The sequence below is a fragment of the Kitasatospora sp. NPDC004723 genome (genome assembly GCF_040609255.1).
GTDB lineage: Bacteria > Actinomycetota > Actinomycetes > Streptomycetales > Streptomycetaceae > Kitasatospora.
Genome location: NZ_JBEXJT010000053.1, coordinates 1 through 56,152, shown reverse-complemented (window position 1 = coordinate 56,152; position 56,152 = coordinate 1). Strand labels below are relative to the sequence as shown.

48 protein-coding genes and 1 riboswitch (1 of these 49 cut by a window edge) are annotated in these 56,152 nt (G+C 75.0%); of the genes, 25 read left to right on the top strand and 23 right to left on the bottom strand.

Going from position 1 to position 56,152, the window contains the following annotated elements; genetic code table 11:
- Window positions 1-502, bottom strand: the 5' portion of a protein-coding gene (locus tag ABZW10_RS33420) for an SDR family oxidoreductase (protein ID WP_355373668.1). 335 nt of this gene lie to the left of the window's left edge; the window shows 502 of its 837 coding nt (coding positions 1-502); it begins with the start codon at window positions 500-502; its stop codon lies off the left edge, out of view.
- A gap of 130 nt (window positions 503-632) precedes the next feature.
- Between ABZW10_RS33420 and ABZW10_RS33415 the strand changes: the two genes are divergently transcribed.
- The gene (locus ABZW10_RS33415) at window positions 633-1,304 is read left to right on the top strand and encodes a helix-turn-helix domain-containing protein (RefSeq protein WP_355373665.1); all 672 of its coding nucleotides are present in this window, start codon (window positions 633-635) and stop codon (window positions 1,302-1,304) included.
- On the opposite strand, the gene ABZW10_RS33410 is transcribed toward ABZW10_RS33415, so the two are convergent.
- The 3 genes from ABZW10_RS33410 to ABZW10_RS33400 form a co-directional block, all read right to left on the bottom strand.
- Complete coding sequence (locus ABZW10_RS33410) at window positions 1,301-2,140, bottom strand: arylamine N-acetyltransferase (RefSeq protein ID WP_355373662.1); 840 nt, start codon at window positions 2,138-2,140, stop codon at window positions 1,301-1,303. The two genes, ABZW10_RS33415 and ABZW10_RS33410, sit on opposite strands and share 4 nt — an antisense overlap.
- Before the next feature lie 133 nt (window positions 2,141-2,273).
- A complete protein-coding gene (locus ABZW10_RS33405; RefSeq protein WP_355373659.1) occupies window positions 2,274-2,489 on the bottom strand; it encodes a hypothetical protein in 216 nt (71 codons plus the stop codon).
- Complete coding sequence (locus ABZW10_RS33400; protein WP_355373656.1) at window positions 2,486-3,136, bottom strand: TetR/AcrR family transcriptional regulator; 651 nt, start codon at window positions 3,134-3,136, stop codon at window positions 2,486-2,488. The genes ABZW10_RS33405 and ABZW10_RS33400 overlap by 4 nt, the downstream gene beginning before the upstream one ends.
- Before the next feature lie 93 nt (window positions 3,137-3,229).
- On the opposite strand from ABZW10_RS33400, the gene ABZW10_RS33395 reads away from it, so the two are divergent.
- From ABZW10_RS33395 to ABZW10_RS33370, 6 genes are all read left to right on the top strand, one after another.
- Entirely contained in the window at window positions 3,230-3,751 is a 522-nt protein-coding gene (locus tag ABZW10_RS33395; protein WP_355373653.1) for a DUF1453 domain-containing protein, read from the top strand.
- 181 nt (window positions 3,752-3,932) lie between these two features.
- Window positions 3,933-4,478: a hypothetical protein gene (locus ABZW10_RS33390; RefSeq protein WP_355373650.1), complete on the top strand. Its 546-nt coding sequence runs from the start codon at window positions 3,933-3,935 to the stop codon at window positions 4,476-4,478.
- An 88-nt stretch (window positions 4,479-4,566) separates the two neighbouring features.
- Window positions 4,567-5,241: a class F sortase gene (locus ABZW10_RS33385; protein ID WP_355373647.1), complete on the top strand. Its 675-nt coding sequence runs from the start codon at window positions 4,567-4,569 to the stop codon at window positions 5,239-5,241.
- A gap of 118 nt (window positions 5,242-5,359) precedes the next feature.
- Complete coding sequence (locus ABZW10_RS33380) at window positions 5,360-6,289, top strand: hypothetical protein (RefSeq protein ID WP_355373645.1); 930 nt, start codon at window positions 5,360-5,362, stop codon at window positions 6,287-6,289.
- On the top strand, window positions 6,286-7,050 hold the full coding sequence (cseB, locus tag ABZW10_RS33375) for a two-component system response regulator CseB (protein ID WP_355373642.1): 765 nt from the start codon (window positions 6,286-6,288) through the stop codon (window positions 7,048-7,050). Before ABZW10_RS33380 ends, cseB begins: the two co-directional genes overlap by 4 nt.
- Complete coding sequence (locus ABZW10_RS33370) at window positions 7,047-8,291, top strand: HAMP domain-containing sensor histidine kinase (protein WP_355373639.1); 1,245 nt, start codon at window positions 7,047-7,049, stop codon at window positions 8,289-8,291. Before cseB ends, ABZW10_RS33370 begins: the two co-directional genes overlap by 4 nt.
- 427 nt (window positions 8,292-8,718) lie before the next feature.
- Here the strand turns inward: ABZW10_RS33370 and ABZW10_RS33365 are convergent, their stop codons facing one another.
- Complete coding sequence (locus tag ABZW10_RS33365; protein ID WP_355373636.1) at window positions 8,719-9,990, bottom strand: FAD-dependent monooxygenase; 1,272 nt, start codon at window positions 9,988-9,990, stop codon at window positions 8,719-8,721.
- A gap of 114 nt (window positions 9,991-10,104) precedes the next feature.
- On the opposite strand from ABZW10_RS33365, the gene ABZW10_RS33360 reads away from it, so the two are divergent.
- Window positions 10,105-10,704 (top strand): TetR/AcrR family transcriptional regulator, encoded by a 600-nt coding sequence (locus tag ABZW10_RS33360; protein ID WP_355373633.1) that lies wholly within the window; start codon window positions 10,105-10,107, stop codon window positions 10,702-10,704.
- A 51-nt stretch (window positions 10,705-10,755) separates the two neighbouring features.
- Here ABZW10_RS33360 and ABZW10_RS33355 read toward each other — a convergent pair whose 3' ends face one another.
- Window positions 10,756-11,400: a TetR family transcriptional regulator gene (locus tag ABZW10_RS33355; protein WP_355373630.1), complete on the bottom strand. Its 645-nt coding sequence runs from the start codon at window positions 11,398-11,400 to the stop codon at window positions 10,756-10,758.
- 47 nt (window positions 11,401-11,447) lie between these two features.
- On the opposite strand from ABZW10_RS33355, the gene ABZW10_RS33350 reads away from it, so the two are divergent.
- Window positions 11,448-12,392, top strand: a complete 945-nt coding sequence (locus ABZW10_RS33350) for an oxidoreductase (RefSeq protein ID WP_355373627.1) — start codon at window positions 11,448-11,450, stop codon at window positions 12,390-12,392.
- A 38-nt stretch (window positions 12,393-12,430) separates the two neighbouring features.
- Here the strand turns inward: ABZW10_RS33350 and ABZW10_RS33345 are convergent, their stop codons facing one another.
- The 6 genes from ABZW10_RS33345 to ABZW10_RS33320 form a co-directional block, all read right to left on the bottom strand.
- Complete coding sequence (locus ABZW10_RS33345) at window positions 12,431-13,054, bottom strand: chloramphenicol phosphotransferase (RefSeq protein ID WP_355373625.1); 624 nt, start codon at window positions 13,052-13,054, stop codon at window positions 12,431-12,433.
- A 242-nt stretch (window positions 13,055-13,296) separates the two neighbouring features.
- Entirely contained in the window at window positions 13,297-14,742 is a 1,446-nt protein-coding gene (locus ABZW10_RS33340; protein ID WP_355373682.1) for a cobyrinate a,c-diamide synthase, read from the bottom strand.
- 10 nt (window positions 14,743-14,752) lie between these two features.
- Window positions 14,753-15,358, bottom strand: a complete 606-nt coding sequence (cobO, locus tag ABZW10_RS33335; RefSeq protein WP_355373622.1) for a cob(I)yrinic acid a,c-diamide adenosyltransferase — start codon at window positions 15,356-15,358, stop codon at window positions 14,753-14,755.
- Between the two features lie 6 nt (window positions 15,359-15,364).
- Window positions 15,365-17,500, bottom strand: coding sequence for a putative cobaltochelatase (locus ABZW10_RS33330; protein WP_355373620.1), 2,136 nt, complete (start codon window positions 17,498-17,500; stop codon window positions 15,365-15,367).
- Window positions 17,497-19,035 (bottom strand): cobyric acid synthase, encoded by a 1,539-nt coding sequence (locus tag ABZW10_RS33325; RefSeq protein ID WP_355373618.1) that lies wholly within the window; start codon window positions 19,033-19,035, stop codon window positions 17,497-17,499. The genes ABZW10_RS33330 and ABZW10_RS33325 overlap by 4 nt, the downstream gene beginning before the upstream one ends.
- Window positions 19,032-20,018: a cobalamin biosynthesis protein gene (locus tag ABZW10_RS33320; protein WP_355373615.1), complete on the bottom strand. Its 987-nt coding sequence runs from the start codon at window positions 20,016-20,018 to the stop codon at window positions 19,032-19,034. The genes ABZW10_RS33325 and ABZW10_RS33320 overlap by 4 nt, the downstream gene beginning before the upstream one ends.
- A gap of 33 nt (window positions 20,019-20,051) precedes the next feature.
- Window positions 20,052-20,264: riboswitch (cobalamin riboswitch) on the bottom strand.
- A 222-nt stretch (window positions 20,265-20,486) separates the two neighbouring features.
- Between ABZW10_RS33320 and ABZW10_RS33315 the strand changes: the two genes are divergently transcribed.
- Window positions 20,487-21,602 (top strand): alpha/beta fold hydrolase, encoded by a 1,116-nt coding sequence (locus ABZW10_RS33315; protein WP_355373612.1) that lies wholly within the window; start codon window positions 20,487-20,489, stop codon window positions 21,600-21,602.
- 419 nt (window positions 21,603-22,021) lie between these two features.
- Window positions 22,022-23,296, top strand: a complete 1,275-nt coding sequence (locus ABZW10_RS33310; protein ID WP_355373610.1) for a hypothetical protein — start codon at window positions 22,022-22,024, stop codon at window positions 23,294-23,296.
- A 79-nt stretch (window positions 23,297-23,375) separates the two neighbouring features.
- Here the strand turns inward: ABZW10_RS33310 and ABZW10_RS33305 are convergent, their stop codons facing one another.
- The 9 genes from ABZW10_RS33305 to ABZW10_RS33265 all read right to left on the bottom strand — a co-directional run bounded on the left by ABZW10_RS33305 (window position 23,376) and on the right by ABZW10_RS33265 (window position 34,881).
- Complete coding sequence (locus ABZW10_RS33305) at window positions 23,376-24,200, bottom strand: CDP-alcohol phosphatidyltransferase family protein (RefSeq protein WP_355373679.1); 825 nt, start codon at window positions 24,198-24,200, stop codon at window positions 23,376-23,378.
- A gap of 40 nt (window positions 24,201-24,240) precedes the next feature.
- Window positions 24,241-24,933 carry a phosphatidylserine decarboxylase gene (locus tag ABZW10_RS33300; RefSeq protein WP_355373607.1) on the bottom strand — a complete coding sequence of 231 codons (693 nt, stop codon included), beginning with the start codon at window positions 24,931-24,933 and terminating at the stop codon, window positions 24,241-24,243.
- 468 nt (window positions 24,934-25,401) lie between these two features.
- Window positions 25,402-26,613: an acyl-CoA dehydrogenase family protein gene (locus ABZW10_RS33295; RefSeq protein ID WP_355373604.1), complete on the bottom strand. Its 1,212-nt coding sequence runs from the start codon at window positions 26,611-26,613 to the stop codon at window positions 25,402-25,404.
- 156 nt (window positions 26,614-26,769) lie between these two features.
- Window positions 26,770-27,273, bottom strand: coding sequence for a MaoC family dehydratase (locus ABZW10_RS33290; protein ID WP_355373601.1), 504 nt, complete (start codon window positions 27,271-27,273; stop codon window positions 26,770-26,772).
- Between the two features lie 28 nt (window positions 27,274-27,301).
- Window positions 27,302-28,261, bottom strand: coding sequence for a CoA ester lyase (locus ABZW10_RS33285; protein ID WP_355373598.1), 960 nt, complete (start codon window positions 28,259-28,261; stop codon window positions 27,302-27,304).
- A gap of 23 nt (window positions 28,262-28,284) precedes the next feature.
- The gene (locus tag ABZW10_RS33280) at window positions 28,285-30,312 is read right to left on the bottom strand and encodes a protein meaA (protein ID WP_355373595.1); all 2,028 of its coding nucleotides are present in this window, start codon (window positions 30,310-30,312) and stop codon (window positions 28,285-28,287) included.
- Window positions 30,313-30,322: 10 nt separating this feature from the next.
- Entirely contained in the window at window positions 30,323-31,660 is a 1,338-nt protein-coding gene (gene ccrA / locus ABZW10_RS33275; RefSeq protein WP_355373593.1) for a crotonyl-CoA carboxylase/reductase, read from the bottom strand.
- 360 nt (window positions 31,661-32,020) lie between these two features.
- Window positions 32,021-32,926, bottom strand: coding sequence for a TetR family transcriptional regulator (locus tag ABZW10_RS33270; protein WP_355373590.1), 906 nt, complete (start codon window positions 32,924-32,926; stop codon window positions 32,021-32,023).
- A 179-nt stretch (window positions 32,927-33,105) separates the two neighbouring features.
- Window positions 33,106-34,881, bottom strand: coding sequence for a 3-hydroxybutyryl-CoA dehydrogenase (locus ABZW10_RS33265; RefSeq protein ID WP_355373588.1), 1,776 nt, complete (start codon window positions 34,879-34,881; stop codon window positions 33,106-33,108).
- Window positions 34,882-35,382: 501 nt separating this feature from the next.
- Here ABZW10_RS33265 and ABZW10_RS33260 point away from each other — a divergent pair.
- The 3 genes from ABZW10_RS33260 (at window position 35,383) to ABZW10_RS33250 (ending at window position 39,781) form a co-directional block, all read left to right on the top strand.
- Window positions 35,383-36,870 carry a glutamine synthetase family protein gene (locus tag ABZW10_RS33260; RefSeq protein WP_355373585.1) on the top strand — a complete coding sequence of 496 codons (1,488 nt, stop codon included), beginning with the start codon at window positions 35,383-35,385 and terminating at the stop codon, window positions 36,868-36,870.
- A 4-nt stretch (window positions 36,871-36,874) separates the two neighbouring features.
- Window positions 36,875-37,987, top strand: coding sequence for an amidohydrolase family protein (locus ABZW10_RS33255; protein ID WP_355373582.1), 1,113 nt, complete (start codon window positions 36,875-36,877; stop codon window positions 37,985-37,987).
- A gap of 303 nt (window positions 37,988-38,290) precedes the next feature.
- Window positions 38,291-39,781 carry a S8 family serine peptidase gene (locus tag ABZW10_RS33250; protein ID WP_355373579.1) on the top strand — a complete coding sequence of 497 codons (1,491 nt, stop codon included), beginning with the start codon at window positions 38,291-38,293 and terminating at the stop codon, window positions 39,779-39,781.
- A 117-nt stretch (window positions 39,782-39,898) separates the two neighbouring features.
- Here the strand turns inward: ABZW10_RS33250 and ABZW10_RS33245 are convergent, their stop codons facing one another.
- A complete protein-coding gene (locus ABZW10_RS33245) occupies window positions 39,899-40,792 on the bottom strand; it encodes a HipA family kinase (protein ID WP_355373576.1) in 894 nt (297 codons plus the stop codon).
- Window positions 40,793-40,951: 159 nt separating this feature from the next.
- Here ABZW10_RS33245 and ABZW10_RS33240 point away from each other — a divergent pair, with 159 nt between their 5' ends.
- The 9 genes from ABZW10_RS33240 to ABZW10_RS33200 all read left to right on the top strand — a co-directional run bounded on the left by ABZW10_RS33240 (window position 40,952) and on the right by ABZW10_RS33200 (window position 51,826).
- Window positions 40,952-41,392 (top strand): SRPBCC family protein, encoded by a 441-nt coding sequence (locus ABZW10_RS33240; RefSeq protein WP_355373574.1) that lies wholly within the window; start codon window positions 40,952-40,954, stop codon window positions 41,390-41,392.
- A 221-nt stretch (window positions 41,393-41,613) separates the two neighbouring features.
- Window positions 41,614-42,771: a glycosyltransferase gene (locus tag ABZW10_RS33235; protein WP_355373571.1), complete on the top strand. Its 1,158-nt coding sequence runs from the start codon at window positions 41,614-41,616 to the stop codon at window positions 42,769-42,771.
- Window positions 42,772-43,106: 335 nt separating this feature from the next.
- Window positions 43,107-44,630, top strand: a complete 1,524-nt coding sequence (locus ABZW10_RS33230; RefSeq protein WP_355373568.1) for an exopolysaccharide biosynthesis polyprenyl glycosylphosphotransferase — start codon at window positions 43,107-43,109, stop codon at window positions 44,628-44,630.
- Window positions 44,631-44,638: 8 nt separating this feature from the next.
- Window positions 44,639-45,958: an O-antigen ligase family protein gene (locus tag ABZW10_RS33225; RefSeq protein WP_355373565.1), complete on the top strand. Its 1,320-nt coding sequence runs from the start codon at window positions 44,639-44,641 to the stop codon at window positions 45,956-45,958.
- Window positions 45,955-47,679, top strand: coding sequence for a lipid II flippase MurJ (locus ABZW10_RS33220; RefSeq protein WP_355373562.1), 1,725 nt, complete (start codon window positions 45,955-45,957; stop codon window positions 47,677-47,679). The genes ABZW10_RS33225 and ABZW10_RS33220 overlap by 4 nt, the downstream gene beginning before the upstream one ends.
- Entirely contained in the window at window positions 47,669-48,631 is a 963-nt protein-coding gene (locus ABZW10_RS33215) for a polysaccharide deacetylase family protein (protein WP_355373560.1), read from the top strand. Before ABZW10_RS33220 ends, ABZW10_RS33215 begins: the two co-directional genes overlap by 11 nt.
- 2 nt (window positions 48,632-48,633) lie before the next feature.
- Window positions 48,634-49,800, top strand: coding sequence for a glycosyltransferase (locus ABZW10_RS33210; RefSeq protein ID WP_355373557.1), 1,167 nt, complete (start codon window positions 48,634-48,636; stop codon window positions 49,798-49,800).
- 14 nt (window positions 49,801-49,814) lie between these two features.
- The gene (locus tag ABZW10_RS33205; protein ID WP_355373554.1) at window positions 49,815-50,660 is read left to right on the top strand and encodes a hypothetical protein; all 846 of its coding nucleotides are present in this window, start codon (window positions 49,815-49,817) and stop codon (window positions 50,658-50,660) included.
- Entirely contained in the window at window positions 50,657-51,826 is a 1,170-nt protein-coding gene (locus tag ABZW10_RS33200; protein ID WP_355373552.1) for a GNAT family N-acetyltransferase, read from the top strand. The genes ABZW10_RS33205 and ABZW10_RS33200 overlap by 4 nt, the downstream gene beginning before the upstream one ends.
- A gap of 15 nt (window positions 51,827-51,841) precedes the next feature.
- On the opposite strand, the gene ABZW10_RS33195 is transcribed toward ABZW10_RS33200, so the two are convergent.
- The gene (locus ABZW10_RS33195; RefSeq protein WP_355373549.1) at window positions 51,842-52,972 is read right to left on the bottom strand and encodes a glycosyl hydrolase; all 1,131 of its coding nucleotides are present in this window, start codon (window positions 52,970-52,972) and stop codon (window positions 51,842-51,844) included.
- 377 nt (window positions 52,973-53,349) lie between these two features.
- Here ABZW10_RS33195 and ABZW10_RS33190 point away from each other — a divergent pair, with 377 nt between their 5' ends.
- Together ABZW10_RS33190 and ABZW10_RS33185 are read left to right on the top strand one after the other, a co-directional pair.
- Window positions 53,350-54,282, top strand: coding sequence for a hypothetical protein (locus ABZW10_RS33190; protein ID WP_355373546.1), 933 nt, complete (start codon window positions 53,350-53,352; stop codon window positions 54,280-54,282).
- 214 nt (window positions 54,283-54,496) lie between these two features.
- Window positions 54,497-56,095 carry an ABC-F family ATP-binding cassette domain-containing protein gene (locus ABZW10_RS33185; RefSeq protein ID WP_355373543.1) on the top strand — a complete coding sequence of 533 codons (1,599 nt, stop codon included), beginning with the start codon at window positions 54,497-54,499 and terminating at the stop codon, window positions 56,093-56,095.
- Window positions 56,096-56,152 lie beyond the last annotated feature (57 nt).

Below are 56,152 nucleotides of genomic sequence, written 5' to 3'. Positions count from 1 at the left end.
CGTACGCGGAGATGCTCGGCGCACCCCGGGTCGCCCGCGCCGCCTCGGCGGGGAGCGCCGCCAGGGCCGCGCGGGCGTGCTCGCGGGCCGCGTCCTCGTCACCCGAGAGCAGCAGATCGACGAGCTTCTCGTCGATCATCGGGACGGTGGTCGAGGAGTTGGAGCCGATCACCACGGCGCGCCCCGCCGAGGAGCGGGCGAGCGCCGGGCGCAGCCCCTCCAGCAGGTCGACCGGGCCGAAGTAGTTGATGGAGGCCACGGCGGCGGGGTCCTTCATCGCGGGGCCGACGCCGGCCACCGCCGCCACGCCGTCGAGCACTCCGCCGGAGGCCTCCAGGATCCCCTGGACGGCGGCGCGGCGGCCCTCGACGGTGCCGAGGTCGGCGGTGATGTCGGCGTCGCGGAGGTCGACGCCGATGACGGTGTGGCCGGCCTCCCGGAGGACGGCGGCGCTGGCGGCGCCCATTCCCGAAGCGGAGCCGGTGACGGCGTGGATACCCATGGTGCGAGCCTCTCGATCACTGTGCGCGTGGGGGCGCACGGGACTGGCGGCGCGCCCTTCCGGGCGCCTGCCAATCAGGATTCAATCACTGATTGGATAGTAACTCGGGTTCCTGTGGTGCAATGGCGGCATGCCGGATGGAACAGCTCAGGATCAGAACCCGACCCCGGACGCCGCCCCGGCCCCGGACGCCGCCCCGACCCGGGACCGGCTGCTCGCGGCTGCCGAGCGGCTCTTCCTCCGGCGCGGTGTGGGCCAGGTCTCGGTCCGCGCGATCAACGCGGAGGCCGGCCTCAACCCGGGCGCGGTGCACTACCACTTCGGCTCCCGCGAGGGCCTGGTCGCGGCGCTGCTCGGGCGCGAGCTGATGCCGCTCTGGCAGGGGCGGCTGGAGACGGCCACCCTGAACCCCGGGGCGACGGGGCCCGCGCAGGTGCGGACCCTCGTGGCGGCCGTCGCCGCACCGTTCGACGAACTGGTGCAGACCGAGCGCGGCCGGATGCTGTGCCGCCTGCTGGCCCAGACCATGCTCACCGCCGACCGGCCGCTCAGCGGCTCGCCCTGGGCGGGCACCGCCCCGTTCGAGGTCGTCCTCGGCCGGGCCCTGCCCGACCTGACCGTCCGCGAGATCACCGACCGCTGGCGGCTCGCGTTCACCACCCTCCTGGAGGCCTACGGGCGCCCGCTCGCCGCCGAGGTGGACTCCACCGCCGAGCCGTCGTTCCCCGAACTCTCCACCGTGGTCGCGTTCCTGACCGCCGGTCTGACCGCGCCCGGGGCGGAGGGGCGGGCGGCGGGCTAGTGGCCGAGGTGGAGGCCGGGGGGAGGGGTGATGCCGAACTCGGACTCCAGGGCCGCCCGGACCCCCTCCGTGCCGTCGAGCTCCTCCACCGTCACGGTGCCGTCGTTCGCGGTGCGGGTGAGCCTGGTGCCGTCCAGCGACAGGTGTCCGGTGGGAAGCGTCCGCTGTGCGAAGAGGCGGCGGAACGGCGAGCGCGGGTGGGTGGCGACGTACCAGTTGGCGATGTTGATGTCCGGCGCCGGCGCCGGGTCGAGGGTGAACGACACCAGCTCCCGCCACTCGTCGCCGTGCCGGGCCTCCAGCACCCAGACCGGCACGGGGGCGTCCGCCTCCTCCAGCACCAGCCGGTGCCGACGGCCCCGGCCCTCCCGGACCAGGCCGGGGATCATCGGCAGCGGTTCCAGCAGCCCGTCCGCCGACCCGAAGCCGACGTCCGCGAGGTAGTCCGCCCCGGGCACCCCGCCCGTGCCGTCCGTGCCGTCCGCCCCGGGTACCCGGACGACCAGCACCAGGTGGGTGCGCGGCCGTATCTCCCCGGGCCGCGCGTTCACCCGCACCCGGCCGGTGTGCCGGGCGACGCCGTAGCCCAGCTGCTCCAGCACGGCGGCGAACAGCGTGTTCTGTTCGAAGCAGTAGCCGCCGCGCGAGCCCGTGACGATCTTGGCCTCCAGGTCGGCGACGTCCAGCGACGGCACGGTGCCCATCACCACGTCGATGTTCTCGAACGGGACGGCCAGCACGTGCGCGTGCTGCAGCGCCCGCAGCGTGGCCAGGGTGGGCGCCCGCCCGCCGTCCCACCCGACCCGCGCGAAGTACTTGTCGAGGTCGACGCTCATACCACCACCGTACGGACCCGGCGGCGCCCCGGCCTCGGGCTGCGGTTCGGTTCCGCCGTGGACCCTGCGACCTAGGACCCGACCTGGGCGGAGATACCGCCGTGATCCCCGCCCGGCAGCGGGAGCACGGGCGCTAGCCGGCCCGAAGCTCCTCGACGTCGGCGATGACGTCGGAGATGCGCCGGTACAGCCGCTGAGGCCGCTCCGGGTCTTCCCTGCGAATGTCCTTGAACCCGTGCGCCCGGTAGAAGCCGGCGGCGCTGTCGTCGATCGCGTCCACCATGAGCAGCCGTCCCGCCGCCATCTGCGCGGCGTCCGCGACCCGCTCGCTGTCGAGCGAGCCCTTCATCGCGCGTCGTCACCTCGCCGTTCGGCCAGGTCGTGGAGGTGGCGGCGGAGGATCAGCAGGGCGGTGCCGGCGTCGACGCCGTCCGGGTGGAGGACCATGCCGAGGGCGAGGCCGTCCAGGAGGGCTGCCAGCCGTTCGGTTTCCAGGGGGAGGTCGAGGTCGGCGGGGACTCCGCCGGAGCGGCGGGCCTCGTCCAGGACGCGGGCGACGAGGCGGCGGGTCGACTCGTGCAACAGGGCCGCGCCGGGCCGCAGTTCGGGGCGGGTGCGGGCGGCGGTGGTGAAGGCCAGCCAGAGCACCGCCTCCTCGTGGCGGGGCCCGTCCAGCGGGAGCAGCTCGGCCAGCAGGGCCTCGACGGCGGCGCGCCGGTCGAGCGGCGCGGTCGGGTCGGCCGCGGCGGTCGGGTCGAGCAGCCGCTCGGCGTGGCCGCGCACGCGGTCGCCGATGCGCCGGCACAGCTCCTCCATGGCGAAGATCACCACCTCGGCCTGGCCGTCGAAGTAGTGGCGCACCGAGCCGATCGCCAGGCCCGCCTCGTCGGCGATGGTGCGCAGCGAGGCGTGTTCGAGTCCGTCCCTGGCCACGATGCGCAGGACGGCCCGCGCCACGTCCTGGCGGCGGGTCTCGGGGATGACGATCTTGGGCATGTTGTTGTTATAGCACGGTCGAGCTAAATTGAGCCGCCGTAGATTCGGAGACCGGGCGGCAGGCTGCCCGGAAGCGCAAGGGGGGTGCGGGCCGTGAACACCTGGCTGCTCGTGACGATCATCGCCGTGGCCGCCGTGGCCGTCGTCGTCAAGCGGTTGATCGGCGAACCGGTCAACGTCCGCGATCTGTTCGGGCCGCCGGTGGTGCTCGCCGCCCTCGGCGTCTGGTTGCTGCTGGAGGCCGAGGACCTGAACGGCGCCGACGTCGGCTGGGTGGTCGGCGGCTGCCTGATCGGCCTGGGCCTCGGCGCGCTGCGCGGCGGGACGGTCGCGCTGTCCACCCGGAACGGCGTCCTCCACCAGCGCTACACCGGGAGGACCTTCCTCGTGATCGTCGTCGCCTTCCTGGCCTCGGCGCTCTACGGACTGCTCGCCCGCGAGCTCGGCATGCACGAGGACGCCCGCCCGCTCAACCTCTCCATCGGCGTCGGCTTCCTCGGTGAGGCGCTCGTCATCGGCTACCGCGGGCTGCGTGCCGGGGCGCCGTTCGCCCCGGAGAAGCCGGGCCTCCTGGACCGGTACGGCGAGCGGATCGACCGGCTCACCCGCCGCTGAGCGTGCCGTCCCGACGTCGTCCCGACGTCGTCCCGACGTCGTCCCGACGTCGTTACGCAGCCGATGAGCCGCTGTGACACGACCGGCCGGGGACCGCGACACGGGCTTTCTACCGTCGCTCTCGACGCACCGGCCACACCCGGCCGGGACCCGCGTCACCGAGGATGAATGGAGAGTTCGCATGGCCACGCGTACGACCAGGAACCGCGCCGTTCTGCGGATGTCGGCCGTCTGCGCCCTGACCGGCGCCGCGCTGCTGACCGTCGTCACGGGCGGGCAGGCCTGGGCCGACGGCGGCGCCGGTGCCGCCACCCCGACCGCCACCCCGTCCGTCAAGGCCCCGGCCGCGGCGGGCAGCACCGGTGGCGGCGCCCAGCCGGCCCCGGCGCCGCCGACCGTTGCCCCGGCGCCGCCGACCGCCGTCCCGTCGCCGTTCGTCTCCGCGGTGCCGACGGTCTCCCCGGCGCCGAAGGACGCCACGCGCCCGGCCGTCCCGCTGCCGTCGCTCACCCGCGACGCCAACGGCGCGCCCGTGCCGGCCCCCGCCCCGGCCTCCGGCCAGCCGCAGGTCCGTGAGGTGCCCAAGGGCGCCGCCCAGGCCGGTGACGGGTCCACCGCCGGTGACTCCTCCGGCCTGAAGCTGGTCGGTGGCGGCGCGGTCGCCGCCATCGGCGCCGGAGCGCTCGGCTTCGCCGTGCTGCGCCGCCGCTCCGGTGCGCGCGGCTGACGACGGCCACCGGGGCGGGCGTCGCCGCGGGGCGCGAGCCCGGCACGGCGGGCCGCGGCCGGGCGGGCTGAAGCGGAGCGTCTTCGGGGTGGCCGGGCTGCTCTGCCTGGCGCTCGGCGCGACCGTGGCGCTCTCGGACCACCGGGAGCCCCCGGTGGTCCGGGTGGAGACCTCGGCCCGGCAGGGCGCGGGGGACACGCCGTCGACGGGGACCGGGACCGCCGCACCGGCCGCCGCCCCGGCCGCCACGGGTACGGGCACCGGAACCGCCGCGCCGCGCCCGTTCGCGGCCTCGCCGCCGACCCGTCTGCTCGTCCCGGCGGCCGGCGTCGACGCCCCGGTGACCGGCCTCGGCCTGAACGCCGACGGCACCGTCGAGGTGCCGTCCGCCGAGCGGGCCGATGAGGCCGGCTGGTACCGCAACGGTCCGACCCCGGGCGAGACCGGGCCCGCCGTCCTGATCGGGCACTACGACACCGCGCACGGCCCGGCGGTCTTCCGGGGACTGCCGAAGCTGCGGGCGGGGGACCGGATCCAGGTGCGGCGCGAGGACGGCGGCACGGTGGACTTCCGGGTCCGTCAGCTGGTCCAGGCCGCCAAGGACGCGTTCCCCACCGACACGGTGTACGGGAACACGACGGCGCCCGAGCTGCGCCTGATCACCTGTGGAGGCCGGATCGGGTCCGACGGCCACTGGACGGACAACATCATCGTCCTGGCCGACCTGGTCGGTCCGGGCGACCCGGCCGCCTCCGCCGGCTGATCGGGCCCGGGCTACGCTGCCCGGACGGCACCCGCCGGGAAACCGGCGGGTGCCGTCCGGGTGATCTGCCGACCGGACACGAACCGACATCACCGCAGACCAGGAGGGCCACCGGAGGATGAGCACCGCCGTCCGTCGTTCACCCGCTCTCCTCCTCGCCCTGCTCGCCGCCGCGCCGCTCGCCCTGACGGTCGGCTGCGGCGCCCCCGGCGAGCTGCGCGACCACGGCGCCGCCGACGCCGTCGCCCGCCCGCCCGCCCGGATCCCGCTCTGGCCGGGCCAGGCCACCGCCCCGCCGCCGGACCTCGCGGCGGGCCGCACCCCGGAGCCGGCCCCGCAGCCGGTCCCGGACGTGACCGTCCCCGGCCAGGACGTCACCGCGGTGGACGTCCGCACGCTGCTGACCAAGGACCCCGGAGTGAGCCAGGACGAGCGGCGGGCCCTGGACCCCTGCGCCGGCTGCGAGGTCCGCAACGCCGAGTACCGCGACCTGACCGGCGACGGACGGCCCGAGCTGCTGGTCGTCGTCGGTCTCGCCGACACGGACGTGCTGCACGTCTACACCGCGTCCGCCGACCGGCTGCTGCCCGTCCTGCGGGTGCAGCTGCTGAAACGGTTCGGCGCCGAGACGCTCGGCACCGAGCTCTGGCTCTACGAGCCCACCACCATCCGCTCCCGGACCATCCGTCGCTACGGCTGGGACGGCGCGCGGCTGGTCCTGACCGATCAGAAGGTCGAGGGCACCGGGCCGACCGCCGAGCCCGAGCCGACGCCGACCGCCGGCCCCGGGGAGCGGCCGAGCAGCCTCCGCCCGGGCGGAGGCGCCTCGCCCGCGCCCATGCCGAGCCTGCCCGTCGTCCGCCGGCCCGACGGCTCCGACCCGGGATCGGGCGCGGGTGTCCCGACGGCCACGCCCGTGCCCGTGCCCAAGGTGCCGCAGCCCGGCCAGCCCCGTCCGATCGTGCCCACGGTTGGGCCCACCCCGCAGCCGCCCGCCGCGCAGCCGCCCGCCGCGCAGCCGCCCGCCCGCTCGGAGACCACGCCATGAACCCCACGGCGCCCAGCCACCCCCGCATCCTCATCGTCGAGGACGACGAGGTGATCCGGGAGGCCACCCGGATGGCCCTGGAACGCTACGGCTTCCCGGTCTCCACGGCCGCCGACGGGCTGGAGGGGCTGGAGATGTTCCACGCCGAGCGGCCCGACCTGGTGCTGCTCGACGTGATGCTGCCGCTGCTGGACGGGGTCGGCCTCTGCCGGCGGATCCGCGAGGAGAGCCAGCTGCCGATCCTGATGATGTCGGCGCGCACCGATCCGGTCGACGTGGTGTCCGGCCTGGAGGCGGGCGCGGACGACTACGTCGTCAAGCCCTTCGAGAGCGCGGTGCTGGTCGCCCGGATCCGCACCGTGCTGCGCCGCATCCGCGTCGTCCCGGCCGCGCCCGCGCCTTCACCCGCGCCGGAACCGGCCGCGCCGGAACCCACCGCCCCCGAACCCGCCGCCCCCGAACCCCGTACGCCCGTACGCAGCTTCGACGGCCTGGAGGTGGACACCGACTCCATGGAGGTCCGGGTGCACGGCCGGCTCGTCCCGCTCACCCCCACCGAACTGCGCCTGCTCCTGGAGTTCACCGCCGCGCCCGGCATCGTGCTGGAGCGCGCCGTCCTGCTGGAGCGGGTCTGGGACTACGAGTGGGGCGCCGACACCCGTGTGGTCGACGTCCACGTGCAGCGGCTGCGCGCCAAGATCGGCGGCGGACGGATCGAGACCGTCCGCGGCTTCGGCTACAAGCTCCGGCGCTCCGAATGACGCTGCGCCGCCAGATCGCCACCGCCGTCGCCGCCATCTCCGTCCTGGTCGCGGTGGCGGTCGGGCTGCTCGTCCACCAGGCGATGGTCCGTCAGCACGTCGACCAGGCGCGCGGATCCGCGCTCACCGCGCTGGACGCGGCGCTCGGCGCCTACGGCCGCGGCGAGGAGGTGACGGGCGGCGGCCGGCACGCCGCGCTGGACGACCCGGTGCTGCCGACCAGGCTGCGCACCCTCGCGGCCGAGGGGCGGCGCGGGTCGCTGCTCGCGCAGGGGCCGGAGGGCGAGTCGATGTGGGCGGCGGGCGCCACCCGCGACGGCGTGCTCTCCGTCCGGCTCGACTTCACCCAGGACCGCCAGTCGATCGCCGACCTGGACCGGATCATCCTGATCACCGTCACCGCCTCCGTCTTCACCACCGTGCTGGTCGGAGTGCTGGTCGCGGACCGGATCAGCCGGCGGCTGCGGACGGCGGCGACGGCGGCCCGGGGCATCGCCGCCGGGCGCACCGACACCCGGATCGGCGAACTCGTCGACGGCCGGGACGAGGTCGCCGACCTCGCGGCGGCCGTCGACCTCATGTCCCGGGAGCTGCACCGGCGCCTGGAGGACGAGCAGCGGTTCACCGCCGACGTCGCCCACGAGCTGCGCACCCCGCTGACCGGGCTGGTCACCGCCGCCGAACTGCTGCCCCCGGGGCGCCCCACCCAGCTGGTGCAGAACCGGGTGCAGGCGCTGCGCGGGCTGGTCGAGGACCTCCTGGAAGTCTCCCGGCTGGACGCCGATGCCGAACTGCCCGACCTCTCGGCGGTGCCGCTGGAACGCGCGGTGCGCCGCACGGTCGCGCTGACCGGCCTGGACGTCACGGTCGAGGTGGTGGCCGACGCGTCGGTGCGCACCGACCTGCGCCGGCTCGACCGCATCCTCGGCAACCTCCTCCTGAACGCCGACCGCCACGGCGGCGGCACCATCCACCTGTGCGTCGACGGCCACCGCATCACCGTCCGCGACCACGGCCCCGGCTTCCCCGACGAACTCCTGCGCGACGGCCCCCAGCGCTTCCGCACCAGCGTCCGCGAACGCGGCAAGGGCCACGGCCTCGGCCTCACCATCGCCCAGGGCCACACCCGCGTCATCGGCGCCACCCTCACCTTCACCAACCACCCCGCCGGCGGCGCCCTCGCCACCCTCGTCCTCCCACCCGCCGACGCGGACGCCGACGACCCGGCGTCCGCGCTCTGACCCTTCCCTCTGCACGGAGTTCGACGGTGAATCACCCGGTTCGGCAGGGCCGTTCGGGACGGTTCGGGGTTCCTTCGAGGCCCAGCATCCGCGCCAACTCCACCACCACCACCACCACCGTCCGGGTCCGGGTGTCGTGCGACGCCGGCGCCCCGCTCGGGCCGGCCGACATCGGCGGTGCGTCTACGTCAACGAGAGGCCGACCCTGCCGTTCCGGGGGACGACGACCTGCGTTCAGGGCGCCACCGTGCAGATCGTCGCGCCGGGCACCAAGGGCCAGTCGCCGGTGAAGCCGGCGCCCAGCACCAAGGGCACCACCAAGGGCACCTCGGCCGGCAAGTGAGCGGCGACCGGGCCTGACGGCGGTCCTCAGGGGGCGGTTCCGGCACTCGCCGGGGCCGCTCCCGCGGCATTCCGTCCCGCCCGGTCAGGTGGCCCGGGGGCCGTCGAGCACCGGCGGGTGCCAGTCGTAGACGGGGGCGGCGCGGTTGAGGAGGACGCGGTCGGGGAGGAGGCCGGCCGCGGTGAGGGCGAGGTCGCGGGCGAGGGCGGTGAGGGGGGAGCGGCGGGCGACCAGGGCGCCGACGGCGCGGGAGCCGTTGACGATCGCGGTGGCGCGGGGGAGCCGGGCGGCGGTGTAGCCGGGCAGGGCGGCGGCCGGGTCCTCGCCGGGCCGGACGCCGGCGGCCAGTACGACCGCGTCCTCGACGGCCTGGCAGGCGCCCTGGCCCTGGAAGGGGCACATCGCGTGGGCGGCGTCGCCGAGCAGGGCGACCCGGCCGCGGTGGTAGGCGGGCAGCGGGTCGGCGATCTCCCAGACGTCGTGGCGCAGCACTCTCGCCGGGTCGGTGGAGGCGAACAGTTCGGGGACGGGCGCGCACCAGTTGCCGTAGCGGCGCAGGAGTTCGGCGCGTTCGTCGCCGTCGGCGGCGCGGGCGCCGGCCGGGGCGAGGGCGGCGCCGTAGACGTACACCCGGCCGTCGGCGAGCGGGACGACGCCGGCGAGCCGGCCGCGGCCCCAGACCTCGCCGGCGGCGAACGGCGGGCGGGGCGGGCGGGCGATCACCGAGCGCCAGGTGGTGAAGCCGGAGTAGCGCGGGCCGGGGTGGTGCGGGAAGAGCAGGCTCCGGGTGGCGGAGCGGATGCCGTCGGCGGCGACGACCAGTTCGGCGGGCCGCTCGCCGTCGGCGGTGCGGACGAGGGCGGGGGCGCGGTCGTCGCCGGGTTCGACGAGTTCGGCCCGCGAGCCGGTGCGGACGGTGCCGGCGGGCAGCGCGTCGACCAGGGCGTCGATGACGTCGGCACGGGCGACGGCGACCAGCTTCTCGCCGAAGTGGGCCTCGACGGCCCCGGTGCCGGTGCGGGCGAGCCAGCGGCCGGAGGGGTGGCGGACGCCGATGGCGGGGTGCGGGGCGGCGAGGGCGCGCAGCCGGTCGCCGACGCCGAGCAGGTCGAGGGCACGCAGGGCGTTCGGGGCGAGCACGAGGCCGGCGCCGACGGGTTCCAGTGAGGCGGCGCGTTCGTGGACGGTGACCGGGACGCCCTGGCGGTGGAGCGCGAGCGCGGCGGTGAGGCCGCCGATCCCGCCGCCGATGACGACGGCGCCCGGTGCCGGCTCCGGCAGGTCGCGGTGGTCCGGGTCACGGTGGCCCAGGTCGCGGTGGTCCGGGTCACGGTGGCCCAGGTCGCGGTGGTCCATGGGGACTCCTCTCGGACGCGGAACTACACCTGTAGTTCCGATCGCATGGGTCGACCGTACTACAGCTGTAGTGTGAGTTGGGCGCCGGTCCCGGGAAGGGCGATGATCGGACCCATGACCAGCAGCGCCGCGCCCGCCGGACCTCAGCGCCAGACCCTGATCGCCGACACCGCCGTCGCGCTGATCGCCGAGCGCGGCCTGCGCGGGCTCACTCACCGCGCCGTCGACGAGGCGGCCGGCCTGCCCACCGGCTCCACCTCCAACCTCGCCCGCACCCGGGCGGCGCTGCTGGAGCTGGCGATCACCCGGATCGCGGAGCTGGAGTCACCGGCGTATGCGATGGACCTGCGGCCGCCCACGGTGGAGCACGCCCGGGAACTGCTCGCCCAGCTCGCCGCCGACGCCGTCCACCAGGCGCTCACCGTCGGCCGCGCGCTCACCGTGGCCCGTTTCGAGCTGGCGCTCGAAGCCACCCGGCGCCCCGAACTGCGCGCCGTCTACGACCGCCTGGGCGCGGGCCTCCTCGGCCTCGCGGTCACCCTGCTGATCCAGTGCGGCTCCCGCGCGCCCGAGGCGGACGCCCGCCGGCTGGTGCGCTGGGTGGACGGCGTGCTCTTCAACGTCACCGCCGGCAGCGGCGCCGGCCGCGTCCCCGACCCGGCCGAACTCGGCGCCGAGGTCGCCCGCTACCTCGCGGCGCTGCTCGACGGCTAGGACCGACGGCTAGGACCCGACGGTCAGGGCCCGGCGGCTGGGATCCGGCGGTCAGGCCGCGGGCGCGTCCAGGGCCGGGGCGAGGACGGCGAAGGCCCGGGCGGTGAGCGCGGTCGGGTCGGCGGCGCCGTCGCTGTCGCTCCACCGCTCCAGGACGGTGCCGAACGCGGTGAGCGCCATCCCGGCGGCGAGCCGGGGGTAGAGGTCGGCGGCGGGGTCGCGGTCCAGCCGGTAGGCCAGCTCGGCGGTCAGCCCCTCGTGCCACTCGGCCTGCCGCTCCAGGAAGCGGGCGTGCAGCGCCGGGGTGCGCAGGATCAGCTGGACGGCGCGCAGCGCGCGGTCGCCGTGCTCGCCGCAGGCGGCCAGCGGCACCGAGACGGCGTGCCGCAGGGCGGCCGAGGGCGGCTCGGAGGCGGGGCGGGCGGCCAGTTCGGCGCGGATGCCGGCGCCCAGCTCGGCCAGGAACCGGACGATCACGTCCTCCTTGGACGCGAAGTAGCGGAAGAACGTCCGCTTGGACACGCCGGCGCCGGCCGCGATCTCGTCCACGGTGACGGCGTCGAACCCCTGGGTGGTGAGCAGCCCGAAGGCGGCTTCGGTCAGCTCGTCCACGACGAGTTGACGCTTGCGCTCGGCCAGGCTGACGGCGGGTCGGGAGGTCACCCGACGATGGTAACGCCATGGCGCGTATGTCATCCAGTAGCGTCTTGACACCGAGTGACACGAACGGCAGCATCTGCCGTATGAAGCCTTTGGAGCCAACAGGCGGCAGTGCGGGCCGGCACGGGCGGGTGTTCGTCGTCACCGGTGCGAGCAGCGGGCTGGGACTGGCCACCGCCCGGACGCTGGCCGAGCGGGGCGGGCAGGTGGTCCTCGCGGTCCGCGACGAGGAGCGGGGGCGTGCCGCCGCCGCCCGGATCGCCGCCTCCCTGCCCGACCCCGGTGTGCCCGACCGCCTCGAGGTCCGCCGTCTCGACCTGGCCGATCTCGACAGTGTCCGGACCTTCGCCGAGCGGCTGCGCGCCGATCGCCCCCGGCTGGACGTCCTGGTCAACAACGCGGGCGTGTTCGCCCCGCCCCGCGCACTCAGCCCGCAGGGCCACGAGCTGCAGTTCGCCGTCAACCACCTCGGCCACTTCGCCCTCACCGGTCTGCTGCTGGACGCCCTCGCCGTCGGCCGCGACCCGCGCGTGGTGACCGTCAGCTCGCTCAACCACCGCAAGGGGCGGATCCGCTTCGACGACCTCACCGGGGCGCACGGCTACACGCCGATGGGGTTCTACGACCAGTCGAAGCTCGCCAACGCGCTCTTCGGCCGTGAACTCCACCGCCGGCTGGCCGCGTCGGGCAGCCCGGTGCGCAGCGTGCTCGCCCACCCCGGCTACACCGCCACCAATCTGCAGACCAGTGGGCCGACCGGCCTCACCCGGCTGCTCTTCGGGCGGCTGCTGCGCCCGCTCGCCCAGCGCCCGGAGGAGGGGGCGCTGCCCCAGCTCCACGCCGCGACCGATCCGTCCGTGCGCGGCGGGGAGTTCATCGGCCCGGACGGCCGCGGCGAACTGCGCGGCGCGCCGACCCGGGTGCGGCTCGCGCCCTCGGCCGAGGACGCCGAGGCCGCCCGCCGGCTCTGGGAGCTGTCGGAGGAGCTGACCGGTGTGCGGTTCGGCCTGGCGGAGGCCCGGAGCTGACGCGCGCCGCCGACCCGGGACACGAGCCGGCCCGGCCCTCAGTGCCCGAGCACCCGCTCGGCGATCAGCCGGGCGCAGGCCGCCGCATCCTGCACGGCGGTGTCCACCTCCAGGTCGTAGCGCACGCCCCGGTGCACCGCCTCGGCCTGGGCCGCGGCCATGCCGACGACGCGGTCGCCGCGGGCCCGTTCGCGGGCGGCGGCCACCTCGGGGGCGCAGCGCACGCCGACCCAGAGCACGTCCAGGCCGTCCAGCGCCTCGTCCCAGCGCCGCTGGGAGGCGGTGGTGCCGAGGAACACCTCGTCGACGACGATCCGCGCGCCGGCCCGGGCCATCGCCGCGACGCCCAGCGTCCACGCGGCGTCCAGGGCGGCGAACGCCGGTCCGACGCTCACCGTGCCGTCGCCGTCCTCCAGGCCGCCGATGCCGGGCGGCCCGCCGGGACCGCCGCCACTGCCCGGTCCGGCCTTACCAGCCGCGCGGGGCGCGGCTGCGGCGGAGCCACCGCCGGAGCCGCGCAGCGCGGCGGGCAGGGCGGCGATCAGCGTGTCCACCCCGAGGGTCAGCCAGGGATCCGGCAGCACCTCCTGCAGTCGGCGGGCGATGCTGGACTTCCCGGAGCTGGAGCCCCCGTTGAGGACGATCACCTGACAATCGGTCATCCGACCACTCTAAAGCGGCGGCCCAGGAGCGGCCGGGTCACTCGACGGTCACACCCACCTCCGTCCGCTCCGCCCCCGGTGTGCCGGCGGCGTCGGTGGTGACGCCGCTCCAGATGCTGTCGGGCTCGTCCGGTACCGGTATCGACGGCGAACGGGGCGATGTGAGGTGTATGTCCTATTTTGACGCCCGGTGTGGTCCCGGCGCCAGACCCAGGACCCCGCCGGTTTCCGCCGAGGACGCCTCAGCCCGCCCGGTACGCCGCGGCCGCCGCCGCGAAGGAGGCGGCGAGCTGCGGGTATCCCGCCCAGTGCAGATGCAGATACGAAGCGTGAACATTCTCCGCGCCGGCCGCGCCCGCGAATCCCTCGGTGTACGGGCCGGTCGGCAACCGCCAGCCCCAGGCGGGCCGTTCGCCGGACCCCGGCTCGCAGACCGTCCGGTGGAACTCGTGCCCGCGCAGCCTGGCGCCGGCCGGGGCCAGCGGCGAGTCGTGCAGCGCGACCGCCTCCCGGTAGCCGAGGGTCAGCCGCTCGGTCATCCGGGCCGAGGTGTCCAGCACGCCGCACATCGGCAGACCGTCCAACGCGCGCCCGAGGTACAGCAGTCCGGCGCACTCGGCCGCGACCGGGCCGCCGGAGGCCGCGAACGCGGCGATCGCGGACCGCAGTTGACCGTTCGCGCTGAGTTCCCGGACGTACAGCTCGGGGAACCCGCCGCCGATCACCAGGCCCGCGGTGCCCTCCGGCAGGGCGTCGGCGTGCAGCGGGTCGAACGGCACCACCTCGGCGCCGGCGGCGGTCAGCAGCTCGGCGTTCTCGGCGTACGAGAAGGAGAACGCCGCACCCCCGGCCACCGCGATCCGCGGCGCGTCGCCGAGCGGCACACCGCCGACCGGCGCGCCATCGACCGGCACACCGTCGAGCAGCGCACCGGACCCGCCCACCTCCACCGCCGGGTCCCACGGCTCGGCGCCGGCCAGCGGCGGCGCCGTCCGGGCCAGCGCCAGCACCGCGTCCAGGTCCACCGAGGCGGCGACCAGTTCGCCCATGTCGGCCACCGCCCGCAGCGCCTCCGCCGAGCGTTCCACGGCCGGGATCAGCCCCAGGTGCCGGGAGGGCGTGGCGACCGCCGCCGAGCGCCGCACCGCGCCCAGCACCGGCACCCCCGACCCCTCCTCCAGGGCCTCCCGCAGCAGCAGCTCGTGCCGGTCGGAGGCGACCCGGTTGAGGATCACCCCGGCCAGCCGCACCTCCGGGTCCCAGGAAGCGAAGCCGTGCACCAGCGCCGCCACCGACCGGGACTGCGAGGAGGCGTCCACCACCAGCACCACCGGCGCCCGCAGCAGCTTGGCCACGTGCGCGGTGGACGCCAGCTCGCCGCGCCCGGAGGCGCCGTCGAACAGGCCCATCACGCCCTCGACCACCGCCACGTCCGCCCCGGCCGCGCCGTGCAGGAAGAGCGGGGCGATCCGCTCCGGCCCGCACATGAACGCGTCCAGGTTGCGGCCCGGCCGCCCGGCGGCCAGCCCGTGGTAGCCGGGGTCGATGTAGTCCGGGCCGACCTTGTGCGGCGAGACGGCCAGCCCGCGCGCGGCGAGCGCGGCGATCAGGCCGGTGGCGACGGTGGTCTTCCCGGCGCCCGAGGAGGGCGCCGCGACGACGAGACGGGGGATGTTCACGGTGCTCAGATCTTCCCGGCTACCACTCGATGCCGCGCTGGCCCTTGCGGCCGGCGTCCATCGGGTGCTTGACCTTGGTCATCTCGGTGACCAGGTCGGCGAATTCGGTCAGGGCCTGCGGCGCGTACCGGCCGGTGATGACGACGTGCTGGCTGCCCGGACGGTCCTTCAGCACGGCCACCACCTCCTCCGGGTCGACCCAGCCCCAGTGCATCGGGTAGGTGAACTCGTCCAGCACGTAGAACCGGTAGGTCTCGGCGGCCAGGTCGCGCTTGACCTGCTCCCAGCCCTCCTTGGCCGCCGCCTCGCTGTCCAGCTCCATCGCGCTGGAACGCTGGATCCAGGACCAGCCGGAGCCCATCTTGTGCCAGTCGACGGTGCCGCCCTCGCCGGAGGCGCCGAGCACCCGCAGCGCGTTCTCCTCGCCGACCTTCCACTTGGCGGACTTCACGAACTGGAACACCCCGACCGGCCAGCCCTGGTTCCAGGCGCGCAGCGCCATGCCGAACGCGGCGGTGGACTTGCCCTTGCCGGGGCCGGTGTGCACGGCGGTGATCGGCAGGGTACGGCGCTGACGAGTCGTCAGGCCGTCGTCGGGGACACTCTCGGGGACACCCTTGGGCATGTCGGCTCAGGCCGCCTTTCGCGCTGCGGTGGTGGTCGGACGGTTCTCGCGGACGAGCGAGGCGACGCCGTCGGCGCGCAGCTCGTCCAGGGTCACGGAGGTGGCGCGCAGCCGGGCCGCCAGGGCGCCGGCCAGGCCGAGCCGGACCGGGCCGGACTCGCAGTCCAGCACCACGCTCGCCACGCCCTGCGCGGCCAGCAGCCCGGCCGCCCGGTGGGACTGCTTGACGGCGTCCCGGCCGCCGCCGGTGGCCCGGCCGTCGGTCACCACGACCAGCAGCGGGCGGCGGTCCGGGTCGCGCAGCCGCTCGACCCGCAGCACCTCGTGGGCCCGCAGCAGGCCGGCCGCCAGCGGGGTGCGCCCGCCGGTGGGCAGCGACTCCAGCCGGGCCGCGCCGACCTCCACCGAGGAGGTGGGCGGCAGCGCCAGCTCGGCCGAGGCGCCCCGGAAGGTGATCATGCCGATCTTGTCGCGGCGCTGGTAGGCGTCCATCAGCAGCGACAGCACCGCGCCCTTGACGGCGGTCATCCGCTGCCGGGCCGCCATCGAGCCGGAGGCGTCCACCACGAACAGCACCAGATTGGACTCCCGGCCCTGGCGCACCTGCTCGCGGAAGTCGTCCTTGTGCAGCACCAGCGCGCGCGAGGAGCGCCCGCGCGCCACCTGGTGCGGGGCGGCGGCGCGCAGCGTGGCGCTCAGGTGCAGCCGGGCGAGCCGGCCGCGCGGGCGGCGGGCCCGGACGGTGTGGCCGCCGTCGGTCTCGGCGGGGGAGCGGCGGCCCTGGGCGCCGCGCCCGGTGCCGTCCACCGCGAACAGCCGGGTGCGGTACGGGTCGCCGGCCGCGACCGGCGCCGACTCCCGGGCGGGGGCAGGGTGCTGGGCCGGGACGGGCTGCGGGGCGGGGTCCTCCCCGGCCGCCGGGTCCGCCGCCTCGACGGGCGGGCCGTCCGGGCCGGCGGGCTCCGGCGCGCCGCCGCCACCGCCGTCGGGGCCACCGTCGGGGCCGCCGTCCTGCGGGCCGTCGCCGTCCGGGCCGTCCGGACCGTCCGGGCCGCCCTCCGGGTCCGGGTCCTCCTGCGACCCTTCGGCGGTCGCGGGCCCGGGTTCGGGCTGCGGCTCGGGCTCCGGCTCGGCGTGCTCCTCCAGCACCCGGTCCAGCTGCTCCTCGTCCAGCCCGGGCGCGTCGAAGGGATTGCGCCGGCGGCGGTGCGGCAGCGCCAGCTGGGCGGCCTTGCGGACGTCCTCGGCCAGCACCTCGGTGCGCCCGGACCAGGCGGCCAGCGCGACGGCGGTGCGCGCCATCACGATGTCCGCGCGCAGCCCGTCCACCTCGAACGCCGCGCAGACGGCGGTGATCTGGCGCAGCGCCGTGTCGGTCAGCTCCACCTGCGCCAGCAGCTCGCGCGCGGCGGTGATCCGGTCCGCCAGCGCGCGCTCGTCCGCGGCGAAGCGGGCGGCGAAGGCGGCCGGGTCGGCGTCGTAGCCGAGCCGGCGGCGCACCACCTCGGCGCGCTCCGCCGGATCGCGGGTCGCGGCGATCTCCACCGTCAGGCCGAACCGGTCGAGCAGCTGCGGCCGCAGCTCGCCCTCCTCCGGGTTCATCGTGCCGACCAGCAGGAAGCGCGCCGCGTGCCGCACCGAGACGCCCTCGCGCTCGACGTAGGAGCGGCCCATCGCGGCGGCGTCCAGCAGCAGGTCCACCACGTGGTCCTGGAGCAGGTTCACCTCGTCGATGTAGAGCACGCCGCGGTGCGCCTGGGCGAGCAGGCCCGGCTCGTAGGCCTTGACGCCCTCGGCGAGCGCCCGCTCCAGGTCCAGCGAGCCGACGATGCGGTCCTCGGAGACGCCGACCGGCAGCTCGACCAGCCGGGCGGGGCGCTCGGAGACCGGGGCGCCGGCGTGCGCGCCGTCCGGGCACTGCGGGTCCGGCGCCGCCGGGTCGCAGGCGAAGCGGCAGCCGTCGACGGTCGCGATGGACGGCAGCAGCCCGGCCAGCGCGCGCACCATGGTCGACTTGGCGGTGCCCTTCTCACCGCGCACCAGCACCCCGCCGACCGCCGGGGAGACGGCGTTCAGCAGCAGGCCGAGCCGCAGGTCGGCCATGCCGACGATCGCGGTGAACGGGTAACGGACGTCACTCATGCAGTCTCCCCAGGGGCCCCGGGCGGAAGGAACGGCAGCGATCCGGCCGCCGGCACCCCGCCCTCGATCAGCTTCCACAACGCGTCGGTGTCCGCGTGCTCCTCGATCAGCTCGCCCAGCCGGTCCAGCCGGGCCTCCCGCGCGTCGGCGAACGAGGTGTCCGGCGCGGGGACGAAGGCCCGGCCGGCGGCCTGCGCGACGTCGCGCAGCAGCGCCCGCCGGAAGCCGTCGTTCTCCAGCGCGCCGTGCCAGGTGGTTCCCCACACCTGGCCCACCCGGCAGCCGTCCAGGCCGTGTCCGTGGCCATCGGAGATGAACGGCTCCCCGCCGTCCACCGCGACGACGCCGTGATGGATCTCGTAGCCCTCGACCCGCTCCCCGTACGCCTCGCCGACCGGCCGGCCGAGCACCTTCTCCGCGCCGAACCGCACCCGCGTCGGCAGCAGCCCGAGGCCGTCCACCGCGCCCGCCTTCGACTCGACCTCGTCCACGATCGAGCGCGCCAGCATCTGGTAGCCGCCGCAGACGCCGAGCAGCGGCCGCCCGGCCGCCGCCCGCGCCTTGAGCACCGGTTCGAGGCCGCGCTCGCGCAGCCAGCCGAGGTCGGCGACGGTGGACCGGGTGCCGGGCAGCACGACGAGGTCGGCGTCGGCCAGCTCCTCCGGCCGGGTGGCCCAGCGGACCAGTACGCCGGGCTCCTGGGCGAGCGCGTCCAGGTCGGTGAAGTTGGACAGCCGGGGGAAGCGCAGCACGGCCACCCGCAGCACGTCCGCGCCGAGCGGGCCGCGCGCGGCGGTCCGGTCGACGACGGTGGACAGGTCGAGCGAGTCCTCGGCGTCCAGCCACAGGTCCGGCAGCATCGGCAGGGTGCCGAGCACCGGACGGCCGGTCAGCTCGCGCAGCATCTCCAGCCCGGGGGCGAGCAGCCGCGCGTCGCCGCGGAACTTGTTGACGAACCAGCCCGCCACGTGCCGCTGGTCCTCCGCCGACAGCAGCGCCAGCGTCCCGTACATCGCGGCGAACACGCCGCCGCGGTCGATGTCGCCGACCACGACGACCGGCAGCCCGGCGGCGGTGGCCAGGCCCATGTTGGCGATGTCGCGGTCGCGCAGGTTGATCTCGGCGGGCGAGCCCGCGCCCTCGCAGACCACCACGTCGAAGCGGGCGCGCAGGTCCGCCAGGCACTCCAGGGCGCGTTCCAGCAGCACCGGCTTGCGCTCGCGGTAGTCCAGCGCGCCGACCTCGGCGACCGGACGGCCCAGCAGGACCACCTGGCTGCGGCCGTCGGCGCCGGGCTTGAGCAGCACCGGGTTCATCGCCGCCTCCGGCTCGACCCGGGCCGCCTGGGCCTGCATCGCCTGGGCGCGGCCGATCTCGGCGCCGTCCGCGGTGACGAAGGAGTTCAGCGACATGTTCTGCGCCTTGAACGGCGCGACCGCGACTCCCTGCCGGGCCAGCCAGCGGCAGATGCCCGCGGTGACCACGCTCTTGCCGGCGTCCGAGGTCGTCCCGGCGACCAGCAGTGCCTTGCTCATGCCCTGCCCCTCCGCATCCCGTCCAGGGCCGCCCGGAGCAGCACGTGCCCGGCGACCGTCGTACCCAGGGCCAGCGCGCCCACCCGTCGGGAGAGCACGCAGGCCCGCTCGATGTCGTCCACCCCGACGGGGCGCAGCTCCCGGCCCAGCACGGGACGGTGCTCGACCCTCTCGCCGTACCGGAGCGTGCCGCCGAGGCGTACGCCCACCGCGCCGGCGAAGGCCGACTCGGCCTGGCCGGCGTTCGGGCTGGGGTGCGCCGAGCCGTCGCGCCGCCAGACCCGCCAGGCGGTGCGCGGTTCGGGGGCGGCGGCCACCGCCAGCAGCGCGGTCAGCCGCGCGCCGGGCCAGCCGGCCACGTCGTCCAGCCGTGCCGAGGCCCAGCCGAACCGGGCGTAGCGGGGCGAGCGGTGACCGACCATCGCGTCCAGGGTGTTCACCGCGCGGAACGCCAGCAGGCCCGGGGTGCCCGCGAGACCGCCCCAGACCAGGGCGTTGACCACGGCGTCGGCGGTGTTCTCGGCCACCGACTCGACGACCGCGCGGGCCAGCTGCGGCCCGTCCAGCGCGCTCGGGTCGCGCCCGCACAGGTGCGGCAGCCGCTCCCGGGCCGCCGTCAGGTCGCCGGCCGCCAGCGAACGGCCGATGGTGCGGGCCTCCCGGGTCAGCGAGGTGCCGCCGAGCACCGTCCAGGTCGCGGCGGCGGCGAGGGCGGCCCGGCCGAGCGGACGGTGGGCCAGCAGCCGGTCGGCGGCGAGCGCGCCGGCCGCGACGGTGCCCACGGCGACGGCGGTGAAGGCGGCTCCGGCGGCGCGGTGGTCGCGCCAGAGCCGGCGTTCCAGCCGGCCGGCGGCGGAACCGAAGCCGGCCACCGGGTGGCCGCGGCGCGGGTCGCCGAAGCGGGCGTCGGCCAGGAAGCCGGCGACGGCGCCGGCGCCGAACACGGTGGCCCGGCACAGCGGGCGCACGGCAGGGCGCAGCATCGCGTGCGTGTCCTCACTCAGGGTCCGCGCCCTGGATCGACGAACCGGGGGCGAGAGTCTCCTGGCTTCCGGGTCGAACGCACACCCCGGGCCTTCCAGCGGCTTCTGACGGCCCGCCGTGGCGTGTTCCGGTCGTGCTCCCCGGTGACAGTGGCGGGACCGCGCCGGACTCGCACCGGCTTCCTCTGCATGCCTCCGTATTGGCTGAAGGATCCCATCACGGGCCCGAACCGGGAGTCAACCGAGGTCGCGGCGGGTGTTGGTCACACCTCGGGCGCCCCCGTCATGCCAGTGTGATTTTCCTCCCGGAACAACCCGTACGGCCGTGTCCTACTGGCTTCCCTGCGCCCGCGCGGGTGGACTGAGGGGTGGGTCCGGGCAGCGGTCCGGACAGCGGACCGGACGCCGAGCCGGACCACCGAGCCAGACACGACCACCGAGCCAGACACCGAGCACCGGGGAGCGAGTATGCGTTGGGGAATCGCGGCCACCGTGGCGGCCGCCGCCGTCGGCACCGGGGCCGCCGTGCTGGTGATCGGCCGCCGGGCGTCCGAGCGGATGGTCCGCCCGGCCGAGGAGGCCCGCGCCCGCAGCGGCCCGGTGCTCGTCCGCGGTCTCGGCGCCGGCGAGGCCACCTTCACCCGCACCCCCGTGAGCGAGCGTCCCGGCCGCTGGGCGGTCGAGTGGGGCGAGGACGGCCACGCGGTCGTCGAGGAGGTCCTGCACCGCGACGGGCAGGGCGTCACCCGCCGCCTGGTGCGCGCCGACCGCGGCACCCTCACCCCCGGCACCGAGGTCCGCTTCACCCCCCGGGTCCACCTCGGCGACCCGGGGCAGGCGCTCGGCCTGCCGTTCGCCGAGACCGCCGTCGAGGGCGAGCTCGGCGCGATGCCCGCCTGGCGGCTGGACGGCAAGCGCGGCACTTGGGTGGTCCTGGTGCACGGCCCCGGCGCCGACCGCGCGCAGACCCTGCCCGTCCTGTCCGAGCTGCGACGCCTGGGCCTGCCCGTGCTCGCCGTCACCTACCGCGGCGACGCCGGCGCGCCCGCCTCCCCGGACGGCCTCGGCCACTTCGGCGAGACCGAGTGGCGGGACGTCGAGGCGGCGGTGCGCACCGCCCTGGACGCCGGCGCGGGCCGGGTCGTCCTCTACGGCTGGTCGCTCGGCGCCACGATGGTCCTGCACACCGCGGCCCGCTCGGACCTCGCCCCCTCGATCAGCAGCCTCGTCCTGGACTCGCCGGTGCTGGACTGGCCGGCCACCGCCCGCCGGGACGCCGCCCGGGCCGGCTTCCGGGGCGCGGCGGCCGAACTCGGCGCGCTCGCGGCCGAGGGCCGCACCGGCGTGGATCTGGCCGACTTCGCCCGCCTGGCGGAGGGTGCCGACCTGCGGGTGCCCACCCTGGTGCTGCACGGCCCCGACGACCCGGTGGCCCCGTTCGCCGCGGCCGAGCGCCTCGCCCACCGCCGCCCGGACGTGGTCAACCTCCAGGCCTTCCCCGGCGGCGACCACGCCGCGCTGTGGAACACCGACCCGGACCGTTACGCCGAGACCCTCCGCCGCTGGCTCACGCCGTTCTGCTGACGCGCTTCCGCCCCCCCTCGCGGGTGGATTCCGAGGCGCACCCGTTCCGTGTGGCATGAACCCGCCACATAGATCAAGCCAGCCGGTTTGGCCTCTGTTGCCCGATCTTGTCGAGCCCCCGCGCCCCCCGTCCGCCCCCCGCGGACAACCGGATGTGACAGATGGCCGGTACAAGGGGAAGACTGCTCGACGTGACGTCTCGGAATCCGCGCGACCGTGATGCCCCGCTCCCGCCGACGATCGGTACCGGTGCGACGGTGACCCGTCTCCCCGGAACGGCCCACCGCACCGCCGGCGCCAGGCCGGGGGCCCCGGGCGTACCCCGCCGACGAGGCCCCGCCCCCGCACCCGGCCGTGGCCGGGTCCCCGTTCCGGAGGGCTTCCCCGCCCCCGCCGAACTCGCTCCGCTGGCCCGCCGCATGCTGGTCGACGCCGTCCGGATCGCCCGCTGGGCCGGCGATCTCGACGAGGTCGACAAGCGCGGCGAACTGCTGCCCGACGACGCCCGCGCCGCCGGCCGCGCGCTCGCCATGACGGTGGGCGCCGCTGCCAAGGCGTGGGGCCAGGCCCTGCTGGTCGGCCTGGTCGAGGCCCGGGACGGCGGCGCCGGCCCCGGCTGGCGCCTGCACGCCTGGGAGCACGACGACGAGGCGGTGGTCCGCGGCTGGTCGGCGCTGTTCGACGCCTGGACGCTGCTCGCCCCGGTCCCGCCCGCCGCCCTGCGCGGCGTCTTCGCGGTGCTCGCCGGGCAGGCCGTCGACCAGGCGCCGCAGCTGCTCTCCTTCCTCCATCTGGTGGACGGCCCGGTGGCCGACGCCGAGCTGCTGGAACTGCTGCGGCGCGGCCTGGACGAGCGCCGGGTCGGCGGCGGCGAGGGCACCTTCGGCCTCTCGCCCGTCCCGCACGCGGCCTCCGCCGTCTCCGCCGTGCGCGGCACCTGCCGCGAGCCGCAGATCGACACCCCGGCCTCGCCGGCCGACGTCGCCGCCGTCCTGGACTGGATGCTGGACGGCCTGGCCGCCGTCGGCGCGCTGGTCCGCCGGGACAACGCGGCCGAGCTCTCCCCGCTCGGGCACTGGGCGGTGCGGGCCAAGCTGGAGGAGATCTGCACCGTCGCGCAGACCGCCGCCGGCCACATCGAGCAGAGCGCGCTGGCGCTGCTGAGCGCCTGCGCCGACTACTCGCCGGGCCCGGCCCGCGCCGAGTACCGGGCCTGGCTGGCCGCCCGCCCGGCCGACCGGGCGGTGGCCGAGCTGCTGGAGGCCGCGCAGGGTGAGGACGCCCTGGTGCGCGGCCTGGCCTTCGAGGCGCTGCGGGTGGCCGGCGTGACCGCCGAGCAGGCCGTCCGGGCCGCCGTCGACGAGCCGGTGCTGCGCCCCTACGCGCTGCTCTGGCTGGCCGAGCGCTCGGACGAGGGGGTCTCCCCGGCCGATGTGCTGGGCGCGGAGGACGCCGCCTGGCTCTGGGTGGACACCGCCGCGGCCGTGCTCGACCACGGGGAGACGGACCTGCTCGTCGGCCACGTCGAGGGCGCCTCGGCCGGCGACCCGGTGCGGCTGTTCGCCCGGGCCCGGCAGTCCGGGCACCCGCGGGCGGCCTCGGTGCTGACCGCGGTCTCCGGCGTCCACCCGGACCCGGGGGTGGCCCGCGCGGCCCGCCGCTCGGCCTTCAGCGTCCACCGCGGCGGCGCGTAGCGCCCCCGAGTCCCGGACACGCGTAAGGGCCCGGCTCCCCGAGGGGAGCCGGGCCCTTACGCATGCCCAAGGGGGACCGTCAGCCGATCCGCGACTCCGCGCGGCGGGCCCGGACGTCGCCGACCTTCTGGCCCACCTTGCGGCGGATCACCAGCAGCGGCGCCATCGCGGCGAGTGCGATCTGCGCGAACGCGCCGATGTGCATCAGGTTGTCGCCGCCCGGCAGGCCGGTCGCCCAGGCCGCCAGGCAGCCGATCGAGACCACGATCCAGCAGAGCGTCGCGGTGGCCAGCAGGCCCTGCGGCTTCGGGTACTCGATCCGGCTGACCATCAGGTACGCCGCGCCGAAGATGGCGAGCAGACCGGGCAGGAACGGCGGGTCGAGCAGCACGATGGCGATCACCGTCATGGCGCCCATCGGGCAGGGCATGCCCTGGAACACCCCGGGTCGCATCTTGACGGCGGAGAAGCGGGCGAGCCGCAGCACCACCGCGAGCAGCACGGTCAGCGCGATCAGCGCCGACAGCCGGCTGTTGGAGCCGGGCGAGACCATGCCCCAGACCGCGACGAAGTAGGCCGGCGCGATGCCGAAGCTGATCAGGTCGGCCAGGTTGTCGAGCTCGGCCCCGAGCGCGGAGGAGCGCAGCTTGCGCGCCACCAGCCCGTCGAACAGGTCGCACATCGAGCCGATCAGCAGCAGCGTCACCGCGGTGGCGGCGCTGTGCTTGTCCGGCGCGGCGTCCGGGTTGGTGATGTGCGGGACGAGCACCCCGGTGGTGATCGAGTAGATCGCCAGGAAGCCGCAGACGGCGTTCCCCAGGGTCAGGAAGTCGGCGGTCGACAGGTGCTGCGGCGAGCGCGGCTGGCGCAGCTCGCGGTCGCGGGCCCAGCGGCGGCGGCGCAGGGCCGTCTCCTCGTCGTCCAGGCCGACGATCGTCTCAGGATCAGTCACGGTCAAGGCGCGTCACCCCGGCGGTGGTCTTCTGGCCGACCTCGACGCCGACCTCGACGCCGGCCGGCAGGTAGGTGTCGACCCGGGACCCGAACCGGATCAGACCGATCCGCTCGCCCTGCTCGACCTTGGTACCGGCGTCCACGTACGGCACGATGCGGCGCGCCACGGCGCCCGCGATCTGCACCATCTCGATGTCGCCGAGCTCGGTGTCGAAGTGCCAGACGACCCGCTCGTTCTGGTCGCTGTCCTTGTTGAACGCGGGCACGAAGCCACCGGGCACGTGCTCGACGGAGGCCACGGTTCCGGGCAGCGGGGCCCGGTTGACGTGGACGTTCAGCGGGCTCATGAAGATCGCCACGCGGGTCCGGCCGTCCGGCCACGCGTCGATGCTCTGGACCACGCCGTCGGCGGGGGAGATCACTCTGCCCGTGCCGATCTCACGCTCGGGGTCGCGGAAGAACCACAGCATGCCGGCGCCGAGCGCACAGGCGGGTACCGCCGCCAGGGCCCACTTGCCACTGCGCCGGGTGAGGGCGGTGGTCACGGCGGCCGTGGCGAGGGTGGGGACGAACCAGGGGGTGGCTCCGCGCGCGATGGTCACGCGGGGTCGCCGACCGGCCGTCGTGGCTGCGAGGGCATCGCGGTCCGTGACGGAGGTGTGAGGGGACGGGCTGATGGGCATCGAAGACCTTTGTCGCGGGGGATCATGGCCGCTGGACGGGGGCCACCGCGGGATCGGGTAAGAGAGGGACGTCTGCTGTCCCGGTGGATGCTATCGGGAGCAGACGGTGGGTGGGCAACCCGCCTGCTCGTCATGTGACCTGGCGGAGACGCGGCAGCGTCCCTTCTGTACGACCGTAGCTCGCCCCGCTCCGGTTCCCAAGGGACCGGGCGAAGCTGGTGACTCATGTCTCAACCGTGCCCGTACGGCCGTTCGGAGCCGTCCGCCGGGGGCAGCCGGGGGCACGTCCGGAGCACGGCGCGGGGATGCCGGAGCGGCCGCGGGGCGCGTGACAGCAGCTGTACGCCCTGCGGCCGCTCCGGTGGGCCGTGCCGGACCCGGGGCGGACCAGGCGACCGGGTCGGGGCACGGCGTCCTGCCGGGACGGGCCCGCACGCCCGTCGACCGGCGGCTCCGGTGACCTGTCGGTCACTGCGCGATGCGGTACTCCTCCAGCAGCCGGCGCCCGACGATCATCTTCTGGATCTCCGCAGTACCTTCACCGATCAGCAGCATCGGGGCCTCCCGGTAGAGCCGCTCGATCTCGTACTCCTTGGAGAAGCCGTAGCCGCCGTGGATCCGGAAGGCGTCCTCGACGACCTCCTTGCAGTACTCGGAGGCGAGGTACTTGGCCATGCCGGCCTCCAGGTCGTTGCGCTCGCCGCCGTCCTTCTTGCGGGCGGCCATGACCATCATCTGGTGGGCGGCCTCGACCTTGGTGGCCATCTCGGCGAGCTTGAACTGGATCGCCTGGTGCTCGGCGATCTTCTTGCCGAAGGTGGTGCGCTGCTGGGCGTAGGCGATGCCCAGCTCGAAGGCGCGCCGGGCGACGCCGCAGCCGCGCGCGGCCACGTTGACCCGGCCGACCTCGACGCCGTCCATCATCTGGTAGAAACCGCGGCCGGGGACGCCGCCGAGGATCCGGTCGGCCGGGACGCGGACGTCCTGGAGGACCAGCTCGGTGGTGTCGACGCCCTTGTAGCCCATCTTCTCGATCTTGCCGGGCACGGTGAGGCCGGGGACGGTCGGGTTCGGTCCGAAGCCCGGCGTCTTCTCGATCAGGAAGGTGGTCATGTTCCTGTAGGGGGTGGAGCCGCCCTCGTCGGTCCGGCACAGCACCGCGACCAGGGTGGAGGTGCCGCCGTTGGTCAGCCACATCTTCTGGCCGTTGAGGACGTAGAACTCCCCGTCCTCGCCGTCCTTGACACCCTTGGTGGTGATCGCGGCGACGTCGGAGCCCAGGCCCGGCTCGGACATCGAGAAGGCGCCGCGGACCTCGCCGGTCGCCATCCTCGGCAGGAAGTGGTCCTTCTGCTCCTGGGTGCCGTGCGCGTTGATCATGTGCGCCACGATGAAGTGGGTGTTGACGATGCCGGAGACGGACATCCAGCCGCGGGCGATCTCCTCCACCACCAGGGCGTAGGTGAGCAGCGACTCGCCGAGGCCGCCGTACTCCTCGGGGATGGTCAGGCCGAAGAGGCCGAGCTGCTTCATGCCCTCGACGATCGCGGCGGGGTACTCGTCCTTGTGCTCCAGCTCGGTCGCGACCGGGATGATCTCCTTGTCGACGAACCCGCGCACGGTGGCGAGGATGTCCCGCTGGATCTCGGTGAGGCCGTCGGTCTGCGCGAGGCGTCCCATCGTGCGGCTCCTGTCATGACTGAGGGAAAAGAGAAGAGGAGTGAGGGGGGCGGGGGCTCCGCGGGCGTGGCTTCCGCGGAGCCCCCGTGAACCGGGTCGGGGCACGGCCGATGACGGCGGCCGGCCCGTCCGGGGCTTTTTCCTTCGGGGGGGGGCTCAGCCGAGCGGGACGGGGCGGCCGGGCTGCTCGCCGCCGCGCGCCTCGATGTACGTCGCGGTCGGCACCATCACCTTGCGGCGGAAGACGCAGACGACCGTGCCGTCCTGCTTGTAGCCCTTGGTCTCGACGTACACGATGCCGCGGTCGTCCTTGGACTTGGACGGCCACTTGTCGAGCACGGTGGTCTCGCCGTAGATCGTGTCGCCGTGGAAGGTCGGCGCGACGTGCCGCAGCGACTCGATCTCCAGGTTGGCGATCGCCTTGCCGGAGACGTCCGGGACGGACATCCCCAGCAGCAGCGAGTAGACGTAGTTGCCCACCACCACGTTGCGGCCGAAGTCGGTCGTCCGCTCCGCGTAGTCGGCGTTCAGGTGGAGCGGGTGGTGGTTCATGGTGAGGAGGCAGAAGAGGTGGTCGTCGTACTCGGTGACCGTCTTGCCGGGCCAGTGCTTGTACACCGCGCCGACCTCGAACTCCTCGTAGGTGCGTCCGAACTGCATGTCTCAGTGGTCCTTGGGGTCGGGGCTCTCAGGCCTGCGGGGGCTCGAACGTGGAGGTGCGCTGCAGACCGGCGGCCCGGCCCTTGCCGGAGACGACCAGCGCCATCTTGCGGCTGGCCTCGTCGATCATCTCGTCGCCGAGCATCGCCGAGCCCTTGAAGCCGCCGGCCTCTGAGGTGCACCAGTCGTAGGCGTCGAGGATCAGCTCGGCGTGGTCGTAGTCCGCCTGGGAGGGCGAGAAGATCTCGTTGGCGGCGGCGACCTGGTCCGGGTGCAGCACCCACTTGCCGTCGAAGCCCAGCGCGGCGGCGCGGCCGGCCACCTCGCGGTAGCCCTCCTGGTTGCGGATCTGCAGGTAGGGGCCGTCGATCGCCTGGAGGTCGTGGGCGCGGGCGGCCATCAGGATGCGCATCAGGATGTAGTGGTAGGCGTCGGCCGAGTAGCCGGGCGGCTGCTCGCCGACCACCAGGGACTTCATGTTGATCGAGGCCATGAAGTCGGCCGGGCCGAAGATGATGGTCTCCAGCCGGGGCGAGGCCTGGGCGATGGCGTCGACGTTGATGAGGCCCTTGGCGTTCTCGATCTGCGCCTCGATGCCGATCCGGCCGACCTCGAAGCCCATGGTCTTCTCGATCTGGGTGAGCAGCAGGTCGAGCGCCTTGACCTGCTCGGCGTCCTGGACCTTGGGCAGCATGATGCAGTCGAGGTTGGGGCCCGCGCCCTCGACGACGGTGATCACGTCGCGGTAGGTCCAGTGGGTGGTCCAGTCGTTGACCCGCACGACGCGGGTCTTGCCGCCCCAGTCGCCGTTGTTCAGCGCGTCGACGATCGAGTGCCGGGCGCTCTCCTTGACCAGCGGGGCGCAGGCGTCCTCCAGGTCGAGGAAGACCTGGTCGGCGGGCAGGCCCTGGGCCTTCTCCAGGAAACGCGGGTTGCTGCCGGGTACGGCGAGGCAGGAGCGGCGCGGGCGCAGGCGGTTGACAGTCATGGTGGGAGAGGGTCCTTCCGGGGTCAGCTGGTCGTCGTGGCCGGGGCCGGCGTCCAGGGCTGGAGCCTGTTGGCCAGCCGGATCTCGTCCACGATCCGGCCGATGATGGTGGTGATGCCGAAGTCCTTCGGGGTGAAGACGGCGGCGACGCCGGCGGCCCTGAGGGCCTCGCCGTCCGCTGCCGGGATGATGCCACCCACGATCACCGGGACATCCTCCACCCCGGCGCGGCGCAGCCGGTGCAGCACGTCCGGGACCAGCTCGGAGTGGGCGCCGGAGAGGATCGACAGGCCCACGCAGTGGACGTCCTCGGCGACGGCGGCCGAGACGATCTGCTCGGGGGTGAGCCGGATGCCCTGGTAGACCACCTCGAAGCCGGCGTCGCGGGCCCGGACGGCGATCTGCTCGGCCCCGTTGGAGTGACCGTCCAGGCCGGGCTTGCCGACCAGCAGGCGCAGCTTGCCGGCGCCCAGCTCGGCGGCGGTCGCGGCGACCGCCTCGCGGACCGCGGCCAGCTCGCCGCCGGGCTCGGCGGCGACCGCGACCGGGGCGCCGCCGACGCCGGTGGGCGCGCGGTACTCGCCGAACACCTCGCGCAGCGCGAAGGCCCACTCGCCGGTGGTGACCCCGGCCCGGGCGCAGGCCAGGGTGGCCGGCACCAGGTTGGCGTCGGTGGCGGCGACGGCCTTGAGCTCCTCCAGGGCGCGCAGCGCGGCGGCCTCGTCGCGCTGCCCGCGCCAGGCCTCCAGGGCGGCCAGCACGGACCGCTCGGCGGCCGGGTCGACGACCGTGATCGCGGTGTCGAGGTCGGCCGTGAGCGGGCTCTCCTCGGTGGTGTCGAAGCAGTTCACCCCGATGATCCGGTCCTCGCCGGACTCGATCCGGGCCCGGCGGGCCGCGTGCGAGGCGACCAGGTTGGACTTCAGGTAGCCGGACTCGACGGCCGGGATCACCCCGCCCATCCCCAGCACCTTGGCGATCTCGGCCTCGGCGCCGGCCAGCAGCTCGGCGGTCTTGGCCTCGACGACGTCGGAGCCGTTGAAGAGGTCCCCGTACTCCAGCAGGTCGGACTCGTAGGCGAGCACCTGCTGGATCCGCAGCGACCACTGCTGGTCCCACGGGCGGGGCAGCCCGAGCGCCTCGTTCCAGGCGGGCAGCTGGACGGCGCGGGCGCGGGCGTCCTTGGAGAGGGTGACGGCGAGCATCTCCAGCACGATCCGCTGGACGTTGTTCTCCGGCTGCGCCTCGGTCAGGCCGAGCGAGTTCACCTGGACGCCGTAGCGGAACCGGCGCTGCTTGGGGTCCTCGATGCCGTACCGCTCGCGGGTGACCTTCTCCCAGAGCCGGCCGAAGGCCCGCATCTTGCACATCTCCTCGACGAACCGCACGCCGGCGTTGACGAAGAAGGAGATCCGGGCGACCACCTCGCCCATCCGCTCGGCCGGCACCTGGCCGGAGTCGCGGACGGCGTCCAGCACCTCGATCGCCGTGCACATCGCGTAGGCGATCTCCTGGACCGGGGTGGCCCCGGCCTCCTGGAGGTGGTAGCTGCAGATGTTGATCGGGTTCCACTTGGGGATGTTCCCGACCGTGTAGGCGATCATGTCGGTGATCAGCCGCACCGAGGGGCCGGGCGGGAAGACGTGCGTCCCGCGCGACAGGTACTCCTTGACGATGTCGTTCTGGGTGGTGCCGGTGAGCGCGGCGATGCCGGCGCCCTGCTCCTCGGCGACCACCTGGTAGAGCGCCAGCAGCCACATCGCGGTGGCGTTGATGGTCATCGAGGTGTTGGTGCGTTCGAGCGGGATGCCGTCGAACAGGGCCCGCATGTCGCCGACGTGGCCGACCGGGACGCCGACCCGGCCGACCTCGCCGCGGGCGAGGACGTGGTCGGAGTCGTAGCCGGTCTGGGTCGGCAGGTCGAACGCCACCGAGAGGCCGGTCTGGCCCTTGGCCAGGTTCCGCCGGTACAGCGCGTTGGAGTCCGCGGCCGTGGAGTGCCCGGCGTAGGTGCGCATCAGCCAGGGGCGGTCGCGCTTCTGATCACTCATCAGGTCACCCTCAGATGTTCCGGAAGCGGTTGATCGCGTCGACGTGCCGGGTGCGCAGCTCGGCGTCGCGCACGCCCAGGCCCTCCTCGGGGGCCAGGCAGAGCACGCCGACCTTGCCCTGGTGCTTGTTGTGGTGCACGTCCAGCGCGGCCTGGCCGGTCTGCTCCAGCGGGTAGACCTTGGAGACGGTCGGGTGGATCTTCCCCTTGGCGACCAGCCGGTTGGCCTCCCAGGCCTCGCGGTAGTTGGCGAAGTGCGAGCCGACGATCCGCTTGAGCGACATCCACAGGTACCGGTTGTCGTACTGGTGCATGAAGCCGGAGGTGGAGGCGCAGGTGACGATGGTGCCGCCCTTGCGGGTGACGTAGACGCTCGCGCCGAAGGTCTCCCGGCCGGGGTGCTCGAAGACGATGTCGACGTCCTCGCCGCCGGTCAGCTCGCGGATCCGCCCGCCGAGCCGCTTCCACTCGCGCGGGTCCTGGGTCTGCTCGTCCTTCCAGAACCGGTAGCCCTCGGCGGAGCGGTCGATGATCGCCTCGGCGCCCATCGCCCGGCAGATGTCGGCCTTCTGCGGGCTGGAGACGACGCAGATCGGGGTGGCGCCGCCGGCCAGCGCGTACTGGGTGGCGTAGGAGCCGAGGCCGCCGCTGGCGCCCCAGATCAGCACGTTGTCGCCCTGCTTCATGCCGGCGCCGTTCTGCGAGACCAGCTGGCGGTAGGCGGTGGAGTTGACCAGGCCGGGGGAGGCGGCCTCCTCCCAGGTCAGGTGGGCGGGCTTGGGCATCAGCTGGTTGGTCTTCACCAGGGCCAGCTGGGCGAGGCCGCCGAAGTTGGTCTCGAAGCCCCAGATCCGCTGCTCCGGGTCCATCATCGTGTCGTTGTGGCCGTCGGAGGACTCCAGCTCGACGGAGAGGCAGTGCGCGACCACCTCGTCGCCCGGCTTCCAGGCGTTGACCCCGGCACCGGTGCGCAGCACCACGCCGGCGAGGTCCGAGCCGACGACGTGGTACGGCAGGTCGTGGCGCGCGGTGAGCGGGGAGAGCCGGCCGTAGCGCTCCAGGAAGCCGAAGGTGGAGACCGGCTCGAAGATCGAGCTCCACACGGTGTTGTAGTTCACGGCGCTCGCCATCACGGCGACCAGGGCCTCACCCGGGCCCAGTTCGGGCAGTGCGACCTCGTCGAGGTGGAGGGACTCGCGGGGGTCCTTGTCGCGGCTGTCGAGGCCGGCGAACATCTGCTCCTCGTCCTTGTGGAGCGTCACCGCCCGGTAGGACTCCGGCAGCTTCGCGTTGGCGAAGTCCGCCGAGGTGCTGTCGGGGCTGAGGATCGCGTCGAGGATTTCCTTCATGGCTGCCTCCGAAGGCGTACCTGTGTGAGGGCACAGGGCGTCTGGGGGAGCCGGGAGCGGACACCGGCTTCGCTGAACGGGGTGGTGGGTGGGTGGCTGGTGGGCCTGGCACTGCGGTGGGTCGCTCCCGGGGTTGGGGGAGCGCCGGTACGACGGCGCGCCGAGGTGGGGAGCCGCGGCGCCGCGACTGGTGGGTAACAAGGTAGTGGCACCCTGTGCCACTCGTAAAGACACGGCGTGCCAGCAATTCCGGTGGGCCGCGACCCCCTCGGCGGGGCCTGCGAAGGGCATGGGAAGGGCCCGCGCCGATGGTTCGGCGCGGGCCCTGGAAACTGCCGTGAGCTGCGAAAACTCCGGTGATCAGGCCTGCTTGGCGCCCTCCAGGGCGGCCCGCACGGCGTCCACCACGACCTCCAGCGGGGCGTCCGTCCGGGCGACTGTGATGAGCACCTCACCTCCGGGGCCGGCACTCAGTGCGCTCGCCGTCGCGGCCTCCGCCTCGGTCGCACTGGCACCGGGTGCCACCACGGCGCCGCGCCGCCGCGCGCCCGGCGAGCTGGACGCCCAGAAGGTCCGCCGGATCACCTCGAAGGAGTGGTCCAGCTGCGCCTCGACGTCGCCCCGGCCGCCCGCCCGCAGCCAGCGCCGCAGCACGTGGTTGTGGGCCGCGACCACGGCCGCCGCCGACACCTCGGCCAGCATCGAGTCGTCCTCGCCGCCGCGCTGCCAGCCCGAGGGGATCTCCCCGGCGGTGTCGAAGCGGCCCAGCAGGTACCGGGTGAACAGCCGCTCGTAGCGGGCCACCACGGCGATCTCCCGCTCGCGCAGCGCCGGCACCTGACGGATCAACTGGTACCGCGCGACCGACACCCCGGGCGTGGAGGCGTACATCCGCAGCACCTCCTTGATGCCCCGGCAGACCACGTCCAGCGGGTGCTCCTCCGGCTCGGCACTGGCCAGCAGGTCGGCCACCCGGACCAGGGTGTCGTCGTGGTCCGGGAAGATCGCCTCCTCCTTGGACCGGAAGTACCGGAAGAAGGTCCGCCGGGCCACCCCGGCCGCCGCCGCGATCTGGTCGACCGTGGTCTCCTCGTAGCCCTGCGAGGCGAACAACTCCATGGCGGCGGTGGCCAGATCCTGACGCATCTGCTGGCGCTGCGCCGCCGCCCGGCGGCTGCCCGGGCCCCCGTCCTGGCCGGTCCCGGCCGGCCGGCCGTCGCGCGCCGGGGCGGATTGCTGCGGGGAGACTGACTGAACCCGATCCATGCCCGGAACGCTACACGTCCCCGGCGCCGCGCCCGGGGGTCTTCCCCGGCGGACCGGGGGGACCGGCCCGCCCGCCGCGGGTCCGGGCCGGCGCGCCGGGACCGCGCCCGGCCCCCAGCCGGGCCGCTCCGGGCGCAGCGGCGGCCGGCCGGGCCGTCCCCCGGAGGGCGGCGGGGTGGTCATCGGCGCGCGTGGTCGCGGAAGCCGCGGCCGGTCTTGCGGCCCAGGCAGCCGGCCGCCACCAGGTGCTCCAGCAGCGGCGCCGCGGCCAGGCCCGGCTCCCGGAACTCCCGGTGCAGCACCTGCTCGATGGTCAGCGAGACGTCCAGGCCGACCACGTCCAGCAGCTCGAACGGGCCCATCGGGTACCCGCAGCCGAGCTTCATCGCGGTGTCGATGTCGTCCACCGTCGCGTAGTGCTCCTGGAGCATCCGCACCGCGTCGTTCAGGTAGGGGAAGAGCAGCGCGTTGACGATGAACCCGGCCCGGTCCCCGCACTCCACCGGGTGCTTGCGGACCTTCGCGCACAGCTCCAGCACGGTCGCGGTGACGTCCGGGGCGGTCAGCACCGTGGAGACCACCTCCACCAGCCGCATCGCCGGCGCCGGGTTGAAGAAGTGCATGCCGATCACGTCCTGCGGCCGCGAGGTGGCCGAGGCGCAGCCGATCACCGGCAGCGAGGAGGTGGTGGTGGCCAGCACCGCGCCCGGCTTGACGATCGCGTCCAGGGTGGCGAACAGCTCGCGCTTGACCGCCAGGTCCTCGGCGACCGCCTCCACCACCAGGTCCACCCCGGCCAGCTCGTCGTACCGTCCGACCGGAGTGACCAGTGCCAGCGCGGCGTCCCGCTGCTCCGCGGTCAGCCGGCCCTTGCCGACCGAGCGCTCCAGCGACTTCGCCAGCTGCGCCTTGGCCCGCTCCGCCTTCTCCTGGCCGCGGGCGGCCAGCAGCACCGGGAACCCGGCCTTGGCGAACACCTCGACGATGCCGGTGGCCATGGTGCCCGAGCCGCAGACGCCGATGCCGCGCACCTCCCGCCCGGGGGCCTTGGGCCGCGCCGGGCCGGTGGCGGCGTCGACGGCCTTCGAGGAGCCGGGCGCCTCGTAGGCGTAGAAGCCGCGGCCGGACTTGCGGCCCAGCAGCCCGGCGGCGACCAGCTGGCCGAGGATCGGCGCGGGCGCGTGCAGCCGGTCCTTCGACTGCTCGTACATCGCCTCCAGGACGGTCCGGGCGGTGTCCACGCCGATCAGGTCGAGCAGCGCCAGCGGGCCCATCGGCAGGCCGCAGCCGAGCCGCATCGCGGCGTCGATGTCCTCCCGGGTGGCGTACCGGGACTCGTACATCGCGGCGGCCTGGTTGAGGTAGGCGAAGAGCAGGCCGTTGACCACGAAGCCGGGCCGGTCGCCGGCCGCCACCGGCTCCTTGCCGAGGTCCCGGGCGAGGGCCGCGGCCTGCTCGGCCACCTGCGGGGAGGTGAGCACGGTGCGCACCACCTCGACCAGCTTCATGGTGTGCACGGGGTTGAAGAAGTGCAGGCCGAGCACCCGGTCCGGGCGGGCGGTGGCGGCGGCGATCCGGGTCACCGACAGCGCGGTGGTGCCGGTGGCCAGCACGGTGCCGGCCGGGCAGATCCGGTCCAGCTCGGCGAAGAGCTCCCGCTTGAGCTCCAGCCGCTCGGGGACCTCCTCGATCACCAGGGCGGCCTCGGCGGCGGCCTCCAGCGCGTGGCCGACGGTGATCCGGGCCAGCAGCCCGGCCCGCTCCTCGGCGGTGAGCCGCTCGCGGGCCACCGCGTGCGCGGTGGCCTCCTCGATCCGGGCCAGCGCCCGGGCGGCCGAGGCCTCGTCGGCCTCGATGCCGATCACCCGGCGGCCGCTCCTGGCGACCGCGACCGCGACGCCGGAGCCCATCGTGCCGAGGCCGACCACGGCGACCGTGGGGAAGGGACGCTCCATCTGTCCTGACTCCTTGTCATGGAAGACCCGCGCGCGCTCCGAAGGGCGCGCCCTTCGGAGGAGGGTCCGCGCGCGGGGGCGGGGGATGACGGTTGCGGCCACCGCGCCGCCGCCGGTCCGCTCCGGCGGTGCTGCGGGTGTGCCGTGGTGCTCAGGCGCTCGACGTGGGGCAGCGGCTCTGAACACGGAGGAGAGAAGTCCCGGCTGCGGCCGCGGTCCGCGGCGCCCGCCGGTGCACGAGAGCACCGTCGCGCGCCGCCCGCTCCGCGCGAGTCCCGCGCGGCGGACGGCGCCCCCGTCGGTGCGGCTCCCGAAGCCCGACGGTGGTGCGTGCCGACACTGTAGCGAAGCTACCGGCCGGTAGGAAGGGGGTCGGGCGCTGATTCTCCGCTGCTCACGGGCGGGCGATCACCCGCACGGGGGACGGGGGTGGACGGACGTCCGTTCGGACCACCCGATAGGGGAGTTACGCGCCCCCGCGGGCCGGGGGAGCATGAGGTCATGAGCACCGGAACCGTCTCCGCGGGCCGTCCCGATCCGTCCGCAGAGTCCAGCAAGGGGGCCGGGTCCAGCAGGGAGTCCGACCGGGCGTCCGCCGCCGGGCCCGAGGGCGGCGCCGTGCCGCCCCGGGTCGACCGGGCCGAGCGCGGGGAGCGCGCCCAGCTGGCGGTCGACCGGCTGCGGACCGCCGGGGTCGAGGCGGTCGCCGTCACCTGGGTGGACAACGCCGGGATCACCCGGGTCAAGGCGGTGCCGCTCGGCGGCCTGGTGCACGCGGCCCAGTGGGGCGTCGGCACGGCCCCCTGCTTCGACGTCTTCCTCGCCGACGACACCATCGTCACCAGCCCGCTGATCGGCGGCCCCACCGGGGACCTGCGGCTCTACCCCGACGTCGAACGGATCGTGCCGCTCGCCGCCCAGCCGGGCTGGGCCTGGGCGCCGGGGGACCGCTACACCCAGGGCGGGGCCCCGCACCCGGGCTGCCAGCGGCTCTTCGCCCGCCGGGCGGTCACGGCCGCCGCCGAGCAGGGGCTGACGCTGAAGGCCGGCATCGAGATCGAGTGGGTGGTCGCGCTGGCCGGCCCGCCCGGGGAGGAGCCCCGCTACCCGACGGCCGGCCCGGCCTACGGCATGCAGCGGCTGACCGAGCTCTCCGACTACCTGCGCGACGTGCTGCGCGCCCTCGGCGAGCAGGGCCTGACCGTGCTCCAGATCCACCCCGAGTACGCGGCGGGCCAGTTCGAGGTCTCGCTCGCCCCCGAGGGTCCGGTCGAGGCCGCCGACACCTCGGTGCTGGTGCGGCAGACGATCCGCGCCGTCTCCGCCCGGCACGGTCTGCGGGTCTCCTTCGCCCCGGCGGTCGAGGCCGGTGGCGTCGGCAACGGCGGCCACCTCCACCTCAGCCTGTGGCGGGACGGCCGCAACCTCGCCCACGGCGGCCCCGGCCCGCACGGCCTCACCGCCGAGGCCGAGGGCTTCCTCGCCGGGGTGCTCGGCGCGCTGCCCGAACTGCTGGTGCTCGGCTGCTCCAGCCCGGCCGGCTACCTGCGGCTGGTCCCGTCGCACTGGGCCGGGGCCTACCAGTGCTGGGGCCTGGAGAACCGGGAGGCCGCGCTGCGGCTGGTCGCCGGCTCCACCGGTGAGCGCGCCTCGGCCGCCAACGCGGAGGTCAAGTGCTTCGACGCCACCGCCAACCCCTATCTGGCGGTCGGCGGGGTGATCACCGCGGGCCTCGCCGGCCTTGACCAACGGCTGGCGCTGCCACCGGAGTTCACCGGTGACCCGGCGCAGGCCGAGCCCGGTGCCGTCCCCCGGCTGCCCTCCGGCCCGGGCGAGGCGCTCGACGCCTACCGCCGGTCCGCGCTGCTGCGCGAGGCGCTCGGCGAGGCCCTGTACGGGGCCGTGCTCGCCGTCCGGGAGGCCGAGGCCGACCAGTACGCCGACGCGCCCCCCGAGGAGCTGGCCGCCGCCACCCGCTGGCGGTACTAGCGGCGTGCTGGACGTCCCCGCGCTGGTCGACCACCACTGCCACAGCGTGGTGACGGCCGAACTCGCCGACGACGCGCTGGCGGGGCTGCTCACCGAGTCCGACCGCCCGCCGGCCCCCGGCACCTCGCCCTTCGACAGCGCGATCGGCCTCGCCGTGCGCCGCTGGTGTCCGCCCGCGCTCGGGCTGCCCGCGCACGCGTCGGCCGAGGAGTACCTCGCCCGGCGGCGCGAGCTCGGCGCCGTGCGGGCCACCGGCCGGCTGCTGGCCGCCGCCGGCCTGGACACCTGTCTGGTCGACACCGGGCTGACCGCCGCCGCCGGCCATCCGCTGCTGCCGCTCGGCGAGTTCGCCGAGGCGGCCGCCGTCCGGGTGCGCGAGGTGGTCCGGCTGGAGACGGTCGCCGAGACCGTCGCCGCCCCGCCCGGCGCCTGGGCCGGGGCCGTCCGCGAGGCGCTGGCCGAGGCGGCCGTCGGCGCCGTCGCGGTGAAGTCGGTGGTGGCCTACCGCAGCGGCCTGGCGGTGCCCGCCGAACGCCCCTCCCCGGCCGAGGTCGCGGGGGCCGCCGCCGGGCGGCAGCGCGCCGGGGGCGGCCGGGTCACCGACCCGGTGCTGCTGCGTGAACTGCTGTGGGCCGCCCTGGAGGTCTGCGCCGCGCTGCGGCTGCCGCTCCAACTGCACACCGGCTTCGGCGACCCCGACGTCACCCTGCACCTCGCCGACCCTTCGCTGCTGGCCGGCTTCGTGCGCGCCGCCGAGCCGAGCGGCGTTCCGCTGGTGCTGCTGCACGGCTACCCGTACCACCGGCAGGCCGCCTGGCTGGCCCAGGCCTTCCCGCTGGTGTACACCGACCTCGGCCTGACCACCTCCTACGTCGGCCCCCGGGCGGCGGCGGTGCTCGGGGAGATGCTGGAGCTGGCGCCGTTCGGCAAGCTGCTGTTCTCCACCGACGCCTACGGCCTGCCCGAGCTGTACCTGGTCGGCGCGGCCCAGTTCCGGCACGGCCTGGGCGCCCTGCTGGACGGCTGGCGCGCCGACGGCGCGTGCACCGCGGCTGACGCCGACCGGCTGGCCCGTCAGGTGGCGGCCGACAACGCCCGGCGACTGTACGCGCTCTGACCGTCCGCCGCTCCGGCTTGGCGGTGATCCGCCACTGGCCGTTTCCGGCCGCCCCGCACTCCTGTTCCGCCGTCGGCCCGGCTGACTAGGGTGTGGCTCCCGATGCCGCTGTGCTCTCGTGGTCGTCGGACCGCCCCGGCCTGCCCAGCAGAGGCGGAGTCATACCTTCCGTCGGTGGCGGGGTTGTGACGATTGGATGACTACCTCTTGCGGATTGCGACACTTGTTCACTAACGTCCCGATCATTCCAAGTGCACCTGCCAACCGCAGCTGCTGCATGACGACTCGGGAGGGCCAACCCCTATGAGTGTTCCTCGGATCAGCCGGACCCGGTATGCGGCGGTGGGTCTCGTCCTCGCCACCGCCGGCGCCCTCGCGCTGCCGACCGGCACCGCCGTCGCCGCCTCCGGGTCGCAGTCGACGACCGGTCCGCTGCTCAGCTACGTCGTCAACACCAAGGCCAACCACGGCCAGGTGCAGAAGGTCGAGAAGGCGGTCACGTCCCTCGGCGGCACCGTCGTGTACTCCTACGAGCAGATCGGCGTGGTGATCGCCCGCTCGAACGACACCCAGTTCGCCGCCAAGCTGCGGCAGGCCAAGGGCGTCGAGTCGGTCGGTGCCAGCCGCACCAAGGGCATCACCGCCTCCGAGGACCGGGTCGCCGAGGTCGTCGACGCCCCGGCCGCCTCCGCCGTCGCGGGCGAGGAGCCCCTCTGGGCCAACCAGTGGGACATGCGCCAGATCGGCGTGGACAAGGCCCACAAGCTGTCCCTGGGCAGCAACAAGGTCACCGTCGGCGTGCTGGACTCCGGCATCGACGGCACCCACGAGGACCTCGCCGCCAACGTCGACGCCTCGCAGTCGGTCTCCTGCATCGACGGTGGCAAGCCGAACACCGCCTGGGAGGCCTGGCAGCCGGGCGTCGACGGCGACCACGGCACCCACGTGGCCGGCACCATCGCCGCCGCCAAGAACGGCAAGGGCATCGAGGGCATCGCCCCGAACGTCAAGCTCGCCGCGGTGAAGGTCGTCGACGACGGCGGCTTCATCTACCCGGAGTACGCCATCTGCGGCTTCGTCTGGGCCGGTGAGCACAAGTTCAAGGTCACGAACAACAGCTACTTCGTCGACCCGTGGATGTTCAACTGCCAGAACGACGCCGACCAGGCGGCGATCTCCACCGCCGTCCGCCGCGCCGTCGAGTTCTCGCAGCGCAAGGGCGTCCTCAACGTCGCCGCGGCGGGCAACGAGAACATCGACCTCGCCCACAAGACCAAGGACGTCGCCAGCCCGGACGACACCACCCCGGTCGAGCGCCCGATCACCCAGGACTGCCTGAACCTGCCGACCGAGCTGGACGGCGTCGTCGCGGTCTCCTCGGTGGGCGTCAACGGCGAGAAGTCGTACTACTCCAGCTACGGCAAGGGCAAGGTCACCGTGGCCGCCCCCGGTGGCGACCGCCGCTACCAGATCCCGAACACCCCGGACAAGAACGGCCGCGTGCTGTCCACCATCCCGGGCGGCAAGTACGGCTACATGCAGGGCACCTCGATGGCCTCGCCGCACGCCGCCGGCGTGCTCGCCCTGCTCGCCAGCACCCACCCGTGGGCCAGCGCGGACGAGCTGACCGAGCTGCTCACCAACCAGGCCGAGTCGCACGCCTGCCCGTCGGCCCCGTACAACCCGGGCGGCGCCGGCGAGTGGACCGCCACCTGCGAGGGCGGCGCGGACGACAACGGCTTCTACGGCGCCGGCATCATCAACGCCGAGAAGGCGGCCCAGTGGTGGCGGTGAACCGGCGCTGACCGGTTGACACCCTGAGTCACGGCGACGGGGGCGGGACTTCGAGTCCCGCCCCCGTTCCGTTTGTCGTCCCCCGTGCCGTCCTACGGGCCGGCCCACGGGCCCGGATCACTCGAAGTGGTGCTCCCAGACCGTCTCCACCGACGGCTTGCCGTGCAGGTCCGGCACCTCCTGCAGCCAGGCCGGCCGCCCGGCCCTGCTCCGCGCGGCCCGCCGCTGCTCCGCCTCGCGCAGCTGCTCGGGGGTGGAGAACCCCTCCGGCAGCCATTCGCCGGAGAGCACCGCCCGCGCCGCCAGCTGGTTCACATAGGCCCGGCGCAGCTCCCCGACCGAGTCGAACCCCGGCTCGTCGGCCAGCCAGGCGTCCGGCACCAGCGCGACCACCTCCTCCAGCAGCCCGACCGTGACCAGCGGCCCGAGCTCCTCGTCGGCCAGCCGGACGTCCGGCCGGTACCCGCCGAGGGCGTGCGCGCTGAGGTCGTAGCGCTTGCCGACGGACGCCTCGGCGCCGGACCAGCGGTGGTGGAAGACCAGCGCGGCGCCGTTGTCGATCAGCCAGAGCCTGCCGTGCCAGACCATGAGGTTGGGGTTGTGCACCGTCCGGTCGACGTTCCCGGTGAGCGCGTCCAGCCAGATCACCCGGCCGGCCTCGACCGGGTCGACGTCGATCATGCCGGGCCGGAAGTCGCGGGAGCCGGGCAGCAGGTCCATGCCGAGGTTGATCCCGCGGCTGGCCCGCAGGATGTCCTGGACCTCGGGGTCCGGCTCGCCGTCGGCGACCGCCGGGTCGAAGTCGACCAGCCGCAGCTCGGGAACCCGCAGGCCGAGCCGCCGCGCCAGTTCGCCGACGATCACCTCCGCCACCAGCGCCTTGCGTCCCTGGGCGGCCCCGGTGAACTTCACCACGTAGGTGCCCAGGTCGTCGGTCTCCACCACGCCGGGAACGGAACCGCCGGCCCGCAGCGGGTCGACGTATCGCACTGCTGTCACCTGTTCGAGCACACCCGCCACCCTAACGCCCGCTCCGCCGGGGAGGGCGCCGCCCGCCGCCGACGGCCCGCTGTGATTGGCTTGCCGGTACCACCCCGACGACCACCCGGCGCCGGGCGACCGCGAGCCGGGCCACCGGGCGCCGGACGACCGTGACAGGAGAGCACGACCATGGGACAGGTGCAGGCCACCACCGAGCGGGTCTACGACGCGGCCCCCGAGCGGGTGTACGAGGCCCTGGCCGACTACCAGGTGACCCGCCCCAAGCTGCTGCCCGCGCAGTACAGCGAGTACGAGGTCCGGGTCGGCGGCACCGGTGCCGGTACCCAGGTGCACTGGAAGCTGCAGGCCACCGAGAAGCGCATCCGCGACTGCCTGTTCACCGTCTCGGCGCCGCGCCCGGACCAGCTGGTGGAGAAGGACGCCAACTCCAGCATGGTGATCACCTGGACCGTCGCGGCGGCCGGCGAGGGCCGCTCGAAGGTCACCGTCACGGCCACCTGGCAGGGCGCCACCGGCATCGGCGGCTTCTTCGAGCGCACCTTCGCGCCCAAGGGCCTGAACCGGATCCACGACGAGGTGCTCACCAACCTGGCCGCCGTGGTGCGTTAGGCCCTGTCTCCTGGATCCTTGCCGGGGCCGACAGAATCCAAGAGACAGGGCCTGGCCCCGGCGGGTTCCGGCCTTCCGGATCCCACCCTCAACTCGTCCAGGGATTCGACGAGTTCGTCCACCCGTACGAGCGGCGTGCCGTACGGGTGGACGCCCCGCCACCTGCGGGTGACGACGGCGGCCGGCCGCGGTGCGGCCACCCTAGGCTCGCCGCCGTGCATATGACGATCCTTCACATTTCCCAGCCCGTCGACGGCGGAGTGGCCCGCGTCGTGGTCGACCTGGTCCGCGGCCAGCGCGCGGCCGGCCACCGGGTGCTGGTCGCCTGCCCCGCCGGCGGCCGGCTCGCCGAGGAGGCCGCCGCGGCCGGCGCGCTGGTCCGCGACTGGCCGGCCCGGCGCTCGCCCGGCCCCGCCACCACCGCCGCCGAGGCCTGGCGGCTGCGCCGGATCGTCCGGGCCGCCGGGCCCGACCTGGTCCACCTGCACAGCGCCAAGGCCGGACTGGCCGGCCGGCTGGCCGTGCGCGGCGCGGTGCCGACCGTCTTCCAGCCGCACGCCTGGTCCTTCGCCGCCGTCGACGGCCCGCTCGCCGCGGCCACCCTGCGCTGGGAGCGGTACGCGACCCGCTGGGCGCACCGGCTGCTCTGCGTCTCCGTCCAGGAGCGGGCCGACGGTGTCGCGGCCGGCCTGCACGCCGACTGGGCGGTGGTGCCCAACGGCGTGGACGTGCGCCACTACGCGCCCGCCGACCGCCGGGCCGCCCGGATCGCGCTCGGCCTGGAGCCGGCCGGACCGCTCGCGGTCTGCGTGGGCCGGCTCTGCCGCCAGAAGGGGCAGGACGTCCTGCTCACCGCCTGGCCCGAGGTGCGACGCCGGGTGCCGGGCGCCCGGCTGGCGCTGGTCGGCGGCGGCCCGGAGGAGGCCCGGCTGGCCGCCATGGCCCAGGAGGGCGCCGGGCCGTCCCGGGTCCGGCTGGTCGGCGACGTCGCCGACCCGAGGCCCTGGCTGGCCGCGGCCGACCTGGTGGTGCTGCCCTCGCGCTGGGAGGGCATGGCGCTGGCCCCGCTGGAGGCGATGGCCTGCGCCCGGCCGGTGCTGCTGACCGATGTGCCGGGGGCCCGTGAGTGCCTGCCGCCGTCCGAACGCGCGTCCGCCCTGGTGCCGTCCGAGGACGTGTCCGCGCTCATCACCCGAATGGCCGAAGCGCTGTCCGATCCGATCGAATGCGAGCGGCGCGGCACCCGGCTGCGCGAGCACGCCGCGGCCCGTCATGACGTTCGATCGGTCGTCGAACAGGTCGACGCGCTCTACCGTGACCTGCTGGGCGCCGGGCGGGTGCCCGGGCGGCGCCGCGCCCGTGTCCCGCAGCGGATCTGATCGTTTCACATGCCGTGAATGCCCCGCCGCTCCGGCGCTGCCGTATTCGCACCCTCCACCGGTTGTGAGTGTGGGGGCCAAATCGGAAATACCTATTAATGGGCGGCTGGAATGAAACGGCAAGTCAACTTCCAGCATTCAAGCCGGTTTTCGGTAACGTCTGATTATGCCTGCTTCGTTTCGATTTCACGCCGGGAATTCGCGAGAAAACCGAAAGTCGCCAGCGGTAGCAGGTGCTGTCAGGACCGCGCTCACCGGGCCTGGACGGCCACCCCGGGCCATCGGGTACCGGACCGCCGTCACCCCGGGCACACAGCAGGGGAGTTCGTCCGCCGATGACCATTGATCACGACAGCGTGCCACGGCCCGGCCGGACCCTGGCCGGCCCGCGCCGCCCCGCCACCGGGCTGCTCGACCGTCCGACGCACGCCGACCGGATCCGCAGCGCCCCGCCGGTCCACCGGCACCGCCGCCCGGTCCGCGCCCGGCTCGCGCTGCCCGCCGCCCTGGTCGCCGTCGACGCCCTCGCCCTGTGCACCGCCACCGGCACCGCCAACCGCGTGCTCGACCCGGCCGTCCGGGTCGCGCCGCTGCTCGGTGTCGCCGCGCTGCTGCCCCTGCTGATCCTGCTCAACCTGGCCGGCGGCCTCTACCGCACCCGCCTGACCCTCTCCGTGCTCGACGAACTGCCCGCCCTCACCGCGCGGGCACTGGTCGCCGCCGCCTTCGCGATCAGCCTGGCCGGCTGCCTGGAGGGCCACTGGCCCGACTACGGCCCGGCCACCCCGGCCCGGCTCACCGTCCTGCTCGGCACCCAACTGGTGCTCTCCGTCTGCGGTCGCGCCGTCCTCTACCACCTGGTGCGCCGGATCCGCCGCAGCCGCCCCAGCGCCGTCCTGGTGCTCGGCGCCGGCCGGCTCGGCCGCCGGGTCGCCGCCGCCCTCAGCGAGCGCGGCGAGTACGGGATGCGCCCGGTCGGCTTCCTCGACGCCGACCCGCCGCTGCTCGCCGGCGACACCGACCTGCCCGTGCTCGGCGGCCGGGAGGTCCTGGAGCGCGAGGTCCGCCGCCACCGCGTCCAGCACGTGGTCGCCACCGCCGGCGCCGCCGACGAGGCCGAGACCGCCGCCACCCTGCGCGACGCCGCCCGGCTCGGCTGCCAGGTCTGGCTGGTCCCGGCGCTGCGCGAGTACGGCTCGCTCGCCGCCGGGCGGCTGGCCGGCGCCGACCAGCTCTGGGGCTTCCCCTGCCTGCGGGTCGGCCGCGCCGCGATGCGCCGCCCCGGCTGGGCCGCCAAGCGGACCCTGGACGTGACCGCCGCCGCGATCGGCCTGCTGCTGCTCGCGCCGGTGCTCGCCCTGTGCGCGCTCGCCGTCCGCTTCGACACCGGCCCCGGCGTCCTCTTCCGCCAGCAGCGCACCGGGCTCGACGGCCGGGTCTTCACCCTCCTCAAGTTCCGCACCCTGCGGCCGAGCAACGAGCACGAGTCCGCCACCCGCTGGAACATCTCCCAGGACCACCGGATGGGCGCCGTCGGCCGGCTCATGCGCCGCAGCTCCCTCGACGAGCTCCCGCAACTGTGGAACGTGCTGCGCGGCGACATGAGCCTGGTCGGCCCCCGCCCCGAACGCCCCTACTTCGTCATGCGGTTCAGCCAGGCCTACCCCGAGTACGCGGACCGCCACCGCGTCCCGGTCGGCCTCACCGGCCTCGCCCAGGTCAACGGCCTGCGCGGGGACACCTCGATCGAGGACCGGGCCCGCTTCGACAACCGCTACATCGAGAGCTGGAGCCTCTGGCAGGACGTCAAGATCCTGTGCCGCACCGCGGTCCTCATGCTCCACCCGGACGGGAGCTGATCAACTCCGTGGCCCTGACCCTCGCCGCACCCCCGCGCCCCGCCAGGCTGTTACGGCGCGCGGGGGGCGTCGTCCACCGACGCCCCAGCCTGCTGGCCGCCGCCACCGTGCTGCTGGTCTGCGTGCCCACCGGGGAGAAGGACGTCGCCGCCGCCGTCCACGTCACCGCCGCCGACCTCGCCTCGCTCGCCCTGGTCGCGCTCACCGCCGTGAACCTGCTGCGCGGGCGCACCCCCGCGATCGGGCGGGCCGACGCCGTCCGCTTCGGCGCGATCGTGCTGGCCGCCGCCGTCGCGACCGTCGGCTCGATCGACCCGGCGACCAGCCTCACCGGCTTCGTCCGGCTCACCCAGGTCTTCGTGCTCGTCCCGGCCGCCGTGCTGTGCGCCCTGCGCGACCGCACCGACCAGCGGCTCGTGCTCGGCTCCTTCGTGATCGCCGCGCTGATCCAGGGACTGGTCGGCGCCCACCAGTTCCTCACCGGCACCGGCGCCTCCTACACCGGCCGCCCGATCCGCGCCGTCGGCACCTTCGGCGCCCTCGACATCATGGCGATGTCCACCGTCGTCAGCTACGGACTGCTCGCCGCCCTGGCCCTCGCCCTCGCCGAACGCGGGGCCGAGGGCGACGCCCGGCTGCGGCGGGCGCTGTTCGCCGCCGCCGCCTTCCTCACCTTCCCGCTCGCCGTCTCCTTCAGTCGCGGCAGCTGGATCGCCACCGCCGCGGCCGCCGCCGTCCTGCTGCTGCGCGCCGACGCCCGGCTCGCCGTCCGCTCCGCCGTCCTCGGCACGGCCGCCGTCGTCGTCCTGGTCGGCGGGTTCGGCCTCGGCGGCTCCGGCGTCACCGCCCGGCTCACCTCCATCGGCTCCGTCTCCGAGGCCCCCGACCAGTCGGTCTCCGACCGCTACGACCTGTGGGCCACCGCCGGACGGATCTGGCAGGACCACCCCGTCTCCGGCGCCGGTCCCAAGGCCTTCCAGCGACTGCGCGACAGCCACGCCCCGCTGCGGCTCTCCTCCGGCAGCGACGCCGCCGACGCCACCATCGGCTTCCAGCGCGAACCGCTGCTCTCCCCGCACAACATGTACTTCCTGGTGCTCAGCGAACAGGGACTCATCGGCATCGCCGCCTACGGCCTGCTCTTCCTCGGCCTGCTCCTCGGCTGCCTGCGCACCGCCCGCGGCCCCGGCCTCGCCGCCCTCGCCCTGCTCACCTGGGTCCTGGTCGACTTCCTCTACTCCGACATCGGCGGCACCACCACCGTGCTGACCTCCGTCGTCCTCGGCCTCGCCGCCCACGCGGCCCGCCCCCGCGGGGCCGCGGCATGACCACGGACCGGTCCACCGCGCTCAGTTCCGCCCCGCTGCCCGCCCCCCGGCCGGCGCCGGCCGCCGCTGGCCCGCGCCGCGGCTTCCTCGCCAAGGCCTTCGGCGTCACCGCCGTCCTCAGCGCCGCCGGCTCCGCCCTCGGCCTGCTCCGCGACCTCCTGCTCGCCCGCTACTTCGGCGCCAACCAGGGCACCGACGCCTTCCTCGTCGCCTGGACCGTCCCCGAGACCGCAGCGCCGCTGCTCATCGAGGACGCCATGTCCTTCCTCATGGTGCCCGCCTTCGCGCTCGCCCTGGTGCTCCGCGAGGAGCGCCCCGACGGCCCCGACCCGGTCCGCCAACTGGTCCGCGCCACCCTGCCCTGGCTGCTGCTCGCCCTGTCCACCCTCTCGCTGGGCGCCGCGCTCGGCGCCCCCCGGCTCGTCGACCTGCTCGCCCCCGGCCTGGCCGACCCCGGGCTCGCCGTCACCTGCACCCGGATCACCGCGATCACCGTCCTGCCGTTCGGCGTGGCCGGCTACCTCGCCGCCGCGCTGCGCGCCCACCACCGGTTCACCGCGCCGGCCGGCATCTACGTCGCCTACAACCTCGGCATCCTCGGCGTGCTGCTCACCTGCCACGCGCTGTGGGGCGTGCGCGCCGCCGCGATCGGCGTGGCCTTCGGCAGCCTGCTGATGGCCGGCCTGCTGGTCGGACCGTTCCTGCGCCGGCTGCGGGCGGGCACCGGACGACCCGGCCGCGCCGCCCGCCGCTCCCGCAACGCCCTGGTGCTGATCCCGCTCGCCCTGCTGCCGGTCGGCGTGTTCACCCTGACCCGCCAGGCCCAGGTCTTCATCGAGCGGTTCCTCGGCTCGGCGCTGCCGCCCGGCACCATCTCGCACCTCAACTACGCCGCCAAGGTCTCCCAACTGGCCATGACCGCCGGGATCCTGATCTGCACCGTGACCTTCCCGCTGGTCGCCCGGGCGCTCGCCGCCGGGGACCTCACCGCCGCCCGCGACCGGGTGGAGAAGGACCTCGGCCAGGCGGCGGCCGTCGTCCTGCTCGGCACCGCCTTCCTGATGGCCTGCGCCCCCTCGGTGGTCGCGCTGCTCTTCGAACGCGGCGCCTTCGGCCCCCGCGACACCGCCGCCACCGCCGCCGTCATCCGGGTCTACAGCTTCGGGCTGCTCGCCCAGACGCTGATCGGCGTGATGATCCGCCCCTACTTCTCGCTGCGCCCGGTGGTCCGCCGGGCCGGCGACCCCCGTCCCGAGGACGGCGGCCGCCGGCTGCTCGACTGGTACCCGGCCGCCGCCATGGCGCTCGGCCTGGTCGTCACCGTCGTCGTCGGGGTGCTCGCCACCCCCCGGTTCGGCGCCCTCGGACTGGCCGCCGGCAACGCGGCCGGCATCACCGGCACCGCGGCACTGCTGCTGCACGGCCTGGTCCTGCGCGGCATCCCGCTGCGGCTGCGGCGGGTCCTCGGCGGCCACGCCCGGCTGCTGGCCACCGCCGCCGGCGCCGCCGCGCTCGGCACGCCCGCCGCCCGCCTCGCCGCCGACCCCCTGCTGTCCACCGCGCTCGGCGGCCTCACCGTCGCGCTGGCCTTCGCCGCCCTGGGCACCGGCCTCGGTGCCCGCGAGGTGCGCGGTCCGGTCCGTGCCGCCCTCCGGGTCCTGGGGCCGGTCCCCGGCCCGTCACCTGTCGCCGATGAAGGGAAGCCTCCCCATGGATGCTGAACGGGGATCAGTCCGGTCGTTCCCGTCGGGCGCACGCCGCCCCGCCGCGCCGGCGGCCGGCGGTCGGCGCACCGAGCCACCGCGCACCGAACCACCACGTGCCGACCCGCCACGGACCGGCACGCCGCGCTCCGGCAGCCGCAGACCGCCGACCCACCTGCCCAGAAGCCGGCGCCCGCTGCCCGGGACGCCGGTCACCGACACCACCTCGCCGTGGATCCTGATGTACCACTCGGTGGCCGTCGAGAAGGAGGACCCGTACCAGCTGACCGTCAGCCCCGAACGGTTCGCCGAGCAGATCGCCTGGCTGCACCGGCGCGGATGGCGCGGGGTCTCGGTCCGGGAGCTGATGCGGGCCAGGGCGGCCGGGCGGGCCGACAAACTGGTCGGCCTCACCTTCGACGACGGCTACGCCGACTTCGCCCGCTACGCCGTGCCGATCCTCCAGGCGTACGGCTTCGCCGCCACCGCGTACGTGGTCGCCGACCTGCTCGGCCGCGCCAACGACTGGGACACCGAGGGCCCCCGGAAGACCCTGCTCACCGTCCAGGAGGTCACCGACCTCGCCGCCGCGGGCTGGGAGATCGGCTCGCACGGCCTCGGCCACCGGGCGCTGGCCGGACTGCCCGCCGATGTGCTCGCCGCCCAGACCCGGGAGAGCCGGCGGGTCCTGGAGGAGGTGGTCGGCGGCCCGGTGACCGGCTTCTGCTACCCGTACGGCGCCGTCGACCAGGCCGCCACCCAGGCCGTCCGGGACGCGGGCTACGACTACGCCTGCGCGATCGCGCACTCCCCGCTCACCGGCCGGTACGCCCTGCCGCGCTGCTACGTCGGCGACCGCGACGGCGCTTGGCGCCTGCGCGCCAAGCGTGGCCGCCACCGCCTGCGGGACACCGTCGCCGACCTCCGCCAGCGCCTCGCCGAACCCGAGAACCGGCCCGGGGCCAGGTAGCGGTGAGGATCCTGCACATCGTCACCGGGTTGGCGTCCGGTGGGGCGGAGCGCCAGCTCCAGCTGCTGCTCCGCCATCTGCCGCCCCACCAGCACTGCGAGGTGCTGGCGCTGACCAACCCCGGTGCGGTGGCCGCCGCGCTGCGCGCCGAGGGCGTCACCGTCCACCACCTCGGTATGCGCGGCAACCGGGACGTCGGCGCGCTGCCCCGGCTGGCCCGCCGGGTCCGGGCCGGGCGCTACGACCTGGTGCACACCCACCTCTACCGGGCCGGGCTGTACGGCCGGCTCGCCGCCCGGCTGGCCGGGGTGCGGGCGGTGGTCGCCACCGAGCACTCGCTGCACCCCGGGGTGATCGAGGGCCGGCCGGTCACCCGCGGCGTCAAGGGTCTCTACCTGGCCGGCGAACGCCTCGGCACCACCACCGTCGCGGTCTCCCGGCAGGTGGCCCAGACCCTGCACGCCTGGGGCGTCCCCCCGGCCAGGGTCGAGCTGATCCCGAACGGCATCGACGCCGCCCGCTACCGGCGTCCGCCCGCCGACCGGGCCGCCACCCGGGCCCGGGTGCGCGCCGAACTCGGCCTGCCGCAGGGGGGCCGGGTGATCGGCGGGATCGGCCGGCTGGTCCCGGGCAAGCGCTTCCACGTTCTGCTGGAGGCGCTGGCCGGGCTGGACGGCGCGGCCCGCCTGGTGCTGGTCGGCGAGGGCCCCGAGCGGTCCGCCCTGGAGCGGCGGGCCGCCGGCCTCGGCGTCCGCGACCGCCTGGTGCTCACCGGCGAGCGCGACGACGTGCCCGATCTGCTCACCGCCCTGGACGTGCTCGCCGCCCCCTCCACCGAGGAGACCTTCGGCCTCGGGGTGCTGGAGGGGCTCGCGGCCGGCCTTCCGGTGCGGCACAGCGCCTGTCCGGCGCTGGACGAACTTCCGCCCGGCGCCGCCCCGCAGGCCCGCCGGATCCCCTCCGAGGCCGCCGCGTACACGGCCGCGCTGCGCCAGCTGTGCGGCCTCGGTGCGCCCGGCCCCGACCCGCTGCCCCGGCCCGCCGCGGTCGGCCACTACGACATCGTCCGGGTGGCCGCCGAACTCGGCGCCCTCTACGACCGGCTGGCCCGGGGCCGGGCCGGGCGCACCCCCGCAGACGCCGGGCCGCCGGCCGGGCGGCCCTCATAGTCAAGGAGTCCCCCATGACCGAAGCGATCAGAAGTGCCCGCCGGCTGGTCGGCCGCTGGTGGCCGGTGGTCCTCGCGGTGCCGCTGGGCGCCGTCGCCGGCGCCGGGTACGCCCTCGTCGCCCACCCCTCGTACGCCGCCAACTCCTATGTGATCGTGGTGCCCGAGACCCAGGGCGAGGGCGCCACCGCGGTGAGCTTCGCCCAGGCGTACGGCCGGCTGGCCGGCCAGCCGCAGGTGCTCGCGGCGGCCGCCGCCGAGACCGGGCACGGGCTGGGCAAGCTGCAGTCCCTGGTGCACGGCACCACCTCGCCGGACGCCCCGATGATCGAGATCACCGGGACCGGACCCCGGCCGGAGGAGGCCGTCCGGGCGGCGGACGCGGTGGCCCGCTCGCTGGTCGCCTTCGCCAACAGCAGCAGCAGGGAGAGCGGTGTGCGGCTGGTCCCGCTGGCCGCCGCCGCGGAGCCCGCCAAGCCGACCACGCCCTCGGGCAGGCTGGACGTCGCGGTCGGCGGTGCGGCCGGGGTGCTGATCGGGGCACTGGTGATGATGACCCGCCGCCGGAACACCGCGTCCGCCGACGGGGAGGCGCCCGCCGAGTCCGTCGCGCCGGTCGAGACGGCCGGGCCCGTCGAGTCGCCTGCGCCTGCCGAGTCCGAGGTGCCGGCCGGGCCCGCCGGCCGGGAGGTGCCCACCGCGACCGCCCCGCGCCCGCGCGCCGCCGAGCCGGCGAAGTCCGCGCCGGTGACCTCCGAGCCCGCGGTGCCCGAGCCCACCGTGGCGTCCGGGCCCGCGGAGCCGGAGCCCGCCGAGCCGGAGCCCGTCAAGGCCAAGGCGCCCGCCCGGAGCGGGCGATGAGCACCGGGGCCGTCACCTCCGCCACCGGCCTCCCCGCCCAGCCCCGCGCCGCCGCCCGCTGGACCACCGAACTGCGCCGCGAGGACGACGCCCTCGATTCCCTGGCCGAGGAGTGGGACGGCCTGGTCGCCCGCTGCGCGACGGCCACCTTCTTCCAGTCCGCCGCCTGGCAGTGCTCCTGGTGGCGCCAGTACGGCAGCCCCGGCGCCCTGCTGGTGGTCCTGGTGCGCCGGGACGGCCGGCTGGTCGGTGCGGGCGCCTTCCGCCGGCGCGGCGGCCCGTTCGGCGGTCTGACCGGCCTGGGCGCCGGGCTGATCGACTTCACCGACGTCCTGCTCGACGACGACTGCGCCGAGCGCGCCGCCGCCGAGTTCGCCGCCGCCCTCCCGCTCGACCGCCCGTGGCACAGCCTGGAGCTGCGCGAGGTGCGTCCGGAGGCCGCCGTCCAGCGGGTCTTCGAGCAGTGGAGCGGCCGGCGCAGCCGGTTCACCGACTCGCTCTGCCAGTACCTGCCGGCCGCCCCGATGGACCAGCTGCTCAAGCGGGTCCCGGGCAGGACCGCCCAGCGCAGCCGGGTCAAGCTGCGCAAGATCGCCGAGTCGGGCGTCGAGGTGCGGGCGACGGGTCCGGAGGAGGTGCCGGAGGCGCTGGACGCGCTGCTGCGGCTGCACTTCCTGCAGTGGCAGGAGCGCGGCGTGACCCCGGAGCACCGCACCGAGCGGTTTCGCCGCCACCTCGCCGAGTCCACCGCCGGGCTGGTCGCCACCGGTCGCGCGGCCGTCCACCGGTTCTGGCTGGACGGCGAACTGGTCGCCGTCGACCTGGTGCTGCTCTGCCCGTCCTTCAGCGGCCTCTACCTCTACGGCGCGCACCCGGGGCTCCGGGAGCGGCTGGACATCGCGGGCCTGCTGTTCGGCGCCGCGCTGGACGAGACGCTCGGCGCCGGGATCCCGGTGATAAGCCTGCTGCGCGGCCAGGAGCCGTACAAGCAGCGCTGGCGTCCGGACCAGCTGCCCAACCAGCGGCTGCTGTTCGGCCCGCGCGGCGCGGCCCCGGCGGCCGCGGCCCGGAGCGGGGCGGTGCGTGCCCGGCGGGCGGCGGTGCGGCTGCTCGCCTCCCGGGCGCCGCGGCTCAAGGAGGCGCTCGCCGCCCGTCGCCGCGGCTGACCCCGTCCGCCCCCGCTACCGCTGCCCGGGCATCACCGGCGCGGCGGGGGCGGTGGGGGCGACCGGCGCGGTGGGGGCCGTCGGAGCCGTCGGCAGGGCCGGCTCCGGGGCGCCCTGCGAGCCCGTCATCAGCTGCCGGTAGCGGGCGCTGGAGCGCGGGTTGCGGTCGCACTGCCAGAAGCCGTGCGGACAGTAGTCGGTGACGGTCTGGTACGCGGTGTCGTGGGTGCGGATCCACTCCACCATCCGCTGCACGAACTCCGGGTTGTCCCCGTTGCGGAACAGCCCCCACTCCGGGTACGAGACCGGCTTGCCGCGCTTGGCCGCGAACTCGACCTGGTCCTGCAGTCCGTACGGCTCGCGCACGTAGTCGTCGAAGGTGCCGCCGGCCGGCTGGTCGTAGTTGTCCATGCCGATGATGTCGACCATGTCGTCGCCCGGGTAGCACTTGGTCCACGGGATCGCGTCCAGCCCGCGGTTGGGCGCGAAGTCGAAGCGGAAGCGCTGCCCGGGCACCGAGCGCATCACCGTGACGATCCGCCGCCAGTAGGTCTTCCAGGCGGTCGGGTCGGGCTTGCAGCGGTGGGTGTAGGTGACGCCGTTCATCTCCCAGCCGAGGGTGATCACGGTGTCCGCGCCGCCGAGGGCGACCAGTCGGCGGGCGAGGGTGAGGAAGTGCCGGTCGTAGTCGCCGCGGGCGCCCTGGCCGAGCAGCCGGGCCACCTCGCCGTCCGGCACCTCCGCCTCGTTCGGCACCAGCATCGGCACGCCGAGCACGAGCATCCGGGACGGGTCGGTCTGCCTCCACTGCGACCACATGGCGAGCACCGCCGGCTCGCCCTCGATGTCCGCCCAGCCGTTGCCCGCCAGATAGGTGTGGCCGACCTGGAGGTTGGCGTCGCCCAGCCACTGCGCGTACCGGCCGATCTGCGGGATGTAGCTGTCCCAGGAGCCGACGAAGGCCCCGAACGGCGGCTCGTGCGCCGGGCGCTGGACCGGCGGGCGGGGGGCGGCACCGCGTGGTGCGACGGCGTCGGAGGAGAGAGCGTGCCGCTCGGTCTGGCCCAGCGGTGTCCCGGCCGGGACGCTGGCGGTGGTGAGCAGCAGCAGGGTGGCGGCGGCGAGCGCCAGGCGGCCGAATCGCATGGTGTCTCCTCGGGCGGCGCCCCGGACAGGTGCCACGGGCTGGGCGGAGCAGGACGGGGAGGGGCACGCACGGTGCCGGCCCTGTCGCCGACAGTAGGACGCCCGGGCGGGGAAATGCCGGATGTCACCCTAAAGTGGGCGATATTCGAACGTCGTCGCCGTGTGCCGTGTATCACCTCCGTAACGGTCCTGGCGCCCCTGGGAGCCCTACCGCGGCGCCGTCCTGCCGGGCCCGCGGCGGCCGGAGGGGGCCCGACGGCGCAGGTCGCCGGGCGGTCGCGCGCGGGGCGGGGGGAACCGGCGGGCGGGGTTCGGCCGTTCGGCCCTACGGGAAAGTCCGGCTGACTCGCGCGGGCGGCGAAAGGTACGCTCCGCCCGTGTCCTGGAAGTCGCGCGCCCTCAGCCCCCGATCGATCCTCCCTGCCCTGGCGGTGCTGGTGGTCCTTGTGGCGGGCGCCGCCGCGCACGCCAACAAGCCGGTCCCGTTCGGCGACCGGGTGGCCGCCAAGGGCGCCGCGGACGCGAGCGCGGACCCCACCGCCTCCCTGGACGCGGCCGCCCTGGACCTGCGGGTGGGCCCGGGCCTGGAGGCGTACCACCGGGACACCGGCGAGCACGCCTGGTCCTACCACCGGGAGGGCGCCACCGCGCTCTACCTCTCGATGGCCGGGGAGAACGCCGTGGTGGTCTGGGACGACGGCCTGGTCACCTCGGTGCGGCCGGGCGACCAGCAGGTGCGCTGGCACCGCGCGGTGCCCGGGCTGGCCGACTGGCTGCGCGGCGCGGGCGAGCCCGGCGCCGACAAGCGCACCGAGGAGCAGCGCAAGCAGCTGGCCACCGAGCGGGCCGCGGCCTCGCTGCACACCGTCCGGGAGTCCACGCCCTGGGTGGCGGTGGTCACACCGGAGCTGACGATGGGTTTCCGGGACGCCGACGGTGACCTGCGCTACAACTCCAAGCCGCCCGGCAGCTGCGTCTACGACCCGGTGGGCACGGTGGCCACCGACTACGCGGTGCTGGTACCGCGCAACTGCACCAACGGCAGCGGGCAGCCGGTCTCCGGCGGGATCTCCGGCTACCGGCTGGACAGCACCGGCTGGCAGCTCAACGCCGGTCCGGGGGTGTCGATGAAGGCGCTGGACGGGCGCCGGGTGCTGATCTCGGACGGGCCGATCGTCACGCCCAGGGTCTTCGACACCTGGGCGGCGGCGCCCGAGGCGGCCTGCGGCAGCGCGGCCGAGCCGTTCGCGGCCGTCCGTCCGGTCACCGGCTGCGCCGGGGAGACGGCGCGGGAGGCGCGGGAGCAGTAGTCGCGGGGTCGTGGGGTACCCCGGTCGGGTAATTCTCCGGGGTCGCTCGTGCGGCCCGCTAGACTTGCCGGCATGGCTGATTTCTCCGGGGTGTGACGGGCGAGCGGCGCCGCCCCCCGCGCGGTTCCCGCAGAGCCCCGTCGACGACCCCCTTCCCGTCCCGGGTCCGGACCTGTCCGGTCGCCCGCCCACGTCCCAGGAGTAGTACCCAGCCATGATTTCCGCCAACGGCCTCGAACTGCGTGCCGGCGCCCGGATCCTGATCGAGTCCGCGAGCTTCAAGGTCGCCCCCGGTGACCGGATCGGCCTGGTCGGGCGCAACGGCGCCGGGAAGACCACGCTCACCAAGGTGCTGGCCGGCGAGGGCATCCCGGCGGCGGGCACGGTGACCCGCTCGGGCGAGGTCGGCTACCTGCCGCAGGACCCGCGCACCGGCGACCTCGACGTGCTCGCCAAGGACCGCATCCTCTCCGCCCGCGGCCTGGACAGCGTGCTGCGCAAGATGCGCGAGAACGAGGAGCGGATGGCGAACGGCAAGGGCGCCACCCGTGACAACGCGATGAAGAAGTACGCGCGCCTGGAGACCGAGTTCCTCACCAAGGGCGGGTACGCCGCGGAGGCCGAGGCCGCCACCATCGCCGCCGCGCTGGGCCTGCCGGACCGCATCCTCAACCAGCAGCTGCACACCCTCTCCGGTGGTCAGCGCCGCCGCGTCGAGCTGGCCCGGATCCTGTTCTCGGACTCCGACGTGCTGCTGCTCGACGAGCCGACCAACCACCTCGACGCCGACTCGATCGCCTGGCTGCGGGACTTCCTGAAGACCTACAAGGGCGGCTTCATCGTCATCTCGCACGACGTCGACCTGGTCGAGACGGTCGTCAACAAGGTCTTCTACCTGGACGCCAACCGCTCCGCCATCGACGTCTACAACATGGGCTGGAAGCAGTACCAGCAGCAGCGCGAGGACGACGAGAAGCGCCGCAAGCGCGAGCGGGCCAACGCGGAGAAGAAGGCCGCCACGCTGAACGCGCAGGCGGACAAGATGCGCGCCAAGGCGACCAAGACGGTGGCCGCGCAGAACATGGCCCGCCGGGCGGAGAAGCTGCTGTCCGGTCTGGAGACGGTGCGGGCCAACGACAAGGTCGCCAAGCTGCGCTTCCCGGACCCGGCGCCGTGCGGCAAGACCCCGCTGACCGCCAGCGACCTGTCCAAGTCCTACGGCTCGCTGGAGATCTTCGCCGGCGTCGACCTGGCGATCGACCGCGGTTCGCGGGTCGTCGTGCTGGGCCTCAACGGCGCGGGCAAGACCACCCTGCTGCGGATGCTGGCCGGGGTGGAGAAGCCGGACACCGGCGAGGTGATCCCGGGCCACGGCCTGAAGATCGGCTACTACGCCCAGGAGCACGAGACCCTGGACGCGGAGCGCACGGTCCTGGAGAACATGCGCTCGGCGGCGCCGGACATGGACCTCGTCCAGGTCCGCAAGATCCTCGGCTCCTTCCTGTTCTCCGGGGACGACGTCGACAAGCCGGCCGGGGTGCTCTCCGGCGGCGAGAAGACCCGGCTCGCGCTGGCCACCCTGGTGGTCTCCAGCGCCAATGTGCTGCTGCTGGACGAGCCGACCAACAACCTGGACCCGGCCAGCCGCGAGGAGATCCTCGGCGCGTTGCACGAGTTCTCCGGGGCGGTCGTGCTGGTCACCCACGACGAGGGCGCGGTCGACGCGCTCCAGCCGGAGCGGATCATCCTGCTCCCGGACGGTGTCGAGGACCTCTGGAGCCCGGCCTACGCCGACCTGGTCACGCTGGCCTGATCCCGGCCGGCCTGATCGTGCTCTCCCGGAGGCCCGGTCGTCCGTACGGACGACCGG

Coding starts and splice junctions, on each gene's coding strand:
- ABZW10_RS33200 (WP_355373552.1), top strand. CDS start 50,657: ATGAGCACCGGGGCCGTCACCTCCGCCACCGGCCTCCCCGCCCAGCCC.
- ABZW10_RS33350 (WP_355373627.1), top strand. CDS start 11,448: ATGAAGCCTTTGGAGCCAACAGGCGGCAGTGCGGGCCGGCACGGGCGG.
- ABZW10_RS33220 (WP_355373562.1), top strand. CDS start 45,955: ATGACCACGGACCGGTCCACCGCGCTCAGTTCCGCCCCGCTGCCCGCC.
- ABZW10_RS33265 (WP_355373588.1), bottom strand. CDS start 34,881: ATGGAGCGTCCCTTCCCCACGGTCGCCGTGGTCGGCCTCGGCACGATG.
- ABZW10_RS33230 (WP_355373568.1), top strand. CDS start 43,107: ATGACCATTGATCACGACAGCGTGCCACGGCCCGGCCGGACCCTGGCC.
- ABZW10_RS33185 (WP_355373543.1), top strand. CDS start 54,497: ATGATTTCCGCCAACGGCCTCGAACTGCGTGCCGGCGCCCGGATCCTG.
- ABZW10_RS33355 (WP_355373630.1), bottom strand. CDS start 11,400: ATGACATACGCGCCATGGCGTTACCATCGTCGGGTGACCTCCCGACCC.
- ABZW10_RS33300 (WP_355373607.1), bottom strand. CDS start 24,933: ATGCCCATCAGCCCGTCCCCTCACACCTCCGTCACGGACCGCGATGCC.
- ABZW10_RS33280 (WP_355373595.1), bottom strand. CDS start 30,312: ATGAGTGATCAGAAGCGCGACCGCCCCTGGCTGATGCGCACCTACGCC.
- ABZW10_RS33310 (WP_355373610.1), top strand. CDS start 22,022: ATGCTGGTCGACGCCGTCCGGATCGCCCGCTGGGCCGGCGATCTCGAC.
- ABZW10_RS33325 (WP_355373618.1), bottom strand. CDS start 19,035: ATGAGCAAGGCACTGCTGGTCGCCGGGACGACCTCGGACGCCGGCAAG.
- ABZW10_RS33295 (WP_355373604.1), bottom strand. CDS start 26,613: ATGGGACGCCTCGCGCAGACCGACGGCCTCACCGAGATCCAGCGGGAC.
- ABZW10_RS33345 (WP_355373625.1), bottom strand. CDS start 13,054: ATGACCGATTGTCAGGTGATCGTCCTCAACGGGGGCTCCAGCTCCGGG.
- ABZW10_RS33240 (WP_355373574.1), top strand. CDS start 40,952: ATGGGACAGGTGCAGGCCACCACCGAGCGGGTCTACGACGCGGCCCCC.
- ABZW10_RS33205 (WP_355373554.1), top strand. CDS start 49,815: ATGACCGAAGCGATCAGAAGTGCCCGCCGGCTGGTCGGCCGCTGGTGG.
- ABZW10_RS33400 (WP_355373656.1), bottom strand. CDS start 3,136: ATGCCCAAGATCGTCATCCCCGAGACCCGCCGCCAGGACGTGGCGCGG.
- ABZW10_RS33195 (WP_355373549.1), bottom strand. CDS start 52,972: ATGCGATTCGGCCGCCTGGCGCTCGCCGCCGCCACCCTGCTGCTGCTC.
- ABZW10_RS33370 (WP_355373639.1), top strand. CDS start 7,047: ATGACGCTGCGCCGCCAGATCGCCACCGCCGTCGCCGCCATCTCCGTC.
- ABZW10_RS33285 (WP_355373598.1), bottom strand. CDS start 28,261: ATGACTGTCAACCGCCTGCGCCCGCGCCGCTCCTGCCTCGCCGTACCC.
- ABZW10_RS33315 (WP_355373612.1), top strand. CDS start 20,487: ATGCGTTGGGGAATCGCGGCCACCGTGGCGGCCGCCGCCGTCGGCACC.
- ABZW10_RS33415 (WP_355373665.1), top strand. CDS start 633: ATGCCGGATGGAACAGCTCAGGATCAGAACCCGACCCCGGACGCCGCC.
- ABZW10_RS33270 (WP_355373590.1), bottom strand. CDS start 32,926: ATGGATCGGGTTCAGTCAGTCTCCCCGCAGCAATCCGCCCCGGCGCGC.
- ABZW10_RS33260 (WP_355373585.1), top strand. CDS start 35,383: ATGAGCACCGGAACCGTCTCCGCGGGCCGTCCCGATCCGTCCGCAGAG.
- ABZW10_RS33320 (WP_355373615.1), bottom strand. CDS start 20,018: ATGCTGCGCCCTGCCGTGCGCCCGCTGTGCCGGGCCACCGTGTTCGGC.
- ABZW10_RS33360 (WP_355373633.1), top strand. CDS start 10,105: ATGACCAGCAGCGCCGCGCCCGCCGGACCTCAGCGCCAGACCCTGATC.
- ABZW10_RS33380 (WP_355373645.1), top strand. CDS start 5,360: ATGAGCACCGCCGTCCGTCGTTCACCCGCTCTCCTCCTCGCCCTGCTC.
- cseB (WP_355373642.1), top strand. CDS start 6,286: ATGAACCCCACGGCGCCCAGCCACCCCCGCATCCTCATCGTCGAGGAC.
- cobO (WP_355373622.1), bottom strand. CDS start 15,358: ATGCCCAAGGGTGTCCCCGAGAGTGTCCCCGACGACGGCCTGACGACT.
- ccrA (WP_355373593.1), bottom strand. CDS start 31,660: ATGAAGGAAATCCTCGACGCGATCCTCAGCCCCGACAGCACCTCGGCG.
- ABZW10_RS33235 (WP_355373571.1), top strand. CDS start 41,614: ATGACGATCCTTCACATTTCCCAGCCCGTCGACGGCGGAGTGGCCCGC.
- ABZW10_RS33390 (WP_355373650.1), top strand. CDS start 3,933: ATGGCCACGCGTACGACCAGGAACCGCGCCGTTCTGCGGATGTCGGCC.
- ABZW10_RS33405 (WP_355373659.1), bottom strand. CDS start 2,489: ATGAAGGGCTCGCTCGACAGCGAGCGGGTCGCGGACGCCGCGCAGATG.
- ABZW10_RS33410 (WP_355373662.1), bottom strand. CDS start 2,140: ATGAGCGTCGACCTCGACAAGTACTTCGCGCGGGTCGGGTGGGACGGC.
- ABZW10_RS33365 (WP_355373636.1), bottom strand. CDS start 9,990: ATGGACCACCGCGACCTGGGCCACCGTGACCCGGACCACCGCGACCTG.
- ABZW10_RS33215 (WP_355373560.1), top strand. CDS start 47,669: ATGGATGCTGAACGGGGATCAGTCCGGTCGTTCCCGTCGGGCGCACGC.
- ABZW10_RS33250 (WP_355373579.1), top strand. CDS start 38,291: ATGAGTGTTCCTCGGATCAGCCGGACCCGGTATGCGGCGGTGGGTCTC.
- ABZW10_RS33330 (WP_355373620.1), bottom strand. CDS start 17,500: ATGAGTGACGTCCGTTACCCGTTCACCGCGATCGTCGGCATGGCCGAC.
- ABZW10_RS33290 (WP_355373601.1), bottom strand. CDS start 27,273: ATGCAGTTCGGACGCACCTACGAGGAGTTCGAGGTCGGCGCGGTGTAC.